At 36.9% G+C, this 57,671-nt stretch carries 47 protein-coding genes and 1 pseudogene (1 of these 48 running past the window's edge); 15 read left to right on the top strand and 33 right to left on the bottom strand.

Annotation, left to right across the window (positions count from 1 at the left end):
* Positions 1-234 precede the first annotated feature (234 nt).
* The 9 genes from FTU46_RS11010 to glmS all read left to right on the top strand — a co-directional run bounded on the left by FTU46_RS11010 (position 235) and on the right by glmS (position 10,190).
* A complete protein-coding gene (locus FTU46_RS11010) occupies positions 235-1,203 on the top strand; it encodes an alpha/beta hydrolase (RefSeq protein WP_180104975.1) in 969 nt (322 codons plus the stop codon).
* Between the two features lie 336 nt (positions 1,204-1,539).
* Positions 1,540-3,051, top strand: a complete 1,512-nt coding sequence (locus FTU46_RS11015) for an aldehyde dehydrogenase family protein (protein ID WP_166135102.1) — start codon at positions 1,540-1,542, stop codon at positions 3,049-3,051.
* Positions 3,052-3,462: 411 nt separating this feature from the next.
* Complete coding sequence (gene ribBA / locus FTU46_RS11020; protein ID WP_180104976.1) at positions 3,463-4,584, top strand: bifunctional 3,4-dihydroxy-2-butanone-4-phosphate synthase/GTP cyclohydrolase II; 1,122 nt, start codon at positions 3,463-3,465, stop codon at positions 4,582-4,584.
* 11 nt (positions 4,585-4,595) lie between these two features.
* The gene (gene ribE, locus FTU46_RS11025) at positions 4,596-5,066 is read left to right on the top strand and encodes a 6,7-dimethyl-8-ribityllumazine synthase (protein WP_004280926.1); all 471 of its coding nucleotides are present in this window, start codon (positions 4,596-4,598) and stop codon (positions 5,064-5,066) included.
* Between the two features lie 4 nt (positions 5,067-5,070).
* Positions 5,071-5,520, top strand: coding sequence for a transcription antitermination factor NusB (gene nusB / locus FTU46_RS11030; protein WP_005233270.1), 450 nt, complete (start codon positions 5,071-5,073; stop codon positions 5,518-5,520).
* A gap of 17 nt (positions 5,521-5,537) precedes the next feature.
* Complete coding sequence (gene thiL / locus FTU46_RS11035) at positions 5,538-6,455, top strand: thiamine-phosphate kinase (RefSeq protein ID WP_180104977.1); 918 nt, start codon at positions 5,538-5,540, stop codon at positions 6,453-6,455.
* Between the two features lie 22 nt (positions 6,456-6,477).
* A complete protein-coding gene (locus tag FTU46_RS11040; protein WP_051069698.1) occupies positions 6,478-6,954 on the top strand; it encodes a phosphatidylglycerophosphatase A in 477 nt (158 codons plus the stop codon).
* 20 nt (positions 6,955-6,974) lie between these two features.
* Complete coding sequence (glmU, locus tag FTU46_RS11045; RefSeq protein ID WP_180104978.1) at positions 6,975-8,339, top strand: bifunctional UDP-N-acetylglucosamine diphosphorylase/glucosamine-1-phosphate N-acetyltransferase GlmU; 1,365 nt, start codon at positions 6,975-6,977, stop codon at positions 8,337-8,339.
* A gap of 12 nt (positions 8,340-8,351) precedes the next feature.
* Positions 8,352-10,190 carry a glutamine--fructose-6-phosphate transaminase (isomerizing) gene (gene glmS, locus FTU46_RS11050; RefSeq protein WP_180002650.1) on the top strand — a complete coding sequence of 613 codons (1,839 nt, stop codon included), beginning with the start codon at positions 8,352-8,354 and terminating at the stop codon, positions 10,188-10,190.
* Positions 10,191-10,246: 56 nt separating this feature from the next.
* On the opposite strand, the gene FTU46_RS11055 is transcribed toward glmS, so the two are convergent.
* Entirely contained in the window at positions 10,247-11,311 is a 1,065-nt protein-coding gene (locus FTU46_RS11055; RefSeq protein ID WP_180104979.1) for an acyltransferase, read from the bottom strand.
* Positions 11,312-11,454: 143 nt separating this feature from the next.
* On the opposite strand from FTU46_RS11055, the gene FTU46_RS11060 reads away from it, so the two are divergent.
* The gene (locus FTU46_RS11060; RefSeq protein ID WP_180104980.1) at positions 11,455-12,825 is read left to right on the top strand and encodes a phosphomannomutase CpsG; all 1,371 of its coding nucleotides are present in this window, start codon (positions 11,455-11,457) and stop codon (positions 12,823-12,825) included.
* Between the two features lie 80 nt (positions 12,826-12,905).
* Here FTU46_RS11060 and FTU46_RS11065 read toward each other — a convergent pair whose 3' ends face one another.
* The 19 genes from FTU46_RS11065 to wecB form a co-directional block, all read right to left on the bottom strand.
* A complete protein-coding gene (locus tag FTU46_RS11065) occupies positions 12,906-13,781 on the bottom strand; it encodes a beta-1,6-N-acetylglucosaminyltransferase (protein WP_180104981.1) in 876 nt (291 codons plus the stop codon).
* A 6-nt stretch (positions 13,782-13,787) separates the two neighbouring features.
* The gene (gene galE, locus FTU46_RS11070) at positions 13,788-14,804 is read right to left on the bottom strand and encodes a UDP-glucose 4-epimerase GalE (protein ID WP_180104982.1); all 1,017 of its coding nucleotides are present in this window, start codon (positions 14,802-14,804) and stop codon (positions 13,788-13,790) included.
* A gap of 22 nt (positions 14,805-14,826) precedes the next feature.
* A complete protein-coding gene (pgi, locus tag FTU46_RS11075; protein WP_180104983.1) occupies positions 14,827-16,482 on the bottom strand; it encodes a glucose-6-phosphate isomerase in 1,656 nt (551 codons plus the stop codon).
* Positions 16,482-17,738, bottom strand: a complete 1,257-nt coding sequence (locus FTU46_RS11080; RefSeq protein WP_180104984.1) for a nucleotide sugar dehydrogenase — start codon at positions 17,736-17,738, stop codon at positions 16,482-16,484. Before FTU46_RS11080 ends, pgi begins: the two co-directional genes overlap by 1 nt.
* Positions 17,739-17,753: 15 nt before the next feature.
* Positions 17,754-18,629 carry a UTP--glucose-1-phosphate uridylyltransferase GalU gene (galU, locus tag FTU46_RS11085; RefSeq protein ID WP_180025392.1) on the bottom strand — a complete coding sequence of 292 codons (876 nt, stop codon included), beginning with the start codon at positions 18,627-18,629 and terminating at the stop codon, positions 17,754-17,756.
* A 26-nt stretch (positions 18,630-18,655) separates the two neighbouring features.
* Positions 18,656-20,530 (bottom strand): nucleoside-diphosphate sugar epimerase/dehydratase, encoded by a 1,875-nt coding sequence (locus tag FTU46_RS11090; protein WP_180104985.1) that lies wholly within the window; start codon positions 20,528-20,530, stop codon positions 18,656-18,658.
* A 135-nt stretch (positions 20,531-20,665) separates the two neighbouring features.
* Positions 20,666-21,835, bottom strand: coding sequence for a DegT/DnrJ/EryC1/StrS aminotransferase family protein (locus FTU46_RS11095; RefSeq protein WP_180104986.1), 1,170 nt, complete (start codon positions 21,833-21,835; stop codon positions 20,666-20,668).
* Between the two features lie 31 nt (positions 21,836-21,866).
* Positions 21,867-22,523 (bottom strand): acetyltransferase, encoded by a 657-nt coding sequence (locus FTU46_RS11100; RefSeq protein WP_180104987.1) that lies wholly within the window; start codon positions 22,521-22,523, stop codon positions 21,867-21,869.
* Complete coding sequence (locus FTU46_RS11105; RefSeq protein WP_180104988.1) at positions 22,516-23,127, bottom strand: sugar transferase; 612 nt, start codon at positions 23,125-23,127, stop codon at positions 22,516-22,518. Before FTU46_RS11105 ends, FTU46_RS11100 begins: the two co-directional genes overlap by 8 nt.
* Before the next feature lie 4 nt (positions 23,128-23,131).
* Complete coding sequence (locus tag FTU46_RS11110) at positions 23,132-24,343, bottom strand: glycosyltransferase family 4 protein (RefSeq protein ID WP_180104989.1); 1,212 nt, start codon at positions 24,341-24,343, stop codon at positions 23,132-23,134.
* Positions 24,340-26,148, bottom strand: coding sequence for a heparinase II/III family protein (locus FTU46_RS11115; RefSeq protein ID WP_180104990.1), 1,809 nt, complete (start codon positions 26,146-26,148; stop codon positions 24,340-24,342). Before FTU46_RS11115 ends, FTU46_RS11110 begins: the two co-directional genes overlap by 4 nt.
* Positions 26,145-28,283, bottom strand: a complete 2,139-nt coding sequence (locus tag FTU46_RS11120) for a bi-domain-containing oxidoreductase (RefSeq protein WP_180104991.1) — start codon at positions 28,281-28,283, stop codon at positions 26,145-26,147. The genes FTU46_RS11115 and FTU46_RS11120 overlap by 4 nt, the downstream gene beginning before the upstream one ends.
* Complete coding sequence (locus FTU46_RS11125; RefSeq protein ID WP_180104992.1) at positions 28,280-29,653, bottom strand: phenylacetate--CoA ligase family protein; 1,374 nt, start codon at positions 29,651-29,653, stop codon at positions 28,280-28,282. The genes FTU46_RS11120 and FTU46_RS11125 overlap by 4 nt, the downstream gene beginning before the upstream one ends.
* A 14-nt stretch (positions 29,654-29,667) precedes the next feature.
* Complete coding sequence (locus tag FTU46_RS11130; RefSeq protein WP_180104993.1) at positions 29,668-30,804, bottom strand: glycosyltransferase; 1,137 nt, start codon at positions 30,802-30,804, stop codon at positions 29,668-29,670.
* A 3-nt stretch (positions 30,805-30,807) separates the two neighbouring features.
* On the bottom strand, positions 30,808-32,046 hold the full coding sequence (locus tag FTU46_RS11135) for a hypothetical protein (protein ID WP_180104994.1): 1,239 nt from the start codon (positions 32,044-32,046) through the stop codon (positions 30,808-30,810).
* Between the two features lies 1 nt (position 32,047).
* Positions 32,048-33,124 (bottom strand): hypothetical protein, encoded by a 1,077-nt coding sequence (locus FTU46_RS11140; protein ID WP_180104995.1) that lies wholly within the window; start codon positions 33,122-33,124, stop codon positions 32,048-32,050.
* Positions 33,111-34,331: a hypothetical protein gene (locus tag FTU46_RS11145; protein WP_180104996.1), complete on the bottom strand. Its 1,221-nt coding sequence runs from the start codon at positions 34,329-34,331 to the stop codon at positions 33,111-33,113. The genes FTU46_RS11140 and FTU46_RS11145 overlap by 14 nt, the downstream gene beginning before the upstream one ends.
* 5 nt (positions 34,332-34,336) lie before the next feature.
* Positions 34,337-35,584, bottom strand: a complete 1,248-nt coding sequence (wecC, locus tag FTU46_RS11150; protein WP_180104997.1) for a UDP-N-acetyl-D-mannosamine dehydrogenase — start codon at positions 35,582-35,584, stop codon at positions 34,337-34,339.
* 12 nt (positions 35,585-35,596) lie between these two features.
* Positions 35,597-36,721, bottom strand: coding sequence for a non-hydrolyzing UDP-N-acetylglucosamine 2-epimerase (wecB, locus tag FTU46_RS11155; protein ID WP_180104998.1), 1,125 nt, complete (start codon positions 36,719-36,721; stop codon positions 35,597-35,599).
* A 391-nt stretch (positions 36,722-37,112) separates the two neighbouring features.
* On the opposite strand from wecB, the gene FTU46_RS11160 reads away from it, so the two are divergent.
* The 3 genes from FTU46_RS11160 to FTU46_RS11170 are packed head-to-tail and all read left to right on the top strand — an operon-like array spanning position 37,113 to position 40,866.
* Positions 37,113-38,213: a polysaccharide biosynthesis/export family protein gene (locus FTU46_RS11160; RefSeq protein WP_180104999.1), complete on the top strand. Its 1,101-nt coding sequence runs from the start codon at positions 37,113-37,115 to the stop codon at positions 38,211-38,213.
* Positions 38,213-38,641: a low molecular weight protein-tyrosine-phosphatase gene (locus tag FTU46_RS11165; protein ID WP_034706709.1), complete on the top strand. Its 429-nt coding sequence runs from the start codon at positions 38,213-38,215 to the stop codon at positions 38,639-38,641. Before FTU46_RS11160 ends, FTU46_RS11165 begins: the two co-directional genes overlap by 1 nt.
* A gap of 35 nt (positions 38,642-38,676) precedes the next feature.
* Positions 38,677-40,866, top strand: a complete 2,190-nt coding sequence (locus FTU46_RS11170) for a polysaccharide biosynthesis tyrosine autokinase (RefSeq protein ID WP_180105000.1) — start codon at positions 38,677-38,679, stop codon at positions 40,864-40,866.
* Positions 40,867-41,061: 195 nt separating this feature from the next.
* On the opposite strand, the pseudogene FTU46_RS11175 reads toward FTU46_RS11170, so the two are convergent.
* The 13 genes and pseudogenes from FTU46_RS11175 to rfbB all read right to left on the bottom strand — a co-directional run bounded on the left by FTU46_RS11175 (position 41,062) and on the right by rfbB (position 55,154).
* A pseudogene (locus FTU46_RS11175) lies at positions 41,062-41,931 on the bottom strand (IS982 family transposase).
* Positions 41,932-42,436: 505 nt separating this feature from the next.
* Positions 42,437-43,075 carry a sugar transferase gene (locus FTU46_RS11180; RefSeq protein WP_180105014.1) on the bottom strand — a complete coding sequence of 213 codons (639 nt, stop codon included), beginning with the start codon at positions 43,073-43,075 and terminating at the stop codon, positions 42,437-42,439.
* A gap of 844 nt (positions 43,076-43,919) precedes the next feature.
* Positions 43,920-44,885 (bottom strand): GNAT family N-acetyltransferase, encoded by a 966-nt coding sequence (locus FTU46_RS11185; protein WP_257224650.1) that lies wholly within the window; start codon positions 44,883-44,885, stop codon positions 43,920-43,922.
* Between the two features lie 72 nt (positions 44,886-44,957).
* Positions 44,958-46,112 (bottom strand): glycosyltransferase family 4 protein, encoded by a 1,155-nt coding sequence (locus FTU46_RS11190; RefSeq protein ID WP_180105001.1) that lies wholly within the window; start codon positions 46,110-46,112, stop codon positions 44,958-44,960.
* On the bottom strand, positions 46,109-46,978 hold the full coding sequence (locus FTU46_RS11195; protein WP_180002624.1) for a glycosyltransferase family 2 protein: 870 nt from the start codon (positions 46,976-46,978) through the stop codon (positions 46,109-46,111). Before FTU46_RS11195 ends, FTU46_RS11190 begins: the two co-directional genes overlap by 4 nt.
* A 2-nt stretch (positions 46,979-46,980) precedes the next feature.
* Positions 46,981-48,123, bottom strand: coding sequence for an O-antigen ligase (locus FTU46_RS11200; RefSeq protein WP_180105002.1), 1,143 nt, complete (start codon positions 48,121-48,123; stop codon positions 46,981-46,983).
* Positions 48,124-48,254: 131 nt separating this feature from the next.
* Positions 48,255-49,142, bottom strand: coding sequence for a glycosyltransferase (locus FTU46_RS11205; RefSeq protein WP_180105003.1), 888 nt, complete (start codon positions 49,140-49,142; stop codon positions 48,255-48,257).
* A 15-nt stretch (positions 49,143-49,157) separates the two neighbouring features.
* On the bottom strand, positions 49,158-50,402 hold the full coding sequence (locus tag FTU46_RS11210; RefSeq protein ID WP_180105004.1) for an O-antigen translocase: 1,245 nt from the start codon (positions 50,400-50,402) through the stop codon (positions 49,158-49,160).
* Positions 50,403-51,518: a DegT/DnrJ/EryC1/StrS aminotransferase family protein gene (locus FTU46_RS11215; RefSeq protein WP_180105005.1), complete on the bottom strand. Its 1,116-nt coding sequence runs from the start codon at positions 51,516-51,518 to the stop codon at positions 50,403-50,405.
* A gap of 87 nt (positions 51,519-51,605) precedes the next feature.
* Positions 51,606-52,694, bottom strand: coding sequence for an acyltransferase (locus FTU46_RS11220; RefSeq protein WP_180032024.1), 1,089 nt, complete (start codon positions 52,692-52,694; stop codon positions 51,606-51,608).
* 95 nt (positions 52,695-52,789) lie between these two features.
* Complete coding sequence (locus tag FTU46_RS11225; RefSeq protein ID WP_180012109.1) at positions 52,790-53,215, bottom strand: FdtA/QdtA family cupin domain-containing protein; 426 nt, start codon at positions 53,213-53,215, stop codon at positions 52,790-52,792.
* Positions 53,216-53,220: 5 nt separating this feature from the next.
* Complete coding sequence (rfbA, locus tag FTU46_RS11230) at positions 53,221-54,096, bottom strand: glucose-1-phosphate thymidylyltransferase RfbA (protein ID WP_104426847.1); 876 nt, start codon at positions 54,094-54,096, stop codon at positions 53,221-53,223.
* Positions 54,096-55,154, bottom strand: a complete 1,059-nt coding sequence (gene rfbB / locus FTU46_RS11235; protein ID WP_180105016.1) for a dTDP-glucose 4,6-dehydratase — start codon at positions 55,152-55,154, stop codon at positions 54,096-54,098. Before rfbB ends, rfbA begins: the two co-directional genes overlap by 1 nt.
* Positions 55,155-55,901: 747 nt before the next feature.
* On the opposite strand from rfbB, the gene FTU46_RS11240 reads away from it, so the two are divergent.
* Both FTU46_RS11240 and FTU46_RS11245 read left to right on the top strand, forming a co-directional pair.
* Positions 55,902-56,978, top strand: coding sequence for a polysaccharide biosynthesis/export family protein (locus FTU46_RS11240; protein ID WP_034170758.1), 1,077 nt, complete (start codon positions 55,902-55,904; stop codon positions 56,976-56,978).
* Positions 56,979-57,409: 431 nt separating this feature from the next.
* On the top strand, positions 57,410-57,671 hold the beginning of the coding sequence (locus FTU46_RS11245) for a polysaccharide biosynthesis tyrosine autokinase (RefSeq protein WP_180052930.1). 1,922 nt of this gene lie beyond the right edge of the window; only the first 262 of its 2,184 coding nucleotides appear in the window; it begins with the start codon at positions 57,410-57,412; its stop codon lies off the right edge, out of view.

Below are 57,671 nucleotides of genomic sequence, written 5' to 3' on the forward strand. Positions count from 1 at the left end.
ACTTTCAACTTTTGCCAGTGTTGATCTGTCAGCATGGTACGAGTCATAGCGAATAGTAAAATTGGGTTTGGCGATTTGATTTTACTACTTCGCTATTTTTTTAAGCTAAAAGTGTCAACACACCCTATTCTCTGAATGGTACTACTGATCTCGAATGGGTCAGACAGCAGGATTTGACAAATGCAAGCCAATCCACAAGGATAAGTGAATAAAAATAATCATGAGTAGAACAATATGTCCCATCCGCTTTCCAGCCTTGAATATCAACCTGACATTCTGGGTGAAGGTTATGAACAGGCCACTTTAGAATTCCCGCCAGATACTGAAGGCACAGTAGTTGCCACACTGATCCGCAAAAAGGCAGACCAACCGACCTCTAAAGCTGTCCTCTATATTCACGGCTTTATTGATTATTTTTTCCAGACTGAAATGGCAGAGCGTTTTAATCAGCAAGGTTTTGATTTTTATGCACTGGATTTACGTAAATACGGCCGATCCTATCTGTCCCATCAGAAACTTTATAATGTCTATCATCTTTCAGAATATGATGCAGAAATCAGCCAGGCTCTTGAAATTATTGGACAGGAAGGCCATGACACGGTTTTACTCAGTGGCCATTCTACCGGCGGATTAATTACTACTTTGTATGCAGCACATCATCCAGATCATCCCTTAATTAAAGGCTTATGGCTCAATAGCCCTTTTTATGACTTTAATATGACGCCTTTTGAGAAAAAGTTTCTGGTGCCTCAATTAAGCTATCTGGGAAAACGTTTTCCGGAAATGCTATTTCCTAGCCGCTTAAATCGTCATTATGTGCCTAGTCTGCATATCAGCTATCAGGGTGAATGGCATTTTGATCTGGAATGGAAAAAACCTAGCTATCACTGGGTGCGTCTGAGTTTTGTACATGCCATTCACGAAGCACAAAAAGAAATTCATCAGGGTGTGCGTTTAAATATTCCAACTTTGCTGATGCATGCCCACAAAACCACTTATCCCCTACGTTTTAACCGTAATGCTCAAACCAGTGATGTGATTCTTCAGGTACGCGACATGATTGAACATGCGCAGAAAATCCAGGGCGATGTGAAACTCTGTTCGATTCAAAATGGGATACATGATCTGGTTCTTTCAGAAAAACCGGTCCGTGAGCAGGTCTATCAGCAGCTATTTCAATGGCTGGAAAATAAAGCCCTATAAGCCAGATGAATAAGATAGGTAGCAAGCTCTGCCTGTCTTATTTTTCAATAATTTTATTTATCTATTTCGCTTGGATATGAAATAAAAATATCAAGCTGATCAGTAATGCTTTTCACATATTAAAATCATTTCATTATAAAAATAAGATATTGAAATCTATAAAGATAATTAATTCTATTTTTATCCAAATGTTGCCTTTTGTAGCAAGCTTGTAAGTATTTATCCTGCGATTTTTTTCCCTCTCTATAGTAGAGCTGAGATGTTGAATCTGAGGGCTTTTGCAGGACAGAAGTGATTCGGCATTCATCAATAATAATCATATTAAGGAATAGAATTATGCGTTATGCAGATCCCAATACTGACGGTTCAAAAGTGCAATTTAAATCCCAATACGAAAACTTCATTGGCGGCAAATGGGTTCCACCAGTCAAAGGTGAATATTTTGATAATGTCTCGCCCGTAGATGGTAAAGCCTTTACCAAAGTTCCGCGCTCATCAGTGGAAGATATTGAACTGGCGCTCGATGCGGCTCATGCCGCCAAACAGCAATGGAATAACAGCTCCCCTACTACCCGTTCCAATATTTTATTAAAAATTGCCGACCGACTTGAGGAAAATCTTGAACTGCTGGCAGTCGCAGAGACTTGGGATAACGGTAAGCCGATCCGTGAAACTTTGGCAGCGGATATTCCTTTAGCCATTGACCATTTTCGTTATTTTGCCGGCTGCATTCGCGCCCAGGAAGGCGGCATCTCGGAAATTGATGAAGACACCATTGCCTACCATTTTCATGAGCCATTGGGCGTCGTGGGTCAGATTATCCCGTGGAACTTCCCGATTCTGATGGCTGCCTGGAAACTGGCACCTGCCCTTGCAGCCGGAAACTGTATTGTGCTGAAACCCGCTGAACAGACACCGGTGAGTATTTTGGTGCTGGTCGAACTGATTCAGGACCTGTTACCTGAAGGGGTGTTAAATATCGTAAATGGCTACGGCGTTGAAGTCGGCCGTCCACTGGCGACTAATCCACGCATTGCCAAGATTGCCTTTACCGGTTCTACCGCTGTGGGTCAGCTGATCATGCAATATGCGACTGAGAATATTATTCCCGTCACGTTAGAACTTGGAGGGAAATCTCCGAACCTGTTCTTTGCTGACATCATGGATCAGAAAGATGACTTCCTGGAAAAAGCCCTGGAAGGCTTTACCATGTTTGCTTTAAACCAGGGTGAAATCTGTACCTGTCCATCACGTGCGCTGATTCAGGAAAGTATTGCCGACCAATTCTTGGAACTCGCAGTAGAGCGAGTGAAAAAGATCAAGACCGGCCATCCGCTGGATACCGAGACTATGATCGGTGCTCAAGCTTCTCAGGAGCAGCAAGACAAGATTCTCGGCTGTATTGCAACGGGCCGTGAAGAAGGAGCGGAAATCTTGTTAGGCGGTAATGAGCGTCAGGAAGTGGGACAAGGTTTCTATATCGAGCCAACGATTTTTAAAGGTTCCAATGACATGCGCACCTTTCAGGAGGAAATTTTTGGACCGGTATTGGCGGTGACGACTTTTAAAGACTTCGATGAAGCCATCAAAATTGCCAATGATACGATTTATGGACTCGGTGCCGGTGTCTGGTCACGTTCAGCACATACCTCTTACCGCGCTGGTCGCGCGATTCAGGCTGGTCGGGTCTGGACCAACTGCTATCACATCTACCCGGCTCATGCAGCCTTTGGGGGATATAAAAAATCCGGGATTGGCCGCGAAAACCATCGCATGATGCTGGATCATTATCAGCAAACTAAAAACCTGTTAGTGAGTTATTCAACCAAACCAGCAGGCTTCTTCTAAACTGATCTAAATTCGGGTGGACTTCGGTCCGCCTGATTCATTCATTATTTCAAACAGAATTTTAAACTGATTGGTAAAAATTTATAAAGAGAGTCATGAGGATATATTTGTATTTTTAAGGGCTGTATTAAACGAATAAATAAAACTGCATAAAAAATAAGAGATTATTTATAATTATGTTGATTTTAAATAAGTTTGTCATTTTTTATGCTTTCTGATCGTTTAAAAATCCAGCATAAAGCCTGTGCTTTCATTTAAAGTCGACTTTTCATGCTACGCAAGACTGTGTATAACAATGAACCCCTGAGGGAAAGCAATAAGCATAGGCAAAATTGCTTAAAAAGCGTTAGACTATGCAGTAATAATGTCATGATTCGGTCTGGTATAGATCACAAAAGAAGGTGAAGGTTGATGCCGCTCAATACAGTTGAAGAGCTTGTAGCAGATATCCGTGCAGGAAAAATGGTTATCCTGATGGATGACGAAGACCGTGAGAATGAAGGCGATCTGGTGATTGCTGCGACCCACGTGCGTCCTGAAGACATCAACTTTATGATCACCCATGCGCGTGGTCTGGTTTGCCTGACTTTAAGCAAAGAACGTTGCCAGCAGTTAAATCTACCCTTGATGGTGGATGCCAACGGCGCTCAGCACGGAACCAACTTCACCCTTTCAATTGAAGCAGCCAACGGCATTACTACTGGTATTTCTGCAGCTGAACGTGCGCATACCATTCAAACTGCGGTGGCTGCACATGCCAAACCAAGTGACATCGTACAACCTGGTCATATCTTCCCATTGATGGCACAGCCAGGTGGCGTATTGCACCGTGCTGGTCATACCGAAGCCGGTTGTGACTTGTCTCGTCTTGCGGGTCTGGAACCTGCATCTGTGATCTGTGAAATCATCAAAGAAGACGGCACCATGGCACGTCGTCCAGATCTAGAAATCTTTGCGGAAAAGCATGGTCTGAAAATTGGTACCATTGCTGATCTGATCCATTACCGTATGACCAATGAACAAACGGTTGAGCGTATCGATCAGCAAAGTATTGATACTGAATACGGCAGCTTTGACCTGTACCGCTATCGTGAACTGGGTAATCCGGATATCCATCTGGCCTTGGTCAAAGGTGAGCCTAAAGAGGGCGTGACCACAGTGCGTGTACATGGTTTTAACCCGACCCGCGACTTGCTCAAACTGAACAAACAGGATGGCGAACCAGCTTGGAACCTGGACCGTGCACTAAAAGAAATTTCAAACAGTGATCGTGGTGTTCTGGTCTGGATTGGCCAGCGCCATTTACAGGACTTAGGCCCTGCCTTAGATGCACTTACAGCACCAAAAAATGTAAAATCCAATGCTGCCCTGTCTCAGCAGTATCAGACCATTGGTGTCGGCGCACAAATTTTACGTGACCTCGGCGTGGAAAAAATGAAGCTGCTTAGCTCTCCATTACGTTTCAATGCCCTGTCCGGCTTTAACTTAGAAGTGGTGGAATACATCACCGCACAACAAACATCAGAGAAATAATCGAGGTTCCTATGGCAGTTCGCCGTATTGAAGGTATGTTGCATCTCGCGAACGAAGACCGTTATGCGATTTTAGTTGGTCGTTTTAATAGCTTTGTTGTTGAACATCTGTTAGAAGGTGCCATTGATACATTGAAACGCCATGGCGTATCAGAGGATAATATCACTGTTGTTCATGCACCTGGTGCTTGGGAACTTCCTGTAGTTGCGAAAAAACTGGCAGCTTCAGATCGTTTCGATGCCATCATCGCACTGGGCGCTGTGATTCGTGGCAGCACGCCTCACTTCGATTTTGTAGCTGGTGAATGTGCCAAAGGTCTGGGCGTGGTTGGCTTGGACACTGGCTTACCAGTGATTAATGGTGTATTGACTACGGATAGTATCGAACAGGCGATTGAACGCTCGGGTACAAAAGCAGGTAATAAAGGTAGTGAAGCTGCCTTGACTGCTATTGAAATGGTTAACTTGTTAAAGGCTATTTAACGCTATGTCGCAAACACTTCAAGCAACTTATGCAGCAAAACGTAAAGCACGTCGCTTTGCTGTACAAGGAATTTATGAATGGCAGATGAGCCACAATCCGGTGCATGAGATTGAAGCACGTACTCGTGTGGACAATGCCATGCACAAAGTGGATCTCAGCTATTATCATGAATTGTTGACTCAAGTGGTTGCCAATCATGAAGCATTGGATGCTTTGCTTATCCCTGTGCTGGATCGTGAACTTTCTGCACTTGATGGTGTAGAACTCGCTACACTTCGCCTAGGCGCCTATGAACTCAAAGAACATCTTGAGATTCCATACCGCGTGGTTCTGGATGAAGCAATTGAGTTAGCTAAACACTTTGGCGGTGCAGACAGCCATAAATACATCAATGGTGTATTGGACCGTTTAGCAACAACTTTACGTGCAGCAGAAAAACAGCAAGCCAACTAATCTAGTCGAATTGTTGTATGGCTGAGTTTTCGATTATCGATACCTATTTCAATCGTCAGAATAAAAATTCTGTCGATTTGGGTGTTGGTGACGACTCAGCCTTGCTCACTCCTCCTCCACAGCAACAACTGGTCATCTGTGCCGACACCCTCGTTGCTGGACGTCATTTTCCTTTAGACACCGATCCTCATGCGATTGGCTGGAAATCTGTCGCTGTTAATCTTTCTGATATTGCAGCCATGGGCGCGACCCCGCATAGTATTTTACTCGCCTTGAGCCTACCCCAAATTGATCATGACTGGTTAAAAGCCTTTAGTCAGGGTCTCTATGATTGTTGCGATCAATTTGGTGTGAGCTTAATTGGTGGTGATACCACACAAAGTCCTCATTTGACCTTATCTGTGACTGCCCTGGGCTGGGTAGAGATTGGTAAAGCTGTACCCCGTTCAGGTGCCAAGCCTGGTGATCTGATTTGTGTATCCGGTACAGTGGGTGATGCTGCTTTTGCTTTAAATCATCTCGGTCACCCATTACAGCAACGTTTGGATTATCCAACCCCACGCTGTCAGTTGGGTACTGCCTTAAAAGGCCTAGCTAATAGCATGATTGATGTTTCAGACGGTCTGGCACAAGATTTAGGACATATTCTTAAGGCATCAGGTGTAGGTGCAAAGCTAGCGCTTGAAAACTTACCCATCAGCCCTACCCTGCAGGCATTAAATGATGAACAGCGTTGGCAATATGCCCTCGCGGGTGGTGATGACTACGAGTTATGCTTTACAATAAGCCCGCAAAATTATGAAAAATTATTGCAAAAACAGCTGGATGTTTCGATTAGTATAATTGGCTCCATTCAGCAGCAACACGGTTTAACTTTTGAAAAAGATGGCGTAGATCATTCACTTCAATTTAACGGATATCAACATTTTGCATAAACCTGCGATCAATTTTAAAAGCATGTCATGGATCAACCGGCTCATTGTCTTTAGTGGGGTAGGATTTGGTTCTGGTCTGGCGCCTAAAGCGCCTGGAACTTTTGGTTCAGCTTTTGCACTTTTATTTGTACCCATCTGGCTCTACTTAGGTTTTGTAAATAGTCTTTTTGCCATTGTCATCATGTCCCTGGTTGGCATATATATCTGTGGCCAAACTGCCAAAGTCATGGGTGTGCATGATGATGGACGTATTGTCTGGGATGAGTTTGCAGGACAATCCATCACCTTTTTGCCACTGATCTATTTAGGTCAGATGAACTGGTTATGGCTACTCATTGGCTTTGCCCTGTTCCGATTATTTGATGTCTGGAAACCTTGGCCGATTCGAGTCATTGACCGTCAGGTTGGGGGTGGTTTTGGCATCATGCTGGATGACATTATCGCTGGCCTCTGGGCAGCACTTTGTATTTGGATTTATTTTTACTTCACGATGGCTTAAGCCATATCTAGGATTAGAACATGTCTACGACTGTGATTATTCTTGCTGCAGGTAAAGGAACCCGTATGCGTTCCAACTTACCGAAAGTATTACAACCGCTTGCAGGACGACCTTTACTCGGCCATGTGGTCGACACAGCAAAAAAACTCAATGCAGACAATATTATTACCATTTATGGTCATGGCGGTGAGCAGGTTCAGTCCGCATTTGCAGACCAGAATATCCAGTGGGTAGAACAGGCTGAACAGCTTGGTACCGGTCATGCCGTACAAATGACACTACCTGTTTTGCCTAAAGATGGTATTTCACTAATCCTGTCGGGTGATGTCCCTTGTATTAGCCAGCAGACACTTCAGAATCTGCTTGATGCTACTCAAGAGCAAGGTATTGGCCTGGTGACATTAACGCTTGCAGATGCCAGTGGTTATGGTCGTATCGTACGTAAAGATGGTCAGATTCAAGCCATTGTTGAACATAAAGATGCTTCTGAAGAACAGCGTCAAATTAAAGAAATTAATACCGGTATTTATGCGGTCAGTAATGCCAAGTTACATGAATGGCTTCCACGTTTAAGCAATGACAATGCACAAGGTGAATATTACCTGACGGATATCGTGGCAATGGCACTGGCAGATGGTATGAGTGTTGCATCTGTAGAACCTGAGCTGGCTTTTGAAGTGGAAGGCGTCAATGACCGTGTACAACTGGCTGCTTTAGAGCGTCAGTTCCAGGCTTATCAGGCAAAACAGCTGATGCAGCAAGGTGTACATCTGATTGACCCAAGCCGTTTTGACTTACGTGGTCAACTCACTGTTGGTAAAGATGTGCGGATCGATATCAATGTCATTATCGAAGGTAATTGCGAACTCGGTGATAATGTTGAAATTGGTGCAGGCTGCGTAATTAAAAATACCAAGATTGCTGCAGGCACTAAAGTTCAGCCATATAGCATCTTTGATCATGCAATTGTGGGTGAACAAGCACAGATTGGTCCATTTGCACGCTTGCGTCCAGGGGCAAAACTGGCAGCGGAAGTTCATATTGGCAACTTTGTTGAAGTGAAAAATTCCAGTATTGGTCTAGGTTCCAAAGCGAATCACTTCACTTACTTAGGTGATGCTGAAGTCGGTAGCGGTTCCAATATTGGTGCAGGAACAATTACCTGCAACTATGACGGCGCTAACAAATTTAAGACCATCATTGGGGATCATGCTTTTATTGGTTCTAACAGCTCTCTGGTTGCACCGGTCCAGATCGGTAATGGCGCGACAGTGGGAGCGGGTTCAACGATTACCCGTGATGTGGCAGAGAACAGTTTAGCGGTAGAACGTTCCAAGCAATTTGCCAAAGAAAACTATCAGCGTCCGCAAAAAATCAAGAAATAAGAGGAAGTTAGTATGTGTGGTATCGTCGGTGGCATCGCGGAACGTAATATCAGCAATATCTTAATTGAAGGCCTAAAACGTCTTGAATACCGTGGCTATGACTCTGCGGGTCTGGCCTTAATCAATAATAGCCAGGTGCTCCGTGAACGTCGTGTGGGTAAAGTCGCGAACCTTGAACAAGCTGTGAATGAATCACAGATTAATGGTTCATTAGGCATCGCGCATACACGCTGGGCAACTCATGGTAAACCGACTGAAAACAATGCTCATCCCCATATTTCGGGTAATGTTGCTGTGGTTCATAACGGGATTATTGAAAACTACCAGGAGCTGAAAGATGATCTTGAAGCTTTAGGCTATGTATTCACTTCACAAACTGATACTGAAGTGGTTGCCCATCTGGTTAACGATGCACTGAAATCTACCCCTAGCCTGCTTGAAGCAGTACGTCAGGTCGTACCACAGCTGAAAGGTGCTTATGCGCTCGGGATCGTACATACAGATCATCCAGATGAATTGATTACTGTTCGTGAAGGTTCACCACTGGTCATCGGTGTAGGTATTGGCGAGAACTTTATCAGTTCTGACCAGTTGGCTTTATTACCAATCACGAATCGCTTTATCTATCTTGAAGAAGGTGATATTGCACGTCTGACCCGTACTACCATTGAAGTATTTGTGGATGGTCAACTGGTAGATCGCCCAGTGAAAGAACTGGATGCCACCGTGAGCAATGCCTCTAAGGGTGAATATAAGCACTATATGCTCAAAGAAATCTATGAGCAACCTGAAGCGCTAAAACAGACTATTTCACAAGCCTTGAATGGCAATACCTTGCGTGAAGATTTTCTGGTAAATGCGGAACAGGATTTCTCAACAATCCAGCAGATTCAGATCATTGCCTGTGGTACCAGCTATCATGCCGGTATGATTGCCAAATACTGGTTTGAACAGCTGATTGATCTGCCTTGTCAGGTCGAGATTGCCAGTGAATTCCGCTACCGTACGCCAGTGATTGTCAATAATACACTCTATGTGTGTATTTCTCAGTCAGGTGAAACAGCCGATACCTTAGCTGCTCTGCGTGATACCCAAAAACGTGCTACATCAAAAGGTGTAAACATTACGACGATGACGATTTGTAATGTGGCTACATCTTCAATGGTACGTGAAACTGATTACAGCCTGCTGACCTTAGCAGGTCCTGAAATTGGTGTGGCTTCGACCAAAGCCTTTACCACCCAGCTCGCAGCTTTGATGTTACTGGTACTGAAAATCGGTACAGTGAAAAATGCCATTTCAGCTGAACAGATGACTGAGATCACGACTGGACTATGGCATATGCCTAAGGTACTGCTAGATACTTTAAGTCATGATGATGAAATTTTGCGTCTCTCTGAACTCTTTGTAGAGAAACAGCACTGTCTCTTCCTAGGTCGTGGTACACACTTCCCGATTGCACTGGAAGGTGCACTGAAGTTGAAAGAAATTTCTTATATTCATGCAGAAGGTTATGCGGCGGGTGAGCTGAAGCACGGTCCATTGGCACTGGTGGATAATGACATGCCAGTAGTAATTCTAGCACCGCAAGATGACATGCTGGATAAACTGAAATCCAATATGGAAGAAGTTCAGGCACGTGGCGGTGAGCTCTTTGTTTTTGCTGATGAAAATAGCGGCATTAAAGCCAAAGAGCGCCAGCATGTCGTACATATTCCTGAAGTAAATGCTGTTTTAGCACCAATTGTTTATTGTATTCCAGTACAGCTACTGTCTTACCATGTGGCAGTCCTGCGTGGTACTGATGTTGACCAGCCACGTAACTTGGCAAAATCAGTAACAGTGGAATAATCCATAAAATTAGCCTGTTATATGAGGATATTGATTACTCTCATATAACAGGTTAACTATATATTTCTTAAATTCCGAATAAATATTTTAATCTTTAATATCCATATAGAATTTGATTTAAATGAATTCTTAACTGTCCTATTTAAAGGGATTTCAATAAATTTATTTACATAGTACCCAATAAAAATACAGATCACATATAAAAATAAAGCAAAATTAAGATTTTGAAAAAAATAATAGCTTATATATAACTTTGTTCCTATAACCAGTATGAATGGGTGACTTAGATAAATAGAATAAGACGTGTTCCCTAATCTATCTAAAATATTTACAAATTTATGATAGTGGTTTTTAAAAAAATTTTCCAAACCAATCACACCAACCACACATAAAAAGGCTGGTACTCCCCTGTCCAAAGCACGGCCGAAACCAGTTTCAAACACATTAAATATATTCTGAAAGAAAATAAATGCTGCCCCCAATAGAATCAGAATAATATTCAACATAAAGTTTAAATTGCATTCTATATAAATGAGATATGCAAAAATACCCAAGGCATACTCCAAAAGAATCACATTAAAAAAGAATACTTTATCTAAATTTAATACCAATATCCCTACAGCAGGTAAAAAGGTTAATACCGCTATTAATGCAATATAATTTATTTTATTTCTAAAGAAATAGAGAGATAAAGCAAAAATGATATAGAAATAAACATCATAACTTAGGGTCCAGCCATTTTGAACAAGGAACTTATGCTCCCCTGGAATTAACAAATAAGAAGCTATAACATTTGTATATCCACCACTCATATTAATAAGGTCGGGGTTATATAAAAAAATACAAAGAGCCACAGTAGTAAAGAACCAATATAGAGGCAATATTCTTTGCATACGGCCTTTTAAAAATTTTATAGGGGTTATATTTTTTTTAGCTGTCGTTAAACAGATAATAAACCCGGACATTACAAAGAAAATATCAACACCAGGCCCTCTAAATCGATACCACTCTAAAGACAGGATATTATACTGATGAACTTTATTTTCTATATGACTGAGCAAGACAAAACTTGCAGCAATAAATCTCAATATATTAATTGAATATAATTTATTATTAGACATATTTTTCGTCCTTATAATTTTTCCAATACAATACTTTATTTTTCAAATGAAACATTATTTTAATATTATGTAACCAGCTGAATGGTAAAAATCTTTATTTGGGTTAGAATATATTTTTCAATTGTACTCTTAAATAATAAATTATGAAAAAACTTTCTTGTTTCAAAGCTTATGATATTCGCGGCAAGTTAGGTACCGAATTAAATGAAGATATCGCTTACCGCATTGGTCGTGCCTATGGACAGATTTATCAACCAAAAACCGTTGTAGTTGGCTGTGATGTACGCCTGACTAGTGAAGACTTAAAACAGGCGACCATTCGTGGTTTAAATGATGCAGGTGTCGACGTCCTCGATCTGGGCATGACCGGCACTGAAGAAGTTTACTTTGGTGCATTTCATCTGGATGTTCAGGGCGGCATTGAAATTACTGCCAGTCATAACCCGATGGATTATAACGGAATGAAACTGGTCCGTGAAAATGCTCGTCCGATTAGCGCAAATACCGGCCTTAAAGACATTCAGGCACTGGCTGAAAATAAAGAATTCGCTGAAGTTACAAATAAGGGTACGACAAAAAAATATAATATCCTGCCTGAATTTGTCGATCACCTGATGAGTTATATTGATCCAGCAAAAATTCGACCAATGAAACTGGTAGTGAATGCAGGCAATGGTGCAGCGGGTCATGTGATTGATACAATTGAGATCAAATTTAAAGAACTCAATATTCCAGTCGAATTTATTAAGATTCATCATGAGGCGGATGGTAATTTCCCGAATGGTATTCCTAACCCGATTCTGATTGAAAATCGTGCCAGTACACGTGATGCTGTGATTCAACATTCAGCTGACATGGGCATTGCTTGGGACGGTGATTTTGACCGTTGTTTCCTGTTTGATGAAAAAGGTCAGTTTATTGAAGGCTATTATATTGTCGGTCTACTGGCACAGGCTTTCTTGCTAAAACAGGCTGGCGAAAAAATCGTGCATGATCCACGTCTGGTCTGGAATACTTTTGATATTGTCGAACAATATCAAGGAACAGCTATTCAGTCGAAATCAGGACATGCTTTTATTAAGGATGTCATGCGTGAGCACAACGCAGCCTATGGTGGTGAAATGAGTGCTCATCACTATTTCCGTGACTTTGCTTATTGTGATAGTGGCATGATTCCATGGTTGCTTGCCATTGCGGTTTTATCAGAAACCGGAAAATCACTATCTTCCCTGGTTGAAGAGATGATTGCCAAATTTCCTTGTTCGGGTGAAATCAACTTTAAAGTCGCAGATACTCAGGCGACGATCCAAAAAATCTTTGATCATTATGCCGACCAGCAACCAGAAATCGATCAGACAGATGGTGTTAGCCTGAACTTTGGGGCGTGGCGCTTTAACGTTCGTGCTTCCAATACTGAACCTTTGTTACGCTTAAATATTGAAAGCCGTCGTGATCAGAACCCTCGTCCAATGCAGTCTTATGTAGATGAGCTCACCCAGTTAATTCAGGGATAATTCTACCTATTAGTAGAAAAAACTTTAGAAAAGTCCCCCTTCAGATTAGACGAACTGTCCATTTTGAAGGGGGCTTTTTATTATGAATATTGAAAATATTGTTTGAGCAGATCTATATCGATATTTGCCTTCACTTTTCTGGCAAATAACATGCCTGATTGTTTCATCTTATCAAAATCAGATTCATCTAGAATTTTGGGATAATCTGGTCCTGACATCCAGTCGATATATCTTAATCCCCCTTCAGATACTTGCTCCTCATCTTCTGGATGGTAAATTCTTTCCTGTAAATATGAATTCTGAATAATGGTGTGGAAATATACTTCATCGGCACACAGTGATTTTCTAAAGGCTAAATCATAGCCTTTATTATTTTTTATAAAATCCAAAATATATTGAACCGCCTGATAGCTTAATATAAACCATAAAGATCCTTTATATAGTTTTGGCAATCTTTCTATATTTTGAGTATAGAAACCAAGCCTATGTAAAAGAATAATTAGTTTGCATTTAATTTTCTCTGAAATTGATTTTTCTTTAATAAAAAAGAAATCTGGATATAAATATTTAATCCGGTTTCTTGGATCTGCTTGAAGTTCATAACCGATATATTCCTGATTACTGCTTAAAAGATATTTTTCTATACTTTCAATAGACATTAATGGAATATCATCACCGGACAATAAAGAAAAATAATTATATTCAAATTGATTGGCATAATTTAAAAGTTTTAGAGTGGCCTCAATTTGAGTATAGCCACCCCAATACACATCCACTCTTTCTACCAAAAATTCTATTTGTGAGCTGCTTGGTAACGATTTTTTTATATGATCAAGATCTGATTTTTTATCTACATGAATTAAAATTTTACTATGAGGACTTTTAATCAGCTCATTTACAAGATAAACAAGTGGATTAGTCAATTGATGACACATAATCCCATAAATAAAATTCATATTTTATTATCCATATCCATGGGGATTCTGCTTTTGCCAGTTCCAACTATCAGCTAGCATATCCTCGAGAGTATAAGCTGCCGTCCATCCAAGTTCCTCTGTCGCACGGCGGCTATCTGCATAGAAGCTGGCCAAATCACCAGCTCGCCTTGGTGCATATTCAAATGCAATATTTATTCCATTTACTTGCTCAAAGGTATTCTTAATTGCCAGTACTGAAATAGGCTTTCCTGTACCGATATTCCAGGCACGACAACCCGTTTGTTGCAAACGATTCTGAATCGCCAATACATGTGCTTTGGCCAGATCGACAACATGAATGAAATCCCGCTCACATGTCCCATCTTCAGTCGGATAATCATGACCAAAAATCGACAACTTTTCACGTCGCCCTACCGCCACCTGTGTAACAAATGGCATCAGGTTATTCGGAATACCTTGTGGATCTTCTCCGATCTGGCCACTTTTATGTGCACCTACCGGATTAAAATAGCGCAGCAAGGCAATCGACCACTGTGAATTGGCTTGAGCGGTCTTCTCCAATAACTGTTCAACCACCATTTTGGTGTAGCCATAGTTATTGGTTGGCATTCCTAAAGGCATATCCTCCTGATAAGGTGAAGGATTGAGCTCCCCATAGACAGTGGCTGAAGAACTGAAGACCAGACAGAAGACTCCAGCACGCTCCATGGCCTGTACCAGGCTAATTGAACCGGAAATATTATTATCAAAATAAGCTAATGGAATTTGTTGACTTTCACCAACTGCTTTTAAACCAGCAAAATGAATCACCGCATCAATGGTATTTTCCTGGAATATTTGGTCTAGGATCTGACTGTCCCGAATATCACCTTCTACAAATTTCAGGCTTTTTTGAGCCAACTGCTGGACACGATTTAAAGACTCAACTGAACTATTGGATAAATTATCCAATACTACGACGTCATGCCCCGTATTTAATAGTTCCAAGCAGGTATGTGAACCAATATACCCTGCTCCACCCGTCACTAAAATTTTAGCCATGTCTTTCCTGTTATAATTTTAATCAAGCTGTCAGGATTTTAATCAAACCCTGGGTTGAACCATCTAAACCGCTAATATCAGTTTGCTCACCATTCAGTATAGGCAATAACTGATTGGCAATTTCCTTACCTTTTTCTACGCCCCATTGGTCAAATGGATTAATATTCCAAAGCACCGACTGCACAAAAACTTTATGCTCATACAAGGCAATCAGCATTCCCAGACTATAAGGATTTAACTCCTGTAATAAAATAGTGCTGCTCGGCTGATTACCCTCATATTGTTTATAAGCTGGTAAACCCTGCAATTCAGTTTGATCCAAGGCATCATTACCAAATGCCAATAATCGTGATTGTGCCAGACAGTTAGATAAAGCCAAATGATGCTGTTCGATCAAAGCATCAGCATTATCGACGTAGGTATATTGTTGACTGTTATAACGCTTCACTGGGGCGATAAAATCGCAGCTGACTGCTTGAGTACCTTGATGTAACAGCTGGTAGAAGGCATGTTGGGCGTTTGGTCCAACTTCGCCCCAAATAATTGGACAAGTGTCGAGCTGTACTTTTTCACCGTTGCGCTGAATGGACTTACCATTGGACTCCATTTCCAGTTGCTGCAAATAAGACGCGAAATATTTCAGACGTCCATCATAAGGCAAGATGGCATGGGTCTGAATATCCAGAAAATTCGTATTCCAGGCACCCAGTAAGCCCATTAATACTGGAATATTCTGTTCCAGAGGCTTGTACTGGAAATGCTGATCCACGGCATAAGCACCAGCAAGCAGTTGTTTAAAACCGTCCACTCCAATACTGAGTGCAATCGGCAAACCAATACACGACCAGAGAGAATAACGCCCACCGACCCAATCCCATAACAACAGCTGATTTTCGGGTGCAATTCCCCAGGCTGTCATTTTTTCAGGTTTAGTGGATACCCCAATAAAATGATGTTTAACAATAGAAGGATGCTGGCCTAAAGATTTTTCCAGCCATAAACGCACTGTTTGAGCATTGGATAAGGTATCAATCGTTCCAAATGACTTGGAAGAAATAATAAAAAGCGTAGTTTCCGGACGTAGCTGGTGTAGCAGTTCAGACAGCTGACTACCATCCATCGTCGAAACAAAATGCACATTCAAAGGTTTGGCAGATTGATATTTGAAATCCGAGAGCGCATGACTAACCATTAATGGTCCTAAGTCAGATCCCCCCACCCCGATATTCACTACATCCTGAATGACTTCACCGGTAGCGCCACGGCGTTGTCCGGCATGAATCTGCTCGACCAAAGCATACATACGGTCTAGCTGAGCATGAACTTCAGCTGCCAGTTCTTCATGCTGCTGGTCCTCTTTCGGCAAACGTAAGGCCCAGTGCATGGCTGCACGTTGTTCAGTATAGTTAATCGTCTGAGTGGAAAATAAAGACCCGATCCAGGATCTTAGATTTTGTGTCTCTGCCCATTCAATCAGATGCTGCACAGCATCATGATTGACTCTATGTTTGCTATAGTCAAAAACTACCTCCTCAAATTGTACCGAGTATTGGTTAAACCGTTCAGGATCTACTGCAAAGAGTTGGCGTAAATGGATCGATTTTAATTGTTCTTTTACAGAATTCAGCTTTTTATAAGCATTATTGCTATTCTGGTCTGATTTAAGCTGGTCTAACATCAACGTCCCACCCCAATATAGTTAAAACCGCGTGACTTGATATAAGCAGGGTCATAGAGATTACGTCCATCCAGAATCAAAGGATGCTGCATTAACTTGCTGAGATAAGCATAATCCGGGCTACCATACTGTTTCCAGGCCGTGATTAAACACAATGCATCTGCATCTTCTACCGCCTGATACTGGTCTTCACATAAGATTAAATCAGTACGTTGACCATAAATCTGTTCAATATTGGTCAAAGCCTGTGGATCATGCAATTTTACTGTCGCACCTTGGGCCCACAATGCTGCCAACATGGCATGTACCGGAGATTGCTGGATACTTGGAGTATTTTCCTTAAATGCAGCTCCCCAGATGGCGACTGTTTTCCCTTGCAGATCTCCACGGAAATAATTCCATAGCTTTCGGAATAACAATTCTTTCTGTTGCTCATTGATATCCCAAACCTGTTCCAGTAACTGGTTTTTTACCCCTGAATCCGCCACGGCGTGAGTCAGCGTCCGGATATCATGAGAAAAGTTTTCTCCACCAAAGCCCACACCTGGAAATAAATAAGCTGAACCAATACGATTATCTGCCGCCATACCCTGACGGACTTGCTCAATATCAATTCCCAGTTTTTCAGCGACACTTGCCAGATCATTCATATAACTGATCCGGGTAGCCAACATGCCGGAAATACTCAGCTTGGTAAATTCTGCATCCAGAATAGGCATAAACAGATATTGTTGGGCACGAGGGAACAAGGGACGTAACAACTCTCTAACTTTGAGCTGTACATCAGGTTGATCGCAACCCACAATCAGTTGAGTGGCTTGAACGAAACTGCGAATAGCATTTCCTTCCTGAATAATATCTGGAAGATAGACCCAGTCATCATTCGGTAAAAGTTGCTGGAATCGCGCTGTACCATGCAAACCAAAGGTGGATGCATTAATCATCAGTTTAGGGTGTGCAAAGCAGGCATGATGAATGGTATTTAACATCTTAAATGCCAGCTGCTCTTCTGTCGCATTAAAACTAAAGAAAAAGACATCCTGATTAAAATTCAGATGCTGAAAATCACAACAGTTTAAAAAACCGGATTCTTCCTGTTTTTGTAATAATAGTTGTAAGGATTCATCCTGAAAGTAAGTTCGAGCAGGCTCACCTGTATTGAAGCTATTACACCATACGACCTGATGGCCACATTCAGCCAATAGAGCTGAAATAACCCCTGAGAATAAGGTTTTTCCTAATACTGCGACTTTCATAATATCCCTTTTTTATTATAAGGCGAGTTCCTGAATCAATGCTTTAAACTCTGCACCGAGTTTAGGATGATCTACGCCATAATGTAATACAGCCTTAAGATAGCCGAGCTTGCTACCACAATCAAAGGTTTGACCCTTCATCCGATAAGCTTCGACAACTTCTGTTTGCTGCAATAGTGCAATCGCATCAGTTAGCTGGATTTCATTACCTGCCCCTTTTGGTGTCTGCTCCAGTAAATGCATAATCTTTGCCGGAAGGATATAACGACCTACCACAGATAAATTCGACGGTGCAGTACCAATCGCCGGCTTTTCCACAATCCCTTGCATCACCGTACTTTCACCTTCCGCAGGCGAAGCAGGCACATCCACAATCCCATATTGATCAACCAGATGATCAGGAACTGCCTCAACCATGATTTGTGATGCACGAGACTGTTCATAACGTTGAATCATACGAGACAGGTCATTTTGAGTATCTTGATCCTTAACCAGAACGTCGGGTAACAGGACAGCAAAGTCATCATCACCAATCACAGCTTTAGCACAAAGTACCGCATGACCCAGGCCTAAAGGTTGTGGCTGACGTACGCTAATCACACTAACATGTGGGGGTAAAATTTCAGTAACTTCTTTAAGCAAATCGGTTTTATTTTTTTGCTCAAGTGTAGTTTCAAGTTCAAAGTTACGGTCAAAGTAATTTTCAATCGATGCTTTGGAAGAATGCGTCACCAGAATAATTTGTTCAATTCCAGCTGCAATCGCCTCTTTTACCACATATTCAATTGCTGGGCGGTCAACTACCGTCACCATTTCTTTGGGAATGGATTTGCTGGCTGGTAAAAAACGTGTGCCAAGTCCTGCGACAGGGAGAATTGCCTTTTTAATCATGTTATTCAACCTAATTATTTCCAACTTTAATTTACTTTAATTTCCTGACCACGCTGATAACCATCGACATAATGTTCAAGCTGCATTAACGCCCAGTCCACATCACTCTGAGTCGCTGTCAGCACATGCATACGATTAAATACTTCCAGAATTTCAGCTAAAGGATAATGCTTTTCTACTGATCTTAAAATTCGCTTATGTGAAGTAATCTCTGTATTTTCCTGGTCAATTAACAGCTCTTCATACAGTTTTTCGCCTGGACGCAGTCCTGTATATTGAATTTCAATGTCACCATCGGGATTTTGACTGTCTTTCACCTTTAAGCCACTCAGTGAAATCATTTGACGAGCAAGGTCCTGGATTCTTACCGGTTCACCCATATCGAGCAGGAATACATCTCCACCTGTGCCTAAAGCACCTGCCTGAATCACCAACTGCGAAGCTTCAGGAATTGTCATAAAGAAACGTGTCACTTCAGGGTCAGTGACGGTAATAGGTCCACCTTTGGCAATCTGTTGTTTAAACAATGGCACAACTGAACCCGATGAACCTAAGACATTCCCGAAACGTACAATACTAATTTGGGTTTGATTCTGTGCTTCAGCCATGGCCTGACAATAAAGCTCTGCCATACGTTTGGTCGCACCCATGACATTGGTCGGACGTACTGCTTTGTCAGTCGAAATTAGCACAAAGGTCTCGACGCCTTTTTTGACTGCTGCATTGACACTAAAGGCAGTCCCTACCGCATTATTTTTCAAGCCGGCCAATGGATTACATTCTACTAAAGGAACATGCTTATAAGCAGCAGCATGATAGACAGTTTGAACGCTATATTGCTCAATGACCCGTTCCAGTTTACTTTCATCCACTACCGAACCTAGAATCGGAATAATTTCACAGCTGGCACTGAGACGTAACTCTTTATCGATACTATATAAAGCAAACTCTGTCAGCTCATAGATAATAAGTTTTACCGGTTGATTTTTAATAATTTGACGACATAGCTCTGAGCCAATGGAGCCTCCTGCCCCTGTAACCATCACGACTTTATCTTTGATATTTTTTTCTAGTAGTTCTGCTACAGGAGGAACTGGATCACGCCCCAGTAGATCAATAATATCAACTTCCTGAATATCAGAAACTCGAATTTCACCATTGACCAGTTTAGTCAGCCCTGGAATTTCAGTAATTTTTAAATGTGCAGGTTCCAAGAATTTTACAATCTCGCTTTTGCGGATACGTCCCACTGAAGGAAGAGCAATCAGAATTTCATCAATACGTAGTTTGGTAAAAGATTTTAATGCAGTTTCTGGCGCATAAACTTGAATTCCCCCAATATTCTGACCGCTCAATGAAGGATTATCATCAATAAACATGACTGGTAAATGTTCATTAGAACGATTTAAAGTTGCTGCAACCTGCTGTCCCGCATAACCTGCACCGTAAATCGCAATCCGTTTTTTCGATACTCCTGCATATAAGTAAGAACGAACAATAAAGCGGATCAATCCCCGACTAAACCAGACCCAGGTAAACATCATGAAGCCAAACATCAAAGGAATAGAAGTAGGAATGAACGCATGGGTCGCATACGCAAGCAAATACAAACCAATGACTGCCAGAACAGTCGCTAGCCCTAATTTAACAATAAAAAATTCATTAAAAGTACGAACAATAAAACGATAAACACCACAAACAAATAAAGCCAATACGGCAATGGCACTGACCCAAACTGTACCAAAAGGAATATTGGGAACGACTTCTGCACCCAGATCGAATTGACGAATGGCATAGCAAAGCCAGATCAGGACGGGAAATATGCAGAAGTCCAAAATAACTAGAAATATCTGTTTAGCCGCACGTGGAGATTCAACTAAAGGTAGAATGATAGATTTCACTTGCTGTGTCTTCTCAATAATTATTTATAAATTTTTACCTCATATTAAATATTAGAGAGAATTGAGGTAAAAACTTGGATAAATGTTTAAAGTGTACCTATAAAGATACACTTTACATGATTGAATCCTAGAGAATTATATGCGACTAATCACCTGCTGAATAACATCTTTAGTTGTTTGAATATTATTTTCTGTTAACGTTGGATGCACGAGGAACATTAGACTGGTTTCACCCAGTTTTTGAGCATTCTTTAAACGTTCTTTCGGACGCCATGGCGTGTCATCAAAAGCATGCTCCAAGTAGACTTCTGAACAAGACCCACTAAAACATGGTACACCTTCGGCATTAATTTCAGTCATGATTCGGTCACGTGACCAGCCTTCTGGTAAAGCATCAGTATTAACTTGTACATAGCATTTATAAGCAGCATGTACATAAACATCTGATGGACGATGAACTGTAAAATATGGACTATCTGCAAATACAGCATAAATTTTTTCCATATTTGCATTACGCTGTGCTGTCCATTCGGACATCTTTTTCAATTGAATTCGTCCAATCACAGCCTGCATTTCCATCATGCGCCAGTTCGTACCAAAAGAGTCATGTAACCAGCGGAATCCCGGTGGATGCTGTTTGTTATATATACTGTCAAAGTTTTTACCATGATCTTTATAAGACCACATTTTTTTCCATAAGTTTTCATCATTGGTAGTGACCATTCCTCCTTCGCCACCTGTGGTCATAATTTTGTCCTGACAGAACGACCACGCACCAATATGTCCTATTGAACCTGCAGATTTGCCTTTGTACTTGGCACCATGGGCTTGGGCACAATCTTCAATCACATACAGGCCTTTTTCTTTTGCCAATTGCATGATTGGATCCATATCACACATCCAGCCAGCGAGATGCACACAAATAATCGCTTTGGTATTAGGCGTTAAAACTGCTTCAATCGTACGACGTGAGATATTTTGCGAGTCCATTTCCACATCGGCAAAAATCGGATTTGCCCCAGCTGTCACAATGGAACTAGCAGATGCAAGGAAAGTACGTGAAGTCACAATCACATCATCACCCGCACCGATTCCCAAGGCTTTCAAGGCTACATCCAAAGCTACGGTACCATTCGCCAATGCTACTGCATATTGTGTGCCAGCAAATTGAGCAAATTCTTTTTCAAATTCACGGCATTCCTGTCCAGTCCAGTAATTCACTTTGTTGGATAACAAGACTTGGGAGACAGCATCGGCTTCTTCTTGCGTAAAGCTTGGCCATGGTTCAAATGCAGTGTTTAACATGATACTTCCTAATTTTCAAAACTTTAAAAACTTATTTTTTCTCTAAAATGCGTGCTGGATTGCCAACTACTGTCACGCCTGGTGGCACACTTTTAGTTACTACTGCGCCCATTCCCACCACAGCGCCCTTACCAATCACCAAAGGTCGGTCTGGTATGCCTTGCTTAATAACAGCACCTGCACCAATATAAGCATGATCTTGAATATGAATATTGCCGTTGCATTTTACTCCAGGAGCAAAAGTAACATAGTCGCCAATTACACAATCATGTTCTACATAGCTATATAAATTAGCGTGGAAACACTTCCCAATTTTGATATTAGAAGTAATCGTAACAAATGGGCTTAATGCGGCACCTGCGGCAATTTCAACCTCATCCATCAGCACTACATTATCTGCCTGAACCGTCCATAGCTCAATTGCATCTTGTTCAAGTTTTTTAGCTATTTTTTCACGGATCTGACTATTGGCAATCGCAATGAGAACTGTCTTTTTATCCGCCTTTAAAGCTTTAAAGGCTGCATAATTTAAGGCTGTATGCCCATTAACCGTCATTTCTTCGATCAAGCTATCATCAATAAAATAGATTTCGGCATTTATATTCTGACGCTGTAATTGCTGGCGAGCCACAGGCATCAAGCTTCGGCCACACCCAGATGCACCATAAATTGCATAGACTTCAATCATGATGATGATCCGTCTTAGTGCCAGTAAATTTTGTCATTGTCACTTCACCAGCTTCATTAATATCATCTTTAGCAATAACTTTTTTTACTGTCTTCAGCATAATTTTAAAATCAAGCCAAATTGATTGATTTTCAACATACCAGGTATCCAGCTTGAATTTTTCTTCCCAGCCAATGGCATTGCGGCCATTGACCTGCGCGTGACCGGTCATGCCCGGACGGACATTATGGCGTTTGGCCTGTTCGGGGCTGTAAAGTGGCAGGTATTCCATCAGCAGGGGGCGTGGACCGACAATACTCATATCGCCTTTAATCACGTTCCATAATTCCGGCATTTCATCCAGACTGGTAGAACGCAGCATTTGGCCAAAAGGTGTTAAACGCTCATTGTCCGGCAATGGCTTACCCTGCTCGTCCACAGCATCTTTCATGGTGCGGAATTTGATCATTTCAAATGGCTTACCATTTAAACCTGGACGCACTTGACGAAATAATACCGGCGAACCTAAATTTTTTTTCACTTTATGTGCCACATAAAAATACAACGGTGACAGTAAAATCAGGGCAATGGAGGCAATAATAATATCGAGGAGGCGTTTTAGCATGGTCTTATCCTTGTGCAACCCAATCAGAAAATTTTTGTGAAAGTTCCTGACGGTTAAACTGAGAACGAGCTAAATTCTGTGCATTTTCTCCCATGACAACAAGCTCATCACGATGATCTGCCGCATATTCCAACGCATCGGCAAAAGCTTGAGGATTTTCAGGTGGCACAGCAAAACCACAATGTTTTTGTTGAATTAATTCCGCTAACCAGCCAGGATAGTTATTCAACACAGGCAAACCAGCTGCAATATAATCAAAGAACTTGTTTGGAGAAGTACCATAATAAAATGCAGGGACATTTGCTAAAATCTGTAAACCAATATCTGCACTTGCCATTAAACCAGCAAGTTTAGTTTTATTTACGGGATCATGAAAAACAATATTAGCTAATTTCAGTTGCTGAGCACGCGCCACTAAAGGTTTCTTCTGCATACCATCTCCAACCAAAACTAATTTTATATCATCTCTACCTCTTTTCTGTAGCTCGACAGCAACATCAATTACAGCATCCAAGCCATTTGCCAAGCCATGTGTTCCCGTAAAAATTGCCATTAAATCAGTATTTTTTACCTGCTCAGGACGCCAAGCCTGTTGTTCTTGGGCAAAAATATCTAAATCACAACCATTTGGAATAGAGGCCACTTTTTTTGGATCAATACCACGTTTGACAATACCTTCCACAATACCAGGCGAAAGACCGACCAAACGGTCAGCCGAACGGTATGAAATCCATTCAAGAACTGACATCATCCATAAGACAACCGGATTTTTAATGACTCCCATCGCTTTAGGCAGTTCGGGCCATAAATCACGGACTTCAAATACAAAGGGCTTGCGTCTAAGCCATTTTGCAAAAATGCCAGGAATACCTGCAGTGAGCGGTGTGGTCGTGGCAAACAGCACATCATATTTTTCGGTCAAGGCTACTTTGATCGATTTGAAAGCAAAACTAAGAAAAATCAAAATCCGCTTTAAAAAACTTAGGCTGTTCGAGTAAGGTAATTCAAATTCAATAATATCAATGCCATCTACATTTCCTTTACGCACGCCTTTATCAAAGGGCTGTGTTAAGCCAGTCTGGCCAGCGCCAAAGGAGCCGCATACCATCGTTACTTGATGACCATTGCGAATCAGCGACTGCGCCATAGCATAGGAGCGGATACCTGCTGATCCTTTGGGAGTAGAAAAGTGCTGATGGAAATATAGAATTTTCATGAGATCTCTTTAATGACCGTAGTTATTGTTGAGGAATGCTTCACCTTCACTTCTAACACCGGCAAAACAGTCTTTTGATAGTAGTAACGAGACTCAAATCCAGAGGAAAGTGTAATTTCAGCCTCAGTATTTGCTTTAATTTCGATTGAAATTCTGCCATTGGAAAGTGTGCCGCCGTTCAGCTCCCATGAGCCAGGCTGCAGACGCCAGCGTAAAACAGCCGATTCTTTAAATCCCGACACGCTGTCTATAACAATAATTTCTTTATGATGCAGACTGACCTGCCTTTGATGCTGGCATCCCCAAAAATCGGCATATCCGCAGGAAAATTTATCTTCTGAATATGCTAAGTTTGATGGCTTCAGCCATGCGCCAAATAAAAAGCGGCTTAATCTTGGCATTTGCAAATGCCCGTCAAACTGAACAGTATTGTGGCTGGCAGGTCCGCTAAAATAATCTAGATCTTCAGCAGTAGAATTATAACTATATGTACCGCCGTCTCTAAGTATATTTTGGCCATTGCACCACACATCCAAATGCAAAGCATCACATTGGCTAGGCCTGAATTTGAATACCGGCAGTTTAAAAGCAATAAAAAAATTATCATGCTCAGCGGAAATTAAACCGCTGGACTTAAAAAATTTATTTTTATTCGGCGAAACAAAAGCGGGCTGATATGTTTTATCTAAACCAAAGAATGTTAAGGGCTGATCATAGCTGCCTGCTTCTGTATAATAGCTCTGCCCAGCAAATAAAGTACTTGCCAGCTGCACACTCGGCCTGAAATCACGATAGTCTGTATTCGAAACAGGGAGCAATTTTGCGCCATCATTAGCGCCTAAATTTGGCACATCGCCATTTTCCTGTGTCAAGACAAACAGCCAATCGGCAGCTTTATGCAATTGACTGTACATAGAAGCGGAAAACTCAGGCAGTTTAAGTTTTCTTCTGATAATTTCACTTAAACAGTAAGAATCCAGCATTACACGGTGGTAATTGATTGAATACTGACTGAACCCTCCATCAGCCATAATCAGCTTAGACGCACGGTTTTCTAGCCATTTACGCCCCATCTTTGCCCATTTTGTATATTGCTTGGATGGAATTAAGCTATTCAGTAAAGATCCACCGATAAATAAGGCAGCCGCTTCTGAAGTTCCATGATTATTATCTTGTGCAATCGCATAATCAATCGTAGGAGCAATTCGCTTTAAATGAATTTCTATAAGTGCCAGCACATTCTGCGATGGTGACTTCAATTGATCCAAACCAATTAACGCGCTGATCAAATGCATTATACGGATAGAGGCTTCCTGACCACATTTCCAATTGGGGCCGAGGTATGCAGAATTATTCTCACACCAGTTATTCAACCATTGATCAAGCTGAACCAATTCAGCATGGTCATGACTTTCATGATGTTTTAAAACAAAGTGAAGCAGCCAGTCAAAACGGGATGCCTCCCAGATGCCTTTAATATCCCCTACATTGGCATCAAAGTCAGGGATTTCAAACCAGGATTTTGCAGTATGGGCAAAATTAGCCTCTGTTAAAGGGCTATAAAACCAATTGGGATACTGACCTATGGTATAAGACTTCCAGCCAAAAGCTGTAAGCTGATATGAAGGCTCAAACACTGTTTCTTGCTGTTGAGGGTGTGCAAAAAAAGAGCCTGAAGGCATCTGTGCAGCAATTTTCTGCACAGGGTTTAAACCAGTTTTAACACCAGCACGATACTTAAATACTCTGAATAAATTTAAGAGCCCTAGGCTTAAAGCTGTTTGAGCTTTCACTTTTACACTCATGCTTGCGACCGTAAAATTTCCGTTGCCTGAATTGTAATTCGAGCCACTTCAAAAATTTCATCCGCTGGGATAGGAGCCTCTTTACCGTCACGAATACTCGCAACAAAAGCAGCTGCACATGCATCTTGCCCTTTATCTTGACGCCATAGATTCATTTTACTAAATCCAGGCCAGCCAAAGCCTTTAAGCTTTCTGAAATTATCCAGCTGCAGTACGCGCCCTGCTGTAAATACCTCTACACGCTCTTTAGGGAAATTTGAAGCGCCATTCGCCAAATAGAAAATAGTGCCAAACGAACCATCTTCAAAACCTAAAGTAATAGAAGCTTTATCTTCTAATACTTGAACTGCATCTGTATCACCCATGCGGCGCGCCTGTACAGAAACAATTTTTGAGCCAGCCAAGAAACGCATTAAGTCGATAAAGTGGCATGCTTCACCAATAATTCGTCCGCCGCCAACAGTATTATCCTGAGTCCAGTGATCTGCAGGAATCGCACCAGCATTCATCGTCATAATAAAGCTTTTGGGTTCTTTCACACTGTTCAATAATGACTTCATTTTTTGAACTTGCGGTGCAAAACGGCGATTAAACCCAACCATTACACGTGAAAACTGATCTTTTTCAATATTTCTGTTATAAACTTGCTCAATTTTCTCAATTTCTGCAATCGTCAGTGCAATCGGTTTTTCTACAAAAACATTCTTATTCGCGGCTAAAGCTTTTTCAACAAAATAAGCATGGCTATTATGGCGTGTTGCAATAGCAACTGTATTAATATCTTTATTATTTAACAATGCGTCAATATCAGTAGAAGCTTCAGCAAACCCAGCTTTTTCGCCATGAATAACACCATTAATTCCGCCTGATGTCACAATTGTATGCAGCTGTGATGAGGCTTTTTTAAAGGCGGGGATCAGTATGCGTGAAGCATAGTTTCCTGCACCAATGAAACCAACTACGGCATTTTTTGGTTCAATATGAATTGGATTTAAAATGACATGCTTTTCTAATCTCGTTTCAACTGGCGAGTTATATTGCAGCAAAATGCCTAGACCAGACTTATCTTGCGTCAATACATCATATGCTTGCGGCGCATCTTCAAATTTGAATCGGTGGGTAATTAAAGGTTCAAGATTTAAAGTCCCTGCAGACATCATATCCAGTACAGCAACGAAGTTGCGCTGTTCTGTCCAGCGCACAAAACCTAAAGGATAATCCTGACCCTTTTCTTCATAGGTAGCATCATAACGTCCTGGGCCATATGAACAAGAAACTTGGAAACTGAGTTCTTTTTCATAGAAGTCTGCACGATTTAACTCTAAACCTGTTACACCAACTAAAATAATACGTCCGCGTTTGCGACTCATACGTGCGGCTTGTGTAACAGGATCACTCACTTTAGTTGATGCAGTAATAATGACACCATCTACCCCTGCACCACGGCTAAATGCTAAACCTGCAGCAACAGGGTCTTCACCTTTGGCAGGGTTACAGACTTCTGCACCAAACTGCTTAGCCAATTCGAGTTTGCTTTGGTCAAAGTCAATCGCCAGTACACGGCAGCCATTTGCTCTTAACATTTGAATGGTGAGCAAACCAATTAAGCCTGCACCTGTAACCACAAAGCTTTCACCTATAGTTGGTTGGGCCAAGCGAATACCTTGCAAGCCAATACTGGCAACAACTGTAAAAGAAGCTGCTTCATCAGTTACATTGTCGGGTATTTTTGCACAGAGGTTTTTTGGTACTTTGACCATGTCTGCATGCGGACCATTTGAAACGACACGATCACCGACTTTAAAGTCTTCTATCCCTAATCCAACCTCATGAACTACACCTACATTACAATAGCCAAGTGGTAAGGGTTGTGCCAGTTTAGACTTTACTGCGTCATAAGTAGTAAGCAGCCCATCTGTCTGGACTTTCTCAAGTACCATTTTTACTTTTTCTGGTTGTTGGCGAGCTTTGTCTAACATAGAAGCTTTACCAAAGCCGACCAACATTCGCTCTGTGCCCGCTGAAATAAGCGAAGTAGTGGTAGAAATAAGTAAATGCCCTTTAGAGCACTGTGGTACTGGTGCTTCTGTTACGGTTGTACCGCCTTTTGCCATATCCTGAAGGATTTGTTTCATTTATTAATCCTATTTAAAATTGCTTTAAATTTACCAGTTGAGGATTTCTGGATAGAGTCTGGATATTTAAAAATCAAGCTCATTTCTGCAGAAATATACTCTTTGAATAAATCTGAAACTTTTCTTTCAAAGTCAGTCCTTTCACCCAAACCTGAGAGGACTGCATTAAATATAACTTCACCATATTTTTCTTGAACAATCTGGACTTCTAATGCTTCAAAAGTATCTCTAAATAGATACCCACAACGCATCACACGGCGTCCATCAGGTGTAATAAGATAGTCATCCTGACGTCCTTCAACTGACAATATAACCTGGCTCTCTCTTCCACATGCACACTTAAAGTTTGGTGGGGCAAAAATAGCAATATCTCCAGTATTATAACGAATTAAAGGCATAGCTTTATTATAAAAAGCCGTTCCAATTAATCTTCCTTTAATTGAACCGTCACTTAGAATCTCTTGGTCAGCTAATTCAATATGACAAAACTCGAAGTCTTCGTGATAAAAACCATGTTCACATTTGGAAAAATTACAATTTCCTTCAGTTAGACCATATTGATCAGTTATAGTTGCATTCGTCCATTTATTTATAGAATCTGCTTGATAGTCTAATAAATTTTCCGCGCCACAAAATATAACATCAGGTTTATTCTTTAACACTAATCCTTTTGAAAGTGCTAATCTTGATAAATCAGATATAATACTAGGGTAACCTGAATAAAATTTTGGGTGAATAGAGTTAAGAAAATCTACTATAACTTCTATATTTTGTTCATTTATATGCTTAGAACTGATAAGATATTGTTTTTGGAAAGCATTATATCTCCAATAAGGAGGCTCCTTTTGACTTTCACTGACAATAGGTTTTCCGGTAAAGTTTACACTTATATCTTTAAAGTTTATGGAAAATCTATTTCTATGACGAATCCAAATAGCCCATTGCATAGCTATACTTTCTTTATCCTTACAGATAGTTAATGCCTTACCTGTCGTACCACTCGTACTATAAATTTGATTATTCTCATTTACTAAAGTTTTCATATCAAATTTTAGAATATCTTCCTTATTTAAAATCGGAAAATCTTTTAAAATTTGGAAAGGATTATTGAGTATAGCTGTTTCAGAAATAGATGAAAATTTATCTCTATAAAATGGATGGTTAGTGCAGCCTAATAAAATATCTTTTAATTTATTTTCCTTATAAATCTTAATATTATCAAGACTATAATACTGTGACTCATTAAGAAATTTTAATTTTCGATCAAAATCTTTATTAAAACGAACTTTAGACTCTTTATAGCCATAAAGTGTACAAAGAAAATTTTGAATAAATATAGGAGAATTAATATAAAAATTATAAAACTTCATATTACTTTAAATCCTTAAGAGTTAATTAAAGATAAAATTAATTTTTTTTGTTTTTCCCACTTTTCCTCAGGTGAAATATATTGATTCAAAAGTTGATTTTCTGAACATTTTAATAGTTGTTCTTGTAAAGGTAAATCATTAAGGACATTAAAAATTTTATTAGCAATATCTTCGGGAGAAAATGGATTAAAAAATACAGCTGCATCCCCACATAACTCACGAGCAAAATCTAGATCAGATGTAAATAATAATTTTTTACTGATAAATGTTTCAGGGTATACAGCAGAAGATACTTCTGCAATGGTAGGTAAAATAACACAATCATTTTTTTTATATATTTCACTAATTACATTATTTCTAACGGGGCCATAAGTATTAAAATATTCCTGTACATTCTTGTGTTCAGCTAAAGTGAGAATTTTACTCCATGCTGATGAATCTTTAGCAAGAAGAAAATTAAAGGTAATATAAAGAGAATATTTTTCTTTAAGTATGTATGCTACATCTACTAATCTTTCCAAGTTTTTGTGAGGATAATATGCAGTAGGAACAAAAAAATCATATTTGTTTTTCTTGTTTATTAATTTAAGATCCTCATTCATATTAAATTTATTATTAAAACTATTCTCTACTACAAAAATTTTATTTTCATCAATATTAAATTTACTTTTAACTAATGATTTAAAGGTATTAGTCTCTACTACAACATAATCAAAGTTATTTCTGATTTGAAATTTCCTTAAAAAATGCAATAAATTAATTCTTAATTTTTTCATAAGATTATTTGCATGTAACTTATTTACAGTTTCGCCGTACACCATTAAAGGCAATGCAAAACCTTGAATACTTTTTGCCTTAGGTTTCCAGTATGAAGGACCAAAAACAATAAACACAAGGTCAGGTTTAAATTTTTTTTCAAGTTCACTGAGTTCTTTTCCTTGCTTAAATTTAAAGAAACTTGAAGCATTTGGAAAAACATAATAATTGGTTTTAGGTTTTAAGTTAACATCAATCTGCTCATCGACTTGAGGAGAAACAATAATTAAAAGATTATCTATAAATTTATCTTTTAAAATATTATTAATAAAGTTAACCGCTACTTGAACACCTCCACCTACTGATTGAAGTGTAGCATCTACCATTAATTTCATAGATTAACCTCTATTAAGTCTAGGATATTTAATTACTAAAAACTTATAAAAATAGTAAAAAATTAAACCAAAAATTAAAATATAAATTGATTTTGAATAACCTACTTGAAGTGAACCTCTCATCCCTACAAAAATAAAAATAGTTATTGAAGCTAAATATATAGAAAACAACCTTAGTGATAACGTTGCAAATAAACTATTCAAAGAACTTAAAATCAATCCTAAAAAAAATGCAAATAGTAAAGATAACCATCCAAGGTCTACGAATAACCACCCATACATTGTTGGGTGAATTGTACCAAAAGTCCAACCAAATCTATCAAATGCAAGCATAGAGGGTATATCTACAATAGAAAAATCCCTAACCCCTAGTAAAAAAGATGGTACTAAACCTGTGGAAATTAAAAATATTGTAGCTTTACCTGTAGTTAATGAATAATAATACTCAGTATTTTGAAATATATAATAAAGTACACTAGTAGCAGAATCTCGAGAAAATAGAATATCAAACAAATTAAATCCTTTATCACCATTTGCTACATATCTTACAAATCTCATTAAAAAAATTGATACTAATCCAATTAATAACAAATTAATTAGATTACTAATTTTTTTTCCCATTGAAGCAAAATAAATAAATATTACTCCAATAGCAGGAGCTAAATAGGGTCTTTCAGAAAGAACAAAAGATATAAATATAGTAGGAAATAAATTAACAAGAGCTATTTTTTTCTTTCCTGATAATGCTAATGTCAGAGAAGCTGAAGTAAATAGGCATATTAGTAAGGAACTTATCTGATAAAAAATATTAGATTCTTTCTCAAAATTAGTAGCAAACCATTGACCTTTAAAATTTAAGAGAAGAACAATTAGTGAGATATAATTAAATATAACCATCATATATTCAAACTGATGATTATTAGGAATCTTAAATTCCTTTTTCGAATTATTTACTAGCTTAGTACCTATAAATAAAAAAAGATTAACGAGAAAAATAAAACTGGACATATATAACATATCTGTATTATTAAAATCATACACATGATTAATATCTTGTAATTGTAAATATAACTCCAATTCATTATCTTTATCTAATTTTAAAGAAACCACGTCAATTAACAAAGGGAGGCCAACAAAAAATATAGAGCACCCCCAAAATAATATTACAATACTATTTTTTCTATATTCTAATAAGAATGCATAAAAACTTAAGATCAAGTTAATAATTGAAAAAAATAACATTTTAACTTACCAAATCTTTAATTAAAGAAAACATATTTATAGATTCATAATACTCATTACTTTTTTCTTCTAAGTCTTTAATATTCAAATTTGATACTTTATCTATAATTATCTCTACTTCCAGATCGATACAAATTCCTGCTCCCTTTAAGCTTGAATCATTTAAACCTAAACAATTATTTGCTATAAATGGAATACCAAATCCTGAGTATTCCCAAACTTTATTTGGTGCACAATATAGGTTATTTAGGTTTACTAAATCATAACTCATTATACCTATATTGGCATAGCTAGTTAATTCAAGATGATAAGGGGGGGTAAAGTTACCTAAATAAAAAATATTATTTGAGGTATTTAATAATTTATCTACATACCCATGATCAAGGCCTAATAGCCAGAAATCATAATCTTCAAGACTTTTCATAGCTTCAGCAATTGGCATTAAGTTTCTATCAGAACTAATGTGTCCTTGATAAATAATAATAGGTTTATTCCGCCAGTATTTTTCAATAGCATTTTTAGTTTGAACTGTTGTTGGTTCTAAATACTTTTTTCTTGGATGATTTAATGGCTTATTAGGTAATATAAATGGTCTTTTCTTTAATTTTAACCAAACTTGTAATATACCTGCACGATTTGGTTCGGGTACTACTACCTTATAAGCTTTTTGAGCAATAAGTTTTATTGATTCTAACTTTCTAGGATAGGTATCATATAACTCATGTAACTGAAGAATATATTTATTTGTATTAAGAAAATTTAAACCTTTACAAGCTTGTGCTGTATCTAGCGAGGCAATCCAAACTAAATCATCCTCTTTTAATTTCTCTGTAAAAGTTTTTTGGACAAATTTTCTAAAAAAATAATAATTGGATATTTTTTTAGCTACTCCCACTTTATGTGTCTGAGTAATAATAAACTCTTCAAAAAGTGGGTGATTTATTTCTGTTTCTTTAGTAGAGACTAATTTCACATTATATTCTTCAGTGTTCAATAAACAATCAATCACTGTCATTACAGGGGGTAGTGTTATAAGATGAGATCTTAAAACAACCCAAATAGTTTTATTTTTTTGCATAATTTAACACCTTATAACTTAAACTTTGCACTATACTTAAAGTCAGGTAGGCTATGAAAAATGCCCACGATAATGCTGCTGAAATTTTATATGTAGAAAAAATAAATGTAACCCCGAGCAATACAACTGCCCAAATTATATTCATATAAAACCCAAACCAAGCTTTTCCAACTGAAGGCCAATAACTAGCAAAAACTGCATTTAAGCTAAACAGTATAATTGTACCTAGCATAATATAATAATTGTTTACTAGATCTACAGAATGATCATTAACAATTAAGAAAAATATTTTTTGGAAGACGAATAAACAGAAAGCCACTACTAGAGAAAATAAAAAATTATTCTTCGCTATTTTCAAGAAATTTGTTTGATCATTTTCATTTCTACTTGAAAATTTTGAAATAAAATAACCATTCAATGCATTAGGAATAAAGATTGCGACCAAGTAGATTTGATATACTATATTAAAATATGCTAATTTCTCCAATCCATCATCTTGCATAGTTACTATTTTAAATGCCAAACCTATAACTGGAGCTACTAACAAACCTGACAAAATTACAGGAATTGAAAGCCCTTTAAATTTCTTATATATTTTTACTTTTTCATCAATATTATCAGATTTAATCTTTAATAATTTTGTTTTATTAACAGAGTGAAAATTAATCAAAAATAATAAAGACCTATATGCTAATAGACTAAGCAATACACCTATGACTTTAAGCTCAATAATTAGATACAAAGAGATAGGGAGAAAAATCAAAAAACTAGCAAAATTATTTAAAAAAATTCTTTTAAAATCCTTAAACCCGACTAAAACTGCTTCACTAATTGAATTTAATGAGCTAAATAGTGAGAAAAGGAATATAAAAGAAAAAATCTGCCATGTAGGAATTTTATTAATATTATCTAAATAGAATGTATAAATAAAACCCGCCATAATGACAGAAAATAAAAAGGAAAAGAAATAATTATATTTTACAAATAAAGAAGTAAAGCTAGAAAAACCTTCACGTGAAACCACACTATTCACGGCAACTGAAGCACCCATTCCAGAAACAGCACCAATTGTTGCTGTCATAGCCAGAAGTAAAGATATTACCCCATAATCTTCAGGTAATAATAACCGAAAGCTAACTATATTGATCAACAATATAATCATCTTTGAGGCAATATTTGCCCCAAGAGAAAAGAAAATATTATTCATTCGTATTAAATACCTACGGTATTTAAAATATACTCACTTGTTCTTGTCATATTTTTAAATTTACGGTGTGCTACTAAAATCAAATGAATATCTGCTTGAGAGCAATTATTAAAATCAATTAACCTTACATTTGAAGGTAGCTCTGATGGCAAGCTCTGAATATTGGGTTCAATAGCTAAAATATTTAAGCCTTGTTCAGCTAATTGTTTGGTAATTTCTAAAGCTGGACTTTCACGCAAGTCATCAATATCCGGTTTAAAAGCTAAGCCATAACAAGCTACAGTTACATCTTTAATGGTTTTTTCAGGGTTCGCCTGTAAAAACTCTGCAATCTTTATTTTCACTTGATCAATCACCCATTCAGGTTTACTGTCATTCACTTCACGTGCAGTACGAATTAAACGTGCTTGTTCTGGTGTTTTAGACACAATAAACCATGGATCAACCGCAATACAGTGCCCGCCTACTCCAGGACCTGGCTGTAAAATATTGACTCGCGGGTGACGATTCGCAAGCTGAATCAACTCCCATACATTTATATCTAACTTGTCACAAATAATAGAAAGCTCATTAGCAAAGGCAATATTGACGTCACGGAATGAATTCTCTGTCAATTTGCACATTTCTGCAGTACGAGCATTGGTTTCAATACATGCACCTTTTACAAAAACCTTGTATAAATCAATTGCCGCTTGCGAACAGCGCGGGGTCATTCCTCCCACAATACGATCATTACTAATTAGCTCTTGCAATACCTTGCCAGGTAATACACGCTCTGGGCAGTGAGCAATTAGAATATCCGCCTGTTCACCAACCTGCTGAGGGAAAGTCAAATCTGGACGAGCCTCACTCAGCCATGCCGCCATTTGTTCAGTTGCACCTACAGGCGAAGTAGATTCTAAAATAACTAAATTCCCTTTCACCAACTGTGATGCAAGCGCTTTCGCTGCAGATTCAATATATTTTAAGTCTGGTTCATGGTTATCTTTAAAAGGGGTCGGTACAGCTACAATATAAGCATCTGCAGCAACAGGGCTTAATTGTGCAGAAAGCTTTTGTTGTGCAACAACGTCACGCACTAAAGCATCTAGGTCTGGTTCTACAATATGAACCTTGCCCTGATTAATCAAATCTACCGCATGTGGGTTAACATCTACACCTGTAACTTTTACCCCATGCGCAGCAAAGGTAGCCGCAGTTGGTAAACCGATATAACCTAAACCAATGACACAAATATGTTTGAACTTCTGCATTTTTTACTCAATTTATTTATTTAAAGCACGAATAATTTGTTGACTCGCTGTACCATCACCATACGGGTTGTGCGCTGCCGCCATCGTTTGGTACAAGTCTGTATTTTCTAATAGCTCAATCACAGACTGTTGTATAAGTGCTGCATCTGTGCCTACAAGTTTGACTGTTCCTGCCTCTACCGCTTCTGGGCGCTCGGTTGTATCTCTCATCACCAATACTGGCTTACCCAAAGAAGGGGCTTCTTCCTGAATACCGCCAGAGTCGGTTAAAATCAAATAACTGTGGTTCATTAAATACACAAAAGGTAAGTAGTCTTGCGGTGCTATCAAATAAATATTAGAAATACCCGATAGCAATTCATTCACAGGCGTTTGTACATTCGGGTTTAAGTGTACAGGGTACACAATTTGCACATCAGGATACTGTTTTGCAATATTTGCCAAAGCTGAACAGATATTTAGAAAGCCTTGACCAAAGTTCTCACGACGATGTCCTGTGACTAAAATCAGTTTTTTAGTAGAATCCAAGAAATCGAATTGCTGTTCAAATTGAGAAATAATCTCTTGATCATTTTCAACTTTTTCTTTTACAGTTAATAACGCATCAATAACTGTGTTACCTGTAATCGTAATATTTTCAGGGCTAATATTTTCTTTAATTAAATTATTATAAGAAGACTGTGTAGGCGCAAAATGATAGTTTGCTAAAGCGCCTGTAAGTTTGCGGTTCGCTTCCTCAGGCCACGGAGAATAAATATCCCCTGTGCGCAGTCCTGCCTCAACATGGCCGATTTTAATTTTATGATAATATGCAGCCAAAGACGCCGCAAAAGTTGTAGCCGTATCGCCATGCACCAATACAACGTCTGGAAGCCAATCTTTAAAAACCTGCTCCAAACCTTTCAAAACACCGGAAGTAATATCAGAAAGGGTTTGGCCGGGTTTCATCAAATTTAAATCGAAATCCGGGATAAGATCAAAAAGTTCTAGTACCTGATCTAACATTTGCCTATGTTGACCTGTCACACAAACTTTTGTTTCAAAGCAACTATCTTGTTGTTTTAATTGCAGTGCTAACGGCGCCATTTTAATAGCTTCTGGTCTTGTACCAAATACTAGCAATACCTTTTTTTTCACTTTACCTGCCTTTTTAATGAATATGATCTGGCCACTTCGGAGTACCTTATTTAAACTCTTGACTAGGCTTACCAAAATCACTCTTTAATAATCTTAAAATGCTTAATCTCACTTTACTGCTTACTGAGTCCGCATGTTTCGGCACGAATAGTATCAGAAAACAATAAAATTTCTATTATGATTTGTGCTCAAATAACTTAAATTATAAAGTAATGTATATTTTTTGTGAAAATTTGGTATTTTATTTAATACAATTATTATCTGTTATAAACCTAATTTTTCCCTTTAAAAAAACTGATAATAAGTTACAAATTGTTATGTATATAACTGGTAACTTCGGTAGAATAACTCCAATTTGAATGAATCTAAAAATTAATATTTAGGAAAGCCTGTGCGACACTTTCGATTAGCTGTTTTATTGGCATGTGGTATTACCACTACAGGGTGTGCAATCACCTCTGGTCTACAAACAAATGACTTACCTAGTGAGGGTGTTTATCAAACTGATCTAGGCACTACAGTAAATGTCATTAAGATAGATCAAGAATCAATTATGGCTGCTCAGCCTGCTGTACATAATATTCAACAAGAATATACTCATCTTTTTAGTACATCGCACCGCAGCTATCAGTTGAGTCCGGGTGATATTTTATCTATCTATTTATGGGCTTATCCAGAACTTACCTCTGCAAGTAATATTACGAGTGATCAGTCTGCACAAGCGAATGGCTTCCAGATCGATTCAGATGGCTATATTCATTTTCCAATTATTGGACGCTATCAAGCTTCAGGAAAATCAGTAGCCCAGGTCAATCGTGAATTACGTAGTCAGTTATCACGTTACTTAAAGACTCCAGATGTCATCGTTCGGGTATTATCATATCAAGGTAAAAGATATTCGGTTCAGGGCAATGTTGTAAAAGGTGGACAGTTTTATCTCAATGATCAACCTGTGAGTGTTTATACAGCATTAGGAATGGCAGGTGGTATCAATCCTGAGCAAGGTGATAATACTTCTATTACATTAGTTCGTGAAGGACGTTCCTATAGTTTAAATACCTTAGAATTAGAAAAAGCAGGATTCTCTCTACATAATTTATTAATACAGCCTAATGACACCCTATATGTCAATAATCGTGAGAATCAAAAAATTTACGTTATGGGTGAGTCAGGTAAAAACCAGTCACTACCTATACGTGACCAAGGCATGAGTCTTAGCGATGTAATTGGGGAAAGCTTGGGATTAAATCCACTTTCTGCTAGTCGCAGCAAAATCTATGTAGTACGAAGTAATATAAATTCTCCAATGACAGAAATATATCATATGGATCTCAGTAATATTGGGGACTTTGGCCTAGCAAATCAGTTTAAAATGCGTAGCAATGATATTGTTTATGTAGATGCTTCAGGTCTTGCACGCTGGCAACGTGTAGTTAACCAGGTTATTCCTTTCTCAAATGCATTGTATAATTTAGATCGTTTGGGGAACTAATGAAAATTAACAATATTTTAGTGGTTTGTATTGGCAATATTTGTCGTAGCCCAATGGCAGAATATTTTTTAAAACAGGAATATCCTCATTTAAATATTGAATCTGCAGGTATTTCTGGTTTAATTGGCCATGCAGCTGATGAAAAAGCGAGTCTGTGTATGCAACGCTTTGGAATTGATATGAGTCCTCATGTTGCAAAAAAACTGAATGCAGAACTCATTAAAAAAGCCGACCTGATATTAGTTATGAGCCAAAATCAGCAAAAACATATAGAACAAACCTGGCCTTTTGCTAAAGGTAAAACCTTTAGACTGGGGCATTGGCAAAGTAAAAATATTGCCGATCCTTATCAGCATGATCAAACAGTCTTTGATGAAACTTGTAGATTGATTCAAGACTGCATTACCGACTGGAAAAAATATATTTAAGTTTTTTAATATTTTCACTTTTTGATATTTAAATTATGAGCCAAACTGCCAATACCGAAGATACTATTGATCTGAAGGAATTATTTTTTTCCTTAATTGCTCAATGGAAACTGATCACGATCTGCATATTATTAAGTTTAATTGCAGCTTTATTATATCTAAGGATCACTCCAGATACCTATAACGTAGATGCCCTGGTACAAGTAGAAGATAATAAAGGTGCATCAGCAGCTTTATTAGGTGATCTTTCTAATATGATTGAGCAAAAATCTCCTGCTCAAGCTGAAATCGAGATTTTAAAATCGCGTCTTGTGCTTGGTTCAGTGATTAACCAGTTAAACTTGGACCTTGTAATTTCTGGTACTGAAGATTCGATCTGGAATCGATTATTAAAAAATCATAATTATGATATCCAATATACGACAAAATCAGTACTCTTCAAAGATAATGAGCAAAGTTTTGATGTAAGACAGTTTGATATTCCGAACTATTTTAAAAATAAAAATCTGTTATTAAGTTTCGATCATAATAAATATAATCTAACTGATGCCGAAACAAATGAAATTATATTTACTGCTCCTTTAAACCAAGCCAGTCAAATTCAATCAAGATATGGTCTTTGGAAAGTCGCCATTTATAGTAAAGATCCCTTAGATTCTACTTATAATATTAAAAAGCTGACTTTGCCTGCGGCAGTGCAACGCATACTTAATAATTATTCAGTGGCTGAAAAAGGTAAAATGACGGGTGTACTTGGATTAAATTATCAGGGCCAAGATAAACAGCATATTACTCAAGTATTGAATGCCATCTTAACAGCCTATAGCCAGCAAAATATTGAACGTCGTTCAGCTGAATCTGCCCAAACATTGAAGTTTCTAGATGAACAACTCCCTGAGTTGAGCCAACAGCTAGATCAGGTAGAACGTGAATTTAACCAGTTCCGTCAACAATATAATACTGTGGACTTAACTAAAGAATCAGAACTGTATTTGACTCAGAGTATCGCTCTAGAAACACAAAAAGCCGAACTTGAACTTAAAGTTGCTGAAGCTTCTGCACGTTATACTGAAGAACATCCAGTAATGGAACAAATGAATGCTCAACTTGGTGCAATTAATAGCAAAATTGCAGCATTGGGTAATACTTTAAAGCAGCTTCCTGATTTACAGCGTCGTTACTTACAACTTTATCGCGAGGTTGAAGTTAAACAACAGTTATATACCGGATTACTTAATACTTATCAGCAGCTTCGCATCGCTAAAGCCGGTGAAATTGGTAATGTCCGTATTGTTGATACTGCTGTAGAACCTATTGAACCGATTAAACCAAAAAAATTACAGATTATAATTCTATCTATTTTCTTAGGCGTTTTTTTAGGAACATTACTTGCTTTATTACGCAATATGATGCGTTCAGGTATTAAGGATTCAGCACAAATTGAAAGAGAGCTAGATCTGCCTGTATATGCAACAGTTCCGCGGTCTCCTATTCAAGAAAGTCGTATCAATTTACTGAAAAAGAAAAAGAGCATCCCTATTCTTGCGGTTAAGGATAGTAGTGATATTGCAATTGAAAGCTTACGCAGTATGCGTACTGCAATCCATTTTGCTTTGAGTAATGCCAAAAATAATATTATTGCACTTTCGGGTCCGGCCCCTGAAATTGGTAAATCATTTATTACTACCAATCTAGCAACTATTTTGGCTCAAAGCGGAAGCCGCGTATTAGTGATTGATGGTGATTTACGTCGTGGTTATTTAAATAAATATTTTAATAAAGAAGTACAACCAGGGTTATCTGAATTATTAAATCATCAAAATAGTTATGAAGATGTAGTTCAAAACTCACAGGTTGATAATTTATTCTTTGTTACTCGAGGTAAAAGTCCAGTAAATCCATCTGAATTACTGAGTACAGATAAGTTTAAAGTTTTTCTTGACCAAGCTTCTGCTAGTTTTGATTACGTATTGATTGATACACCACCAGTATTAGCTGTGACCGATGGTATCATCATTGCACAGTATGCTGGTGTAAATCTATTAATTGCACGTCATGGTAAAACACAAATTAAAGAGCTTGAGATTACTGTCACTCGTTTTGAACAGGCTAATGTGAAAGTTAATGGTGTTATTCTGAATGATGTACAAAAAGGACCAGGTAATGGTTATGGGTACGGATATAACTATGCGTATGCTTATAAGGCTTCAAAAGATGGTGATTAAGATAAATTTAATTTATAGCAATTAAATTTGTCTTAAATATAAAGATAACCTCATTGTTATCATAAAGCTTCAAACTAAGGTAGAGTAATCAAATTAGTTTGAAGCTTTTTATATTTATCCTACTATGAAGTTAGTTATAGTCTTATAATGACTGATAAAATTAAAAATAATTATTTAATATAACCCGAATCCTGCTTAAGCCGATGACTTCATAATTTGAATTGTTGGCTTATTTTTATGGATCAGTTGATATGCACACAAGGACGCGTAAATCCCTCCTAGAAATCCATGAACACTACGTGCTTTGCTTGTCACTAAATTGTACTAACCTTTCAATAAACTGAATAAAGTCTCTATCTTATTGCGCTGTTTTAAGTGATATTTATCTGACTCAGAAAGTTGTATAGCCTGCATATTTTTTCGATGATAGGTAATTAAATCAATACCTTGCTCTTTCAACCTACTCTTCAGTTCTTGACTAATATAGCCACGATCTCCATACAACTTTGCTTCCATCTTTTGAACGAGTCTCTCAACCATTTTGATATCAGCCAAATGTCCATTGGATAAAGCAGAACAAGCAATTTCACCAAATTGATTCATCACAATATGTAATTTACAGCCATAAAACCAGCCCATTGAGCTTCTACCACGTGATGCAATTTGGACTAATGATTTATGGCGTTGAATACGTTGATTTTTACAAACTGGCAGAGTTGTTGAATCAATCCATAAATATTGTGTACCTTGGCCTTTCATTAGCGCCACATGTAAAGCGTGTAGAGCTAATTGATGTCTATTAATCAGATGAATCATCCGTTGGTAACAGGGTAAGCTTTTAAATAAATGATTTTTATCCTGTTTCAACCATGTGAAAAATGCTTTGAAATTAGTGAAATGAGAACATTTATACCAGATCGCGATAAAAGTGATTTCTGAGATACTCAAGTGAGCGGTTCGGACTCTGGAGAAACGACGACTTTGTTTAAGGAAATTCCAGTAGGTTGCTTCAAATTTAAGAAAGAAATCATCAATTACGCAAAATAATTCGGTACTATTAAACATCGGGACTAGAGTTTTAAGTTTTGTGTGGTAACTCAACTGATGGCTCTAGTCCTCTTATTTTTCAAGTCAATTTTTTATCCGCGATTCGGGTTAATATAAGATTATTTACTTACTTCAATAAATTCAAATACTAACCTTAATTCTAAACGATCAAAATTTAACTATCTATTTTTATATTATTAATATCATTAGCATCTTATTTAGATATTAAATTATTAATAAACTCTATTTTAAATCAATAATTTTTATTAGATAAGTTTTTATCAGCTTCCTTGCTTATTTTTTATATAGAAAAAATTTAAATATACAACTATTATAAAATTTTTTTAACCATTAAATATAAATAGTAAAAACATTTAATATTGAGATTAATATCTTTTATCCAGAAATAATTAAAAACCCTTATTAAAATACTAAGATAAAATTAAAAGTAGTAAAAGATATCTTCTAGAAAACAATTAGAAGAAAGTAGAAATATTTTCTAGTAAAAATGAACTTTATTAAATTATTTCACTTCTTTTGCACGTAAATGATTCTCGTTGACCTCCTTTCTACAAAATCGTGCAGCACCAACTTCTTGATCTGGCGCATTAATTCCTTCTTGATTAAACATCACCTTAGCTGTTTTAAACATAATTTTAAAATCTAGCCAAATGTTATTTTGCTCAACATATTGAACATCTAAGTCGAATTTTTCTTCCCAAGATAAGTTATTACGCCCACTGACTTGGGCAAGCCCTGTCATGCCGGGTTTTACCTCATGTCTTCGCATTTGTTCAGCCGTATAATGTTCTAGAAATTCTTTCATTTGAGGTCTAGGCCCAACAATACTCATATCACCTTTTAAGACATTTATAAGCTGAGGCATTTCGTCCAAGCTGGTAGAACGTAGTTTTTGACCGAATGGTGTAATTCGAAATTTATCTGGTAAAGGATTACCATCCTGATCGAATGCATTTCTCATAGACCGAAACTTAATCATTTTAAAGAGCTTTCCATTTTTACCAGGTCGTTCTTGATAAAAGAAAATTGGGGAGCCTAGATTTCTACGTACTTTATAAGCAATGATGATAAAAACTGGCAATAATATAAATATAGCAGCAAGCGAAATAATAATATCGATTAATCGCTTAGCAACTTTTATATCACTCCTAAAAAGGTCACTACTAGAATATAGATGAGGAAAAGATGTTAAAGAATTTTTTAAAATTAGATCTTTCTTCCCTCGATAATACCAAGATTTTTTTTTCTCTAGCTTAGCCACTTTATTTATCCGTGGAGAAAATTGAATGATTTGGTTCTTATACCCTTCTTTCTCTATAAGATTTTTTTTTAAGAAAATATTATCTTTTTCAATAAATAAAGATTTACGTGTTGTAATAGAGCTTTTTACAAAGTTTTCGATCTTATTTTTTTCTTGTTGTAGATCCATTAATAAACACCTCACTATGTCTATCTACGCATCATATCAATTGTATTTTTATTAAAGTAGAGAGACTATTGTTAGCCAAGTTCATATTTTAGTTTTTTAGAAATATTATTATTATTTTTATTAAAATATATATTTAACTAAATTTAGTTAAATTTCACCTAATAAAAAACTTAAGTTTATATTTTCTCTATAAATATTAGCCACTTATATTAAATTAAAATAAATAATTTATAATTACACTAGATCAGTTAATAATGAAATATATTTCATTATTAAGGTAAATAATTTTTTAAAATATAGCAAATCTCACACTAAATAAAATGTGACAAAATGTAATTTATTTATAAATAATGAGTCTTATATCACAATAAAATACTATTTTAAGCTTATAATTAAATATATTTCTAATTAATTATACAATCAAGATAACGTTATTTTTATTCTATTGAGACCGTCTTAAATATATAAAACCAGATAAGATAAAAAAATTTAAGAAAACTAGAAATCCACCTCTAGCTAATAAGGAGGTGGAGTAATTCAAGTTAAAATTAGGTGATCATAAATCTATACTATAATAATCATGTACAATCCCACGTGCACCAAATCTTTCTTTTTGATCAATCAATCCTATATTTAAGTATTTCCCTTCATTTTCATTAGAAGTTCCGAAATCAAATATTTTGGCATTTTTCTTACTTTTTTCTATTAAATGATCAATGAGATAATCTAATACCTTTTTCTCCCTACCTTTATCATTGCTAGCCAAATATTGAGTATGAACTACTCTTTCAGTTTCAAAAGTCACTGCTCCTGCCACAATATTTCCATCAAGACAACATTTATATGCTCTTATATTATTAGGGAAACGACTTTTTAATAAATCTATTTCATCTTCATTATGTACAGGTTGTTGGTTATGATGCTGACGCAGTACTTCCCGGATTACTCCCCAAACCATACTAGGTTGATCTACTTCCTCACAGCTAACCCCATTTTTTTTGAGCTTATTGACTGATCTTCTTTTACTTTCTGAGTATGAATATTCTTCATTTAGAGCAATAGAAACACTAATATCTCGTCGGTAAAGCTTGGCATCATTTCGAAATAAAGCGTATAAGTCTTCTTGAGCAGGATAATTATGATAAATAACAGGAATGCATTTATATATAATCTTATCAATATTTTTTTGTTTTAAATAAATTTTTAATAAATTAAATAATTCTAGCATGTCAGCGGCATGAATATCTCTATTAATTAAAAAACCGCCAAAAGTTAAACCTTGATGACTATAAAAAATATTATCTTTAATATTTCCAGGCAATAAGGCTACAATTTTCCCTTTTTCATTTTTAAATATCAATGAGAAATCCTCAAATCGATCAGCATGATATTCCATAAAATCACGATTAAACATAAAATGATAATTTTTACATTTTAATAAAAATTCATTCCATATTATTTTATCTGAAGTTTCATATTTATGTATTTGAAAACCTAAGTCTTCTTTCATTATAGTACCCATATCTATATCCTAGTTATTATTTTTAAATCAAATATAATTTTTCTATTTATTAAAAAAATACTATTACTTTTTTTAAAGCCCATTAATGCCCATCATTTGTAATAGTCTATGGTTTATATGATCCGCATTAAAATTCTTTCTAGCATAGAGAAATCCTTGATAGCCCATTTTATTTATTTGTTCAGGATGTTCTATAAAATAAGTCATTTTCTCTACCAATGCAGCCACATCCCATTTAGGAATTAGGAAACCTGTCAACCCATCGACTACAGTCTCATTGCAGCCTGGAACATCAGTAGTGATTACTGGGCGTCCTACAGCCATTGCTTCTTGTGTACTACGGGGCACCCCCTCTCGATAATAAGACGGCAATACAAAAACCGCGCTATTACGTAGCCTTTGATCTACATCAGTCACAAAACCATTATATTCGATAATACCTGTTTGTATTAGCTGATCTAATTCAGTTTGCTTTAAGCCAGTTGGATTTTCAGGATCTAATCCACCAATAATTTTAAACACAACTTCAGGATATTTTCTTTTTACTATTCTTGCTGCTTCTATATATTCAAATATTCCCTTTTCAGCGATCAATCTGGCTATAAATATAAATGATATATTTTCCTGATTATTCCATTTTGTATAAGCATAATCTTGTAAATTAAGACCAATTGGTCCCAAGACTTCGATCGCATTTTTTTTATGTGGCAAATTATAATGATGGACTAAATCCTTAGGATCATCATGATTTAAAAAAATAATTTTATCTAGATATGGAAATGCAAGCCGATATAGTGACACCTGCACAAAACGTATGAATTTAGCCTTTAAGCTTTGGCCATATTTATGAATAGTAAAAGGTGATCCTAGTCCTTCAATCATGCCATAAATATAAGGCACTTTAATTTTATAGGCAGCTAGCGTTGCATAGATAACAGGCTTAGTTGAATAGGAAAATACAATATCAGGTTGAATTTCTTTTATTTTTTTAGCCAGCTGATAAGTTGAACGTAGATCAGCCAAGGGATTCAGCCCTCCTCGACTAAGCTGATATGTCACTAAGGTGACTCCTAAATCTTGAATTTTGGCCAACCATTCATTTGTATATTCAGATACAAAGGCATAAACATGATAATTCTGTGCCAGACAAGACAAAATAAAATCTTTTCGAAAACCGTAAAGATTAGAGGCAGTCGTTCCAATGATGATAATTTTTTTAGAGATCATGGCTTTATACGCTCTATGAGTTCTAATTGTGCAGCATAAAAATTTTTATCAGAGTCAGAGACTGATGTAACTCTACACTTATGTAGTATCTGCATTAAGTTCAAAAAATTTAGTACTTTTACAATAATTTTTTTAATTTCAAACTTTAAAACAATCTTATTTTTTTCAAGATCGGAAATAGTACTATTATAATATTTATTGATTACTCCGATCTGGGTATTATAACCACGGATCATTTTTTCTTTTTTTACATTTTCAACTTCTCTATAAAAATATAAAGGTTCCTGTAAAACGACGTAATTAAAATCATTTTTTATCGCAGCTGAAAGCCATAGTTCATAATCTTCAGCTAAGCAATTATCGACTTGGTACGGGTTTCTTTTACACCACTCCTTTCGGGCAAGTAATGAAGGATGCAGTATATTAGTAACACCTTGCAAAATTTCTTTGGGTTGCATTTGATGATTAGAATAGATTCTCTTTCCTAAAATTTCATTCTTGTCTCCAATTGAATATAAGCTGGTGACTACGACATCAATATCTGGATTTTCATTTAGTACTTTAATCTGTTTTTCAAGACGATCCACTGCCATTAAATCATCAGCATCCATACGTGCAATAAAATCATACTTTGCTTCATTGATAATCTGATTTAAGCGGTAGGGTAATCTTCTATTATGCCCATCAGCTATGATACGGATTCTCGGATCATTAAATGAGCGGGCAATCTCTAAAGATCGGTCTGTTGACCCATCATCTACCAGAATTAATTCCCAATTTTGAAAAGTTTGCGCTAATACCGATTTAATGGCATCTTCTAAATATTTTTCAGCATTAAAAAATGGTATTCCTATAGAAATATACATATTTATTCTTCCTTATTATTATTTGAAAATAGTAAAAAAGCGGCCAATAAAAACCAAAAAATCAGTGTTCTTGCGCTATAAGTTGTAAACCCATATAACATCGGCCCCAAGAATATCAGCTTGTTTGAAAATGATAATTTTTTAAATATTTGATATAAAAAGATTAGAAATAAAGTGATACCGACGATCCCATAATAAAAAAGGATACCTAACCAAGTTGAATGAATTTCGTTCCCTTTCGGGTTATATAACCAGTGCGCACCTTGGCCAGCACCAAAAATTAAATATTGAGGATATTCAAGGAAGTTAAAAAGACCTCGTCCTTCTGCCTGGCTGTCTTTTTGATCCAGGCCTTCGACAAAACGCAGAACCACACTATCAAAAGCCCCTAAATGATATAAAAAGTAACTGAGGGTACTAAAAATGACTAATATGCCAAAAAATACAAATATTCTTTTATTCAGATCCCCTTTTTGACTAAATATAAATCCTAAAGTCAGCATTAAGAAGCCAATTGAAGCAGACCTTGACATGGTCAATAGAATTAAGAATAAAGCTAAAAAATAAACGATTATCTTTTTTAAATTACTTTCAGAAATATATAAAAAAATAGCACAGGTAGTTAAAACCCAAAATGCCATCTGATTGGGATCATTAAAAAGACCATTATATCGCGGTTCAAAATTGTAACGACCCAATCCACTTGCCCAGATCGCAATTTCTATTACATAGGAAAATGGAATAAGAAACAGTATTTTTTCATAAAAAAAGTTAACTTGAGAGGAACTCAAATTCATTAATAATAAAAAAAACAACAAGTTAAAGATCCAGTAAATGGTAGAAACCATATAACTGGGATCTAGAACGATCAAATACCAAGCAAAATTTACACAAACTGTATATGCGACAAAGATTAAGGCTACACTTGAGTATTCGATGGTTATTTTTGAGCTACGGCTGAATAATAAAAATATAGCCGCCATAATAAAAAGGTGACTAAATTGTGGAACCCCACTAGACCAAAAATAAAACTGAGATAAGAAAAATGACAGCAAGATAAAGTATATAACCACTTTATCTTTTAAATTAATATCATCTAAAAAAATAATGTTATTTTTTGAATTACTTTCATTTAAAATAATCATTATCCATTCCTTTTATTATTATCTAATGCCTAGAATCAGCAAAAGAAATGATTAATATTTTTATATTACTAACTAAATTATTTTATTAAACATAGTTAAAATACAATTATTGATATAAAATTTTTTAATTATTAAAAATCTTTTTTGATTAAGAGCCAATAAAAAAATCTAAAAAAATCATATGTTAAAATTTCTGAAGGATATTCTTTTAAAATTTTTATCATCTTTTCTAATGATTTCTTTTTAGATAATAGCCCTAATTCAAATGCATTAATCCACAAAGCTCTCTTTTTTGCTTTATTAAATAAAATATGATTCTGATATTCACTTAGAATCATCATTCTTGAATCGTGCATAAGAGTTGTTTGCTTATGCATATTATTGTCATGCAACCTATATTTTGCAAAAAGCACAGGAAGATAGCATAACTCCCCTGCTTGCGCTAAAAGCAGCCACATATACCAGTCTTCTATTTGTACTTCTGCGTTATAGCCGCCTATTTTTTTTAAAGCTTGAGTACGAATAAGTTGTGTAGTAGCCGGCAAATCATGTTCTAACAATAAAATCTGGTCGAAGGTATAACTTTTTCTTTTTTTAACTCTATTTTTCACAAGATTAGAATCATTATCAATAATTGATACTCCTCCAAATACAGCTATACAGTTCTTATTCTGGCTTAGAAATTTGGTTTGTATTTTTATTTTATCTTTTAAGATTATATCATCAGAAGCAAGGGAGGAAAAATATTCCCCCTGTGCCCATTCTAATGCTTCATTTAGAGTTGCGCTTAAGCCCTTATTTGGACGGTGTCTAAACTCAAATCGGGTAAATCGTTTTTCACATAATGGAATTAATTCTTGTATTTTTTCTACTGAAGCATCTGTAGATCCATCATCAATAATAATTAACTCAATATTCTGATAAGACTGGTCAATAACACTCTTGATGCTATCATGTATAAACCTTTCATGATTATAACTTGGTATAACTATAGAGACTAAGGGTTGTTCACTTATCATAATATTATTCCCTCTTTATTTTAATTGTTTAAATATAAATAAACTGATTACGATCCAATACAGCCCATAATTTATGAGATGGGCAATAGAAACACCTTCGAAACCAAATACTTGAGTACATATATAAGTTAAAGCAATGAGTGACACTGTAAATATAATCTCTGTACAAATATAGAGTTTAGTCATTGCTTTGCTGAGCATTAAATAAGCCAGTATCCAGCTTCCTATCTTCAAGGCATCTCCCATCATTTGCCAAAGAAATAAATCCTGCATAGGGGCAAAAGATGGACTAAATAATAATTTGATAATCCAATCACGTAGTATGAAAACACAAATTCCGCCTACAACAGCAAGTGGAAAAATAAACTTATAGCCTAAATAGACCTCTTTCTTAATTTCATCAATTGCATTGAGTTCTGATAAGCGCGGCAAGTAATACACACCTAATGTAGTGGTTACGAGCAAAAGATATACTGTGCTTAGACGGATCATCGCCTCCCAATAACCCGCATAAGCCAGGCTAAATTCTTGGGTTAAGTAGGACCGAATTAACATTTGCGATAGCGGCACACAGATCGCACTGACTAATGCCATGAGAATAAATGAGGCAAATTTTTTGGTAATTCCTAGGTCTATTTTTCCTAATAGTGAAGAAAACTCAAACCAGTCTGCTCTATGACAGAGTATTAATGTCACTATAAATGCAATCGACTGATAAATGGATAATGCAATTAAAGCCCCATATAACTGCAGCTTGATTGCCAAAACCCCAGTGATCACAAGTGCAAATAAACTACCGGCAATATTTGCAAGCACCAGCTTTAAAATTTCTTTTTTTCCATTCAATATGGCTAAAAATAGCGTATTAAAATTGAAAAATATTAAAAAAATAGCAAACCATATAAAAATCGTTTGGTACTTAAGTGATTGAAATATATATAATGCCAGCTGCTTTTGAAAAATAAGTATGAGAATCGCAAAAACGAGACTAAATAGAAAAACAATACTCCCTGCTGTTTTCCAGACTGCACGTTGTTTAGTCTCATCTTCATGATATTCAGCCGTATATTTAACTACAGCGGTATTAATCGCACTACCGGCAAAGGTCGTCACCATTTGAATAAAATTCTGGAATTGGCCGATCGCTGCATATCCAGTGGGTCCTAGATATACAGCCAGAATTTTATTCAGTACAAACATGGTGATGGTCTTAATCAAAACGGCTACACCATTCAGTACACTGGTCCTAAATAGATTCATCTATGCCTGAAAACCATTACATAACTGAACAACCTGCTTTGCTTCATCCATAGATAAAGTTGGTCCAATTGGTAAGCTTAGGACCTCCGCATGAATTTGTTCTGAAACTGGAAAACTTAAGCCATTCCATTCCTGATAAGCCTGCTGCTTATGAGGTGGAATTGGATAATGAATGAGTGTCTGTACTCCGTTTTCTGCTAAATATTGTTGTAATTTTTCCCGATATTTTGTTCTGATCACAAATAAATGCCAGACATGTTGAGCATAAGTCTCGGTGTTTATATTTTTGCACGGGAGCTCAATTGCGGTATTTTGAATTTCTTTTAAATACAGATCTGCAATATGCCGACGATGCTGATTCTCCTGATCTAAAAATTTAAGTTTCACATTCAGGATTGCAGCCTGAATTTCATCAAGACGACTATTTACACCCGGTACCAGATTTTTATATTTTTCATGTGAACCATAATTACGTATAGCTTTAAGCATCTGCGCTAACTCAGCATCGTTGGTGGTAATTGCTCCCCCATCACCGAGTGCGCCTAAGTTTTTACCTGGATAAAAACTGAAACCTGCAGCATCTCCCCAATTTCCTGCTTTTTGACCATTTATTTTAGCACCATGACTTTGGGCCGAATCTTCTAAAACCAGCAAGTTATATTTTTTGGCAATGGCCATAATTTCTGGCATTGCCGCAAGTTGTCCATATAAATGCACAGGCAAAATTACCTTTGTTTTTGGAGTTATGGCTGCTTCAATTTTCTTGGTATCAATATTAAAAGTCGTTATATCCGCTTCAACCAGTACCGGTTTCAGATTATTCTGTGAAATTGCTAAGATACTTGCAATATAGGTATTTGAAGGGACAATAACTTCATCTCCTTCATGGAGTTTTCCTAATTCTTTCCATGCGCGTAGCGTTAAAATAAGCGCATCTAAGCCATTAGCAACACCTATGGCATATCGTGTTCCACAATAATTTGCAAAATTATGCTCAAATTTTTCTAATTCTTTGCCACAGATATACCAACCAGAGTCGATTACCTGAGTGCAAGCTGCAATCAGTTGATCACGGTATTGAGTATTTATTGCTTTCAGATCAAGAAAAGGAATCATTCTTATCAATCTCATATAAAAATTTATATTTATTTTTTAATCTCATATTAATTAAAATTAATATATCTATAGTATTTAAATACAATCCTATTTATTCAGTTCATAACCTTTAGATTTAAAGCTTGGCTCCAATAAAAATTGTTTTACTTTCTTATTTAGCGGTTTTTCAATAAATCTATACATTAAAAAGCTAGCGATTAGAGTGACAATAAATATAAAAAAGGAAAACAGCATTAAGTCCATATTCAATGAAAATATTTTTCTTATATAATTTAAAACCTGTATTTCTAAAACATGCAGCAAGTAAAAAGAAAAACTGATTTCCCCTGCTAACACCATGTATTTATTTGACAAAAACTGGGTAATTATACTTTTTTTCTGAATAACATGAGACAGTGCAAAAATTAAAATAATTGCTGCCATAGGCAACCAATAGTAAATTGAATACCTGTAACTTATATCTATTTTATTATGAAATACAAAGAATAAAATAAAAAGTAAAATAGCTCCTAATTCAAATATAACTACAGGTTGCTTAATTTTGGAATAGCCCACTTTTAATTTTTCAAAAATATCAAACAGGATAATACCCAACAAAAAGTCAGAAAAACGCACATATGGTGAAATATATAACCAATAGTGATCCTGATTTTTATCAAGCTGAATATTTAGAATCAAAATACCTATAAGATAGAATATAAAAATATAACTTCTGATTTTTTCAGAAATCAAAAATGCAAATGGAAACAGCAGGTAGAAGAACATTTCATCCGAGATGCTCCAGGAAGGAGAATTCAATGAGAAATGGATCTCTTCTGAAGTAAAAAAGCTTTGTATCAGAAAAACATGCTGTATTAAATATTCCCAACCCTTGCCAGACTGAGCAAAAGTTAATAAAAATACCAGTGCTGTTGTGGCAATATGTACGGGATATATTCTGGCTAAACGAGAAATATAAAATTCTCTTTTTGAAATATTTCCGATTAAAAACTTTTCTTTATAATTGTAGGCTAAGATAAATCCACTCAAAATGAAGAAAAAGCTGACCCCTAAAAAGCCTTCGTCAAAAATACTATTAAAAATATTGGCATAATTGGTTTCTTTTAGAAAAGCCAAATGACTCAGAAAAACAAAAAGTGCGAAAAACATACGCAATGATGTAAGCGGCTTAATCACGTCATATATCTCCTTAATATTTATTATTATTTTTACAATTCTATCTTCTGAAGCTTCTTCTTTTGCAAGGCCTTCATTCTAATGAATTAATTTTATTATTTAGTGATCTGCTCAATCAAAGTCTGATCTACTTCTTTTAGGAACTGGTCGTAATTACGAATGTAATCACTTTCATCATAGTAATCACTTGCCAGTACCAATAGGATGCAATCTTCTGAAAAATCATGCATCTCATGCCAAACCATAGGTGGGATCAATAATCCCTTATTAGATTGAGCAATTAAAACTTCCTGTTTTTCTCTGCCATTATCCATCAGCATTTTACAGCTACCTTGAATTCCAAAAGCAATCTGTCGAAGTTGCTTGTGTGCATGGAATCCGCGTGGAACATCAGGTTGAGCGCCAGCAATATAATAAAGTCGCTGTATACTGAAGGGTATATTCCGATTGGCTTCTGCGACGACCAGACTGCCGCGGTGATCTCCCAGGTTAGGTAATTCAATCCACTTAATTAAGTTCATGCTCATTACCCCACCAAAGAAATCAGATATTGACCGTAGCCATTCTTATGCATGGTATGACCAATCGCTAAAACTTGCTCTTTACTCAACCAGCCATTGTTCAAGGCGATTTCTTCTAGACAAGCAACTTTATAACCTTGACGTCTTTCGAGGGTTTCAACAAATTGAGCCGCTTCAAGCAAACTACCCTGGGTACCTGTATCTAACCAGGCAAATCCACGTCCCAGAAGTTCAACATTTAGGTCACCACGTTCCAGATAAGCCTGGTTAATTGAGGTAATTTCCAGCTCACCCCGTTCTGAGGGTTTGACCTGTTTGGCAATCTGGATGACATCATTGTCATAAAAATATAAACCTGTCACCGCAAAGTTAGATTTTGGATTTTGGGGCTTTTCTTCAATTGAAATTACCCGTTGCTGTTCATCGAACTCTACGACACCAAAGCGTTCAGGATCTTTCACCTGATAGCCAAATACTGTTGCACCTTTTTGTCGTGCTGCGGCCTGACGTAACATCGGTGTAAAACCTTGGCCATAAAAAATATTATCGCCTAGTACCAGACATACATTGCTTTGACCGATAAATTTTTCACCCAGGATAAAGGCTTGTGCCAGACCATCAGGACGAGGCTGGATCGCATAACTCAGCTCCATGCCAAATTGCGAACCATCCCCTAATAAGCGCTTAAACCCCTCAATATCTTCTGGTGTACTAATCACTAGGACTTCACGAATACCGGCCAACATTAATACAGATAAGGGGTAATAAACCATTGGTTTATCATAAATCGGAAGTAACTGTTTTGAGATTCCTTTGGTAATAGGATGCAAACGTGTACCTGAGCCACCTGCCAAGATAATCCCTTTTGTTGTTCTTAACATTATACTGCCTCCCCTAAACGTTCACGCTGATAAGAACCATCCTGAACACGCTGACACCATTCCAGATTATTCAGATACCATTGCACCGTTTTCCGGATACCTGTTTCAAAGGACTCTTGTGGCTTCCAACCCAGTTCGCGCTCGATTTTTGAAGCATCAATCGCATAACGTAAATCATGACCTGGCCGATCGTTAACAAAAGTAATGAGGCTTGTATAAGTTTTTCCCTCCAGACGAGGCTTGAGCTCATCCAGAATTTTGCAGATGGTTTTGACCACCTCAATATTCTGTTTTTCATTATGCCCCCCGATATTGTAGGTTTCTCCCACGATGCCTTCGGTTGCAACCTGATATAAAGCACGCGCATGATCTTCTACAAAAAGCCAGTCCCGGATCTGTTGACCATTGCCATAAACCGGCAATGACTTACCATCCAGGGCATTTAAGATCATCAAAGGAATTAACTTTTCAGGAAAGTGATAAGGACCATAATTATTTGAACAGTTCGTGACTACGACTGGCAAACCATAGGTTCTATGCCAGGCCCGAACCAAATGATCCGAACTGGCTTTACTTGCTGAATAAGGTGAGCTTGGTAAATAAGGCGTAGTTTCAGTAAATAAGTCTGTTGTACCTTCTAAGTCTCCATATACTTCATCCGTTGAAATATGATGGAATTTGAATCTAGACTTTTTAATCGTAGATAGGTTTTGCCAATACTTTCGAGCTACTTCTAGTAAGGTGTAAGTTCCCACAATGTTTGTATTAATAAATTCTGCCGGACCATCAATCGAACGGTCCACATGAGACTCTGCAGCCAGATGCATAACGATATCTGGCTGAAACTCTAAAAATAATCGGGTTAAAGATACATGGTCGCAAATATCAGTTTGCGTAAATTGATAACGGGGATGATCCGATACAGAAATAAGTGACTCCAGATTACCTGCATAAGTTAACTTATCAACATTTAATACATGATGTTCAGTCTCGTTAATGAGATGCCGAATGACGGCAGATCCAATAAAACCGGCCCCACCGGTTACCAATATATTCATCACCATTTTGAGTATCCTTTAATATTTTTTATTTTACTTTTCACAAATTATTTTTAATGTGTTAATGCCGTCTAGGCATATCTGTTTTTATTGATTTGTCTATAAGATATATTAATTTTATTACACAAACTACCCATAGAGCAGCTAATCATCAAATGTAGTTACATTTTACAAATCCGGATAATGTTTTTTAAACTTAGTCCATCTTATATAGGCTCCAAGTTTTTTAGATAATTTTCCACTAATATTAATTTAACAATCATCAAAACTAATTAAATATTATTTTAATTAACAACAGATTATTTTGATTACTATAAAGATAAAGTATTTTAAATTCTATTAAAATATAATTGAATATTAAGAAAAATCAATGATCTAAAAAACCTCTAGATTAGATAAAAATTATATGAAAATACTTTTCTATTTTAATTTTAGGGCTTAATTCCTTCTATCAGTGAAGAACAGGACTTATTTAAAAATAACAATTGGAAACAATTAATATTCTAATGCGATCTTAAGCAATTCACTATATCTCTACAGCTTATTTAATCACGGTTTCACGTCCATTTTCGTCAATCTTACAGTTAAATTTCAGCTCAAACTTGTTAACTTGACTTAAGAATAGCTATAGACAAGGTATGTGATCTATTATATTTTTTAGACGTTAATCACATAAACCGAATTCAAAAAAATTAATAATTATTAATAAATACCAATTCTGAACATATAAAAATAAAGGGGTTTCAAGTGAACTATAGACACCTTTTAGGTACTTTTACCTTAAGCCTATCTCTGGTTGGATGTGCAGCAACATCCGGCTTTCAAACGTATGATTTACCGACAGAAGGAATCTATCAAACTGAACTGGGAACTCCAGTCAATCTGGTGAAACTGACTCAGGATACATTACCTGTAGTACAGTCTGCGCAAACGCATAATCTCAGTCATTATGCTCCTCTATTTCAGACTGAGGTGCAGGATTACCGCTTGAATCCAGGAGATATTTTATCTTTCCAGCTATGGGCTTATCCTGAAATTAGTGCCGTTCCTACAGCCAGCGACAATAACAATGGTTATCAGATTGACCGGAATGGTTATATCCAGTTTCCATTCATCAATCGTTATAAAGCAGCCGGAAAAACCCTTCCACAAGTGAATCAGGAAGTACGACGTCTGTTGATTCCTTATTTGAATAACCCGGATGTGGTCGTGAGAGTAATTTCCTATCAGGGACAGCGTTATTCAGTAGTAGGGAATGTGAAATCAGCTGGACAATTTTACCTGACTGACCAGCCGGTAAGTGTGTATACGGCGCTGGGCCTGGCTGGCGGGATTAATGAGCAAGGTGATTCCACTTCAATCCAGCTCGTACGCCAAGGTGTAACCTATGATCTGAACACGATTGCTTTGGAAAAAGCTGGTTATTCCTTACATAAGCTACTGATTCAACCCAATGACACCCTGTATATCAGTCCTCGGGAAAACCAGAAAATCTATGTCATGGGTGAAGCCGGCACCAATAAACCATTACCTATCCGTGACCAGGGCATGACACTTGCCGATGTACTGGGCGAAAGCGAAGGGATTAATCCATATTCTGCCAATCCGAGTCGGATTTATGTCTTGCGTGGCAATTCTGACAACAAGATGACTGAAATCTATCACTTAAGTCTAAAAAATCTGGGAGATTTTGGTCTGGCTAAACAGTTCAAGATGAATAGTAACGATATTGTCTATGTTGATGCTACCGGTCTGACCCGTTGGGAACGTGTAGTGAGCCAGATTCTTCCATTTTCATATGTCGCTGGTTCAGCTATACGATAGGTGAAAGTATGAAAATTAAAAATCTTTTAGCAATCTGTTTTGGACATGTTAATCATCAATTAGTGAATAAACATTTATTTATAAGATCTATCCGTACTTTCAGATTAAATCTATAAGGCTGGATCAACTAAATAATGACTGTTAGTACTAATAAAAACACTATTTTTAATTCCTCCATGGACTTCACCTGTAACTCCATGGTGCCCGAAAACCAGATATGAAACAGATTAGATGAAAGACAACATTATTCTGATCAGAATCAGAATGTCTGGTCTTTAGCGGACTCGACATCCCAAGAGAGGATAAAAAACAGAATATTGAGGATCCTTTCTCGCAGGGAGCAGCAAGTCATTGATGCATTTTTTTTGAGTTAATTCAAAATGGCATCAGCGACTGGAAAAATCACTTTTAAACTTTTAGATAGTAAAATTATGAACAAAAATAACAATACCGATAATATGATTGACCTAAAAGGGGTGTTCTTTTCCCTGCTCGCGCAATGGAAGCTCATCCTGCTATGTGGTTTGCTCAGCCTGATTGTAGTGCTGCTTTACATACGTACCGCAGCAATTAACTATAAGGTTGATGCAATCGTCCAGGTCGAAGAAAGTAGAGGCTCATCAGCTGCTTTACTTGGTAGCCTATCCAGCATTGTGAGTCAGATGTCTTCATCCAATGCCGAGATTGAGGTTT

The sequence above is a fragment of the Acinetobacter sp. YH12108 genome (assembly GCF_013419055.1).
In the GTDB taxonomy this organism is placed as follows: domain Bacteria; phylum Pseudomonadota; class Gammaproteobacteria; order Pseudomonadales; family Moraxellaceae; genus Acinetobacter.

Excerpts from the sequence above, each read along its gene's own strand:
- FTU46_RS11010 (WP_180104975.1), top strand. The coding sequence starts at position 235 with ATGTCCCATCCGCTTTCCAGCCTTGAATATCAACCTGACATTCTGGGT.
- FTU46_RS11015 (WP_166135102.1), top strand. The coding sequence starts at position 1,540 with ATGCGTTATGCAGATCCCAATACTGACGGTTCAAAAGTGCAATTTAAA.
- ribBA (WP_180104976.1), top strand. The coding sequence starts at position 3,463 with ATGCCGCTCAATACAGTTGAAGAGCTTGTAGCAGATATCCGTGCAGGA.
- ribE (WP_004280926.1), top strand. The coding sequence starts at position 4,596 with ATGGCAGTTCGCCGTATTGAAGGTATGTTGCATCTCGCGAACGAAGAC.
- nusB (WP_005233270.1), top strand. The coding sequence starts at position 5,071 with ATGTCGCAAACACTTCAAGCAACTTATGCAGCAAAACGTAAAGCACGT.
- thiL (WP_180104977.1), top strand. The coding sequence starts at position 5,538 with ATGGCTGAGTTTTCGATTATCGATACCTATTTCAATCGTCAGAATAAA.
- FTU46_RS11040 (WP_051069698.1), top strand. The coding sequence starts at position 6,478 with ATGTCATGGATCAACCGGCTCATTGTCTTTAGTGGGGTAGGATTTGGT.
- glmU (WP_180104978.1), top strand. The coding sequence starts at position 6,975 with ATGTCTACGACTGTGATTATTCTTGCTGCAGGTAAAGGAACCCGTATG.
- glmS (WP_180002650.1), top strand. The coding sequence starts at position 8,352 with ATGTGTGGTATCGTCGGTGGCATCGCGGAACGTAATATCAGCAATATC.
- FTU46_RS11055 (WP_180104979.1), bottom strand. The coding sequence starts at position 11,311 with ATGTCTAATAATAAATTATATTCAATTAATATATTGAGATTTATTGCT.
- FTU46_RS11060 (WP_180104980.1), top strand. The coding sequence starts at position 11,455 with ATGAAAAAACTTTCTTGTTTCAAAGCTTATGATATTCGCGGCAAGTTA.
- FTU46_RS11065 (WP_180104981.1), bottom strand. The coding sequence starts at position 13,781 with ATGAATTTTATTTATGGGATTATGTGTCATCAATTGACTAATCCACTT.
- galE (WP_180104982.1), bottom strand. The coding sequence starts at position 14,804 with ATGGCTAAAATTTTAGTGACGGGTGGAGCAGGGTATATTGGTTCACAT.
- pgi (WP_180104983.1), bottom strand. The coding sequence starts at position 16,482 with ATGTTAGACCAGCTTAAATCAGACCAGAATAGCAATAATGCTTATAAA.
- FTU46_RS11080 (WP_180104984.1), bottom strand. The coding sequence starts at position 17,738 with ATGAAAGTCGCAGTATTAGGAAAAACCTTATTCTCAGGGGTTATTTCA.
- galU (WP_180025392.1), bottom strand. The coding sequence starts at position 18,629 with ATGATTAAAAAGGCAATTCTCCCTGTCGCAGGACTTGGCACACGTTTT.
- FTU46_RS11095 (WP_180104986.1), bottom strand. The coding sequence starts at position 21,835 with ATGTTAAACACTGCATTTGAACCATGGCCAAGCTTTACGCAAGAAGAA.
- FTU46_RS11100 (WP_180104987.1), bottom strand. The coding sequence starts at position 22,523 with ATGATTGAAGTCTATGCAATTTATGGTGCATCTGGGTGTGGCCGAAGC.
- FTU46_RS11105 (WP_180104988.1), bottom strand. The coding sequence starts at position 23,127 with ATGCTAAAACGCCTCCTCGATATTATTATTGCCTCCATTGCCCTGATT.
- FTU46_RS11110 (WP_180104989.1), bottom strand. The coding sequence starts at position 24,343 with ATGAAAATTCTATATTTCCATCAGCACTTTTCTACTCCCAAAGGATCA.
- FTU46_RS11115 (WP_180104990.1), bottom strand. The coding sequence starts at position 26,148 with ATGAGTGTAAAAGTGAAAGCTCAAACAGCTTTAAGCCTAGGGCTCTTA.
- FTU46_RS11120 (WP_180104991.1), bottom strand. The coding sequence starts at position 28,283 with ATGAAACAAATCCTTCAGGATATGGCAAAAGGCGGTACAACCGTAACA.
- FTU46_RS11125 (WP_180104992.1), bottom strand. The coding sequence starts at position 29,653 with ATGAAGTTTTATAATTTTTATATTAATTCTCCTATATTTATTCAAAAT.
- FTU46_RS11130 (WP_180104993.1), bottom strand. The coding sequence starts at position 30,804 with ATGAAATTAATGGTAGATGCTACACTTCAATCAGTAGGTGGAGGTGTT.
- FTU46_RS11135 (WP_180104994.1), bottom strand. The coding sequence starts at position 32,046 with ATGTTATTTTTTTCAATTATTAACTTGATCTTAAGTTTTTATGCATTC.
- FTU46_RS11140 (WP_180104995.1), bottom strand. The coding sequence starts at position 33,124 with ATGCAAAAAAATAAAACTATTTGGGTTGTTTTAAGATCTCATCTTATA.
- FTU46_RS11145 (WP_180104996.1), bottom strand. The coding sequence starts at position 34,331 with ATGAATAATATTTTCTTTTCTCTTGGGGCAAATATTGCCTCAAAGATG.
- wecC (WP_180104997.1), bottom strand. The coding sequence starts at position 35,584 with ATGCAGAAGTTCAAACATATTTGTGTCATTGGTTTAGGTTATATCGGT.
- FTU46_RS11165 (WP_034706709.1), top strand. The coding sequence starts at position 38,213 with ATGAAAATTAACAATATTTTAGTGGTTTGTATTGGCAATATTTGTCGT.
- FTU46_RS11170 (WP_180105000.1), top strand. The coding sequence starts at position 38,677 with ATGAGCCAAACTGCCAATACCGAAGATACTATTGATCTGAAGGAATTA.
- FTU46_RS11185 (WP_257224650.1), bottom strand. The coding sequence starts at position 44,885 with ATGGGTACTATAATGAAAGAAGACTTAGGTTTTCAAATACATAAATAT.
- FTU46_RS11190 (WP_180105001.1), bottom strand. The coding sequence starts at position 46,112 with ATGATCTCTAAAAAAATTATCATCATTGGAACGACTGCCTCTAATCTT.
- FTU46_RS11195 (WP_180002624.1), bottom strand. The coding sequence starts at position 46,978 with ATGTATATTTCTATAGGAATACCATTTTTTAATGCTGAAAAATATTTA.
- FTU46_RS11200 (WP_180105002.1), bottom strand. The coding sequence starts at position 48,123 with ATGATTATTTTAAATGAAAGTAATTCAAAAAATAACATTATTTTTTTA.
- FTU46_RS11205 (WP_180105003.1), bottom strand. The coding sequence starts at position 49,142 with ATGATAAGTGAACAACCCTTAGTCTCTATAGTTATACCAAGTTATAAT.
- FTU46_RS11210 (WP_180105004.1), bottom strand. The coding sequence starts at position 50,402 with ATGAATCTATTTAGGACCAGTGTACTGAATGGTGTAGCCGTTTTGATT.
- FTU46_RS11215 (WP_180105005.1), bottom strand. The coding sequence starts at position 51,518 with ATGATTCCTTTTCTTGATCTGAAAGCAATAAATACTCAATACCGTGAT.
- FTU46_RS11225 (WP_180012109.1), bottom strand. The coding sequence starts at position 53,215 with ATGAACTTAATTAAGTGGATTGAATTACCTAACCTGGGAGATCACCGC.
- rfbA (WP_104426847.1), bottom strand. The coding sequence starts at position 54,096 with ATGTTAAGAACAACAAAAGGGATTATCTTGGCAGGTGGCTCAGGTACA.
- rfbB (WP_180105016.1), bottom strand. The coding sequence starts at position 55,154 with ATGAATATATTGGTAACCGGTGGGGCCGGTTTTATTGGATCTGCCGTC.